Here is a 57,398-nt window from a genome sequence, read left to right as displayed (position 1 = left end):
CACCGTCGAGGGCGTCCCGACCCTCCCGGGGGCCTATCGCTTCGCCTCCGCCCCGGACTTCCTCAACCAGGACGTCGCCGACGTCAGCGGCATGTCGGGGTACCGCGGCGGCCCGAACGGCACGAACTCCTCCTACGAGGACTCCCTGGCCTACACCCTCGGCCAGATCGCCCAGACCGGCGCCGAGGACCTCTTCGTCGCCGGAGACCTCGTCGAGGGCTCGTGGGGTCTGGACAAGACCGGCTCCGGCGTCTTCGGTCCCGCCGAGACCAACGCCCAGCGCAAGGCGGCGGCCCGTCGAGCCGCTGAGGTCTACTACACCTCCTGGCGCGCCCGCGTCCGCGCCGCAGGCATGGAGCCCTACCCGGCCGTGGGCGACCACGAGATGGGTGACAACCCGTGGACATCGCGGGGACGCACCGACGACTACGGCACCTGGCTGGACTGGAAGCGCCGCAACCAGACCCTCTTCAAGGACCTGTTCGGCGAGTTCGCCCTCAACTACGGCCCCGACCCGGTCGTCCGGCGCACCTCGTACGTCTCGCGGCCCACCTCCGGCCCGTCGCAGAAGACCGCCTACGCCTCCCTCGTCGACCCCACCACCCTGCTGGTCACCATCGACGTCTTCCACACCACCCCCGACGGCTCCGACGTCGTGGCCAAGGTCGACGACGCTCAACTGGCCTGGCTGGAGTCGGTGCTGGCCAACGCCCAGCGCGCCGGGATCCCCTGGGTCATCGTCCAGGGCCACACTCCGATCGTGGTCCCGGTCCGCACCCGCTTCTCCTCGGCGCTGAAGTACCAGGGCGGCACGAACTCGGCCCTGTGGCGCCTCATGGACCGCTACAACGTCGACTTCTACTTCTCCGGCGAGGTCCACGACCACACCGTCGCGGTCGCCAACGACATCATCCAGATGAGCCATGGCGCGCTGTTCTACCGTGGCGAGTTCTCCTTCGTGCGCGGCCAGGCCACCAACAGCACGATGTCGCTGGAGACCCACCTGTTCGAGGCCAGCGACATGGCCTACGGCAACCTGCTGTGGTCGACCGAGGGCGGCAACGGGCCCGAGTTCATCACCTACGACGACCCCTCCCGCGTCGTGGGGACGCTCGTGGTCGAGCGCGGCGCGAACGGGCGCAACACGATCACTCGCCGCACCGGCATCTCGCTGCCCTTCTACGGCTGAGCCCCTCACCACCGCAGCCCTCACCACCGCAGCCCCGCGTCATCGCAGCCCTTCCTCACCGAGCCCGCCAGCCTGGAGCGCACACCTCCGGGCTGGCGGGCTCGCGACGTGACGGTGGAACCGCGGTGCATCCAGCGCTGGTGGCCGCACACGGTCCGGCCATGACCGCCATGCCCGTCACCGACTCCGTGACCGACCTCGTCACCGACGCCGCCACCGGCCGCACCGGCCTGGTGGCCGCGCGCCCCCGAAGCGGCCACCTCGTCCACGTCATCCGCGACCAGCCGCTGTGGCGCGCCAAGATGGGCCTGGGCCGACTCGTCATCTACGCCCGGCCCCTGTGCTACGGCAACCGGGTCGGCGAACTCCTCGCCTCGCGCCCCGGCAGCACCAGCATGCGCATCGTCGGCGGCCACAGCACCCCGACCGAGCCCAGCGTGGCGCTGGAGCAGTCGAGTACTCCGTGCCCCACCTGCGCGCGTCGCCTCGCTGACCCGGCCTTCCCCGTCTGACCTGCCCCGTCTGTCCCTCGCCGAGCACGTGGTGGAGGGACTCGAACGGCTGCCACCCGCAGCAGGTCGCCTCCGCCGCTAGCCCGCCGGAGACGCCCGCGGGGCACAGGGACATCGTGACCCCTCCCTCCACCACCACCGTTCCCGACCCGGCCAGCGAGCCCGAGCCCGCTGCGCTCCCGGCCGCGCGCCTGACGCCCAAGGAGGCGCTGGCCAGGGTCCTCCCCGGACCGTTGGCCCTCGACCCGCTGCGCGACCACGCCCACATCGAACGGGGCCGCCTCCTGCGACAGCGCTGGCTGGAGGCAACGGAGGCGCTGCGCGCCTTCTACGACGAGACGGGTCATCCCCTCGCAGAGGACCGGCCGTCGGCTGCCGCCCCCGACGTTCCCGCCACCACGGCAGGCGAGGAGCCACACGCCACCACGGCCCTCACCGCAGGCGCGCAGGCAACGGTCGTAGACCTCGCCGGGTCGGTCACCGACCCCTTCGCCTACTTCCTGCCCGGACCCCGCGGTGCCGTACGATCCCCGCGGGGGTCCGGCAACGCCGTTCAGGTGACTGTCGCCGACCTGGTCCTCAACGGGTTTCTGCGACCCGGCGACATCCTGAAGCCAGTCGACGCCGAGGACCTCAGCGCGACGTGGCTGGCCGTGGTCGAGGCTGACGCCCTGCTCCTCGGCGGGCAGCGCTACACGAAGTTCTCCCCGGCCGCGGCCGCGGTGACCGGCAAGGCAACGTCGGGCTGGGGTTTCTGGCAGGTCGCCGCGACAGGGGAGACCCTGGACTCGGTGCGCGAGCGCTACCGGGCTCGGTTCCCCTCGCTGAGGCCCGAGACGAAGCCGTCCCGCCCCGCCTCGACGACCACCAAGGGCGCCGCCTCCCGGTCTACCGAGCCGATCGCCGAATGACCCAGATCATGCGCAGGCGCCCCACCGCGACAGGAACCGCAGCGGCGGCCCCGAGGTCTGCACTGTTTGTCGCTGGCGTGGGGCAGGATGCGTTGAAAGCAAAGGATTCCAGAGGAAGGCGCTACATGCTGGCCGAGGCCACCCGCTCTGCGACCGGATCCGGTACGCGCGAGGACCGCTCCTACCGCTCGTTCCTGACCTTCGAGGGCCAGCGCGACGCAATCGACCACGCCCTGCAGCAGGTCGACGCATGGTTGCGCGGCAAGCGCTACGACGTCGACGTCCGTACCTCCGGCTACTACCCCCTGCCCAACGGGGAGGTCGTGGTCGTCCACCACGACCTCAAACTGGCCACCGCCTTCCGGGTCCGCCTGACCGAGACCGACAACCACGGCGAGCAGTGGCTCTCCTCGATCGCCATGTGGGCCGACCGCCGCGGCGGCTGGGTCTCGATCCGTGTCTCTCACACCGGAGGCAAGCCCGCCAAGCGCCCCGGCATCGCCCGCGCCCTGGTCGAGGCCCTCGAACTGCGCGACTCCACCTACGCCCTGCGCACCGGCGCGCCCGTCCTGCGCCCCGACGACGTGCCGGACCTGGTCGAAGCCGTCACCGACCCCGGACGCACCGGACTGCTCTTCGTGGCCGCGACCGAGGCCGGTGCCCCCGACATGGTCACTGGCTTCGTCGAACGAGCCCAGGTGTGGGCCCGCGGCATCGACGGCATCGCCCAGATGGTCGTGCTCGACCCGCCCGCCACCGAGGCCTTCAACGCTGCCATGGGCCGCAGCCACGAGGCTCCTCCCTGGACCATCCGGACCTACCAGACCCGCGTGGACCCAGAGCGCCCCGGCGACCGGCGCCGCCACCGCATCCTTGGCACCGCCCGGCTGGCCGGACAGGACCGCGACGTCACCTCGCTGCTCGAACACGTCGCCCGCAGCCACTCCTCGACCACCAGCCTCCCGTCGGCCGCCGCCCAGGTGCTGCGAGGCCTCAACCGTGTCGAGGACCGACTCCTGCTCGACACAGCCTTCGGCCCAGCCCCCACCCCCGATGCGTCCGCCCCGACAGCCCCGGTCCAGGGCGTCCCCGCCCCGCGCCCCGTCAGCCCGCCCGCCGGGCCGGTGCCCACACCGCCCGCGCCACCCCGGGACCGCCCGGCCAGCACACCGGCCAGCCCGGCCACCACGCCCGAGCCCGCTGTCGACCCGGCCATCGGTCCGGACCGCACCGACCGGACCGACTCCCTGCTCGACGAGGTCGCCCGGCTCCAGCAGCAGGTGGACGCCGCCGCAGCAGCCCTCGGCGTACCCGACCTGAGCCCTGCGGCCATCGAGGAGGCCATCGCCCGGCTCGCCGCCCCACCGACCCCACCGGCCGCGCCGCCCGCCCGCCCCGAGCCCGCCGACCCGGCCTCCGACCGTGTCCGACGGGAACTGGGTGAGCGCCAGCGCCGCATCGACGAACTGGAAGACGCCCTCCAGGCGGTGCAGAACCTCGCCGACGACGCCCAGATCGAGTGGCAGGAGGCAGAGGAACGCGCGGTCGAGGCCGCCGACGAGTCGCGGTGGCTGCGGGGGGAGTTGGCTGCCCAGGACCGCTACGACGTGGCCTACGCCCCCACGCCGCCCGCCAAGGCCACCACCCTGCCCCAGGACTTCCGCGACCTCATCGACACCGTCAAGGACCTCGAAGAGCACGGCGTCTTCTTCACCGGCGACGAGAAGGTGACGTTGAAACTGGCCACCCAGGACCCCACCGGCGCCTTCGCAGGCAAGGCGTGGGAGGCGCTGCTGACCCTGGTCGACTACGTGCGAGCCAAGCGGGACGGCGTCCACGGCACCAACGTCAAGGAGTACCTGAAGAGCACCCCGCCCGGCTACCGCGGATGGTCGCTGAACGCCTACGCCGAGACCGAGACCGGCGCGACGATGGAACGCTACGGGCACCTGCGCAACCTGCCGGTGCCCCCGGAGCACTTCGACGGGGCCACCCGAGCGCTGATGCCCGCGCACTTCAAACTGCCCCGGCTGGGCATCGTGACCCCGCGGGTGCACTACCTCGACCACACCGGGATCTCGGGCCTGATCTTCGTCGGCCACATCGGCCCGCACCTGCGCAGTCCCGAGTCGAACTGACCCCCGCCGGGACTGGGCGGAACCTAAGTCCCGGCACCCTGAGGTCACGTCTCGGCAACAGCCTGGCGCGAAACGTCTTTACTCTGGGCGCAGGCGTGCGAACCTTTGCCTCGCCACCATGCCGCTCGGGCGGGACGTCCGCCGTGAGCGCCGCCTTCACAGGAGTCCCCATGCGCGTCCGCCCCGTTCTGTCCGCCCTCGCCGTCTCCGCCGCCCTGCTGATCAGCGGGTGCGCCAGCACCGAGAGCCCCGCCAAGGTCACCGAGGAGGGCAGCGCCCCCGTCGTCACCGAGGCCAGCGACCCGACCGCCGACACCGACGCTGCCGAGGGCGAGGACGCTGCGGCCAGCGAGGAGGAGGAGTCGGAGCCCGCCGAGGAGACCGCCGGTCTCGGCGACACCGTCGCGGTCGCCGGGTGGGACGTGAAGGTCACCGAGGTCAACATCAACGCCGCCGAGCCCATCAAGCAGGCCAACCAGTTCAACGACCCCGCCAAGGGCGCCTACGTGCTGGCGACCTACGAGGCCACCTACACCGGCGAGGAGCGCACCGCCGACTCCTTCATCGACCTCACGTGGACCTTCACCGGCACCGACAACCAGGTCATCGAGACCGCGTACGCCGTCACCCCGGCCGACAACCAGGAGTGGCCCACCGTCGCCCGCTCCGGCGGCACCGTGCGAGCCCAGGCCGTCTTCGACGTCCCCGTCAAGGTCATCAAGGGCGGCCTGCTGACCGTCGAGGGCTACGACGAGAACTACGACACCGTCTACGCCGACTTCACCGTCTGACCCCACCCACGCTGCCGACCCCGCCAGACAGCGACCGGCGCCCCGAGCCTGCCAGCAGCGGCAGCAGGAGACAGCCCGCCCCGGACACGTTCCGGCGGCGGGCTGCTCTGCGCTCAGGCCAGGGCGGGTTCAGCAGGAGCACGGCCGGTAGGCCACGCACCGTTCGCACACGTCGCGCACCCAGCCGCCGGAGCGGTCGTTGACCGAGAGACGGCCGTAGAAGTGGATGCTGCGGGTCTGGGAGTCCTCGCAGTTGTGCGACTCCATCCGGTCCTCGATCGCCCCGATCACCAGGGCGTCCTTCGCGGTGGGCCGCTGACCCCAGTCGTCGTAGGCCGGGATGTAGAAGGGCTCGGTCTCCACACCGTCGATGGACACGTTGACGGCCTGGCCGCCCGCGAACCGGTCGGTGGTCACCCGCACCTTCCACGAGGCCGGTACCTCACCCGCGGCGCGCATCCGCTTCACCTCACCGCGCACGTCCTTGGCGATGTCGGTGACGTCGGCGCGGGCGTACCGCTCACCGACCCGGGCCCCGTCACGCGTGTAGTCCACGACGGGCTTGCTCTGGACCGGCTCGACGCTCTCGTACACGTCCTCGACCGGGGGCTCGTGCGAGGCATCGACTCCGCTGCCGGTCAGGTCGACGCCGTCCAGGTCGGCCTCGGCGATCACCTGGGTGCCGAACTGGCCCGAGGAGCGACGAGCCGACTCACGAGCCGACGCAGCAGACGAACCAGCGGACGAACCAGGCTTGGGGGAGAAGCGAGAGGAGGTCATGTCCGCCAGGTGTGCGGCGCACCCGGGCAGTGCTCGGGACGGCGCCGACGGGGCGGTGGCACAGGAGGGTCATGCCCCATCGAGACCCTGCTGCGCACATCATCGACGTCGTGGAGCAGTGGGAGGAAGAACAGGAACGTCCATGGGTCACCGTCGCCCTTCACCCGCACGAGCGTCCTGAGGCGACGAGGCGGGACCGCCTGCTCTGCGCGCTGCTAGAGGCCACCAATTTCGAGCCAACTACGACTGGCTACGCGATCGGAGGGATCGGGGATCTTTCGAGCAGTCAGGCCCTATTCGAGGAGGGGGTCCGCGCGAAGCACTTCGCCACCATCTCCGAGCCCCTGGAGGGCAGGTTGCGGTTTGATCTGGATGCCGTCTTCATTCACTACTTCGACCTGATACCTGACGACCACGGATGTGGCTGGAAACGGGCGGACGAGTCCGGAAGGATCGAGGCGGTGGTCGAGGTAAAGACCACTGGTCGCGGTGTAGAGATGGCCGTTCGCAAGGATCTGCTGCGGCGGTTTCTCGCGAGTAGGCAGGCCAGCCTGCTGATCTGTCAGAGCGCCATCCTGCTTGACCGTCCCTTGCGATGGTCAGAAGATCAACGGATCGAGCGCAAGGACGGCGTCGCGTTCTGGCGAGGAAACGGCCGCTGGACCTGTATGGAGAGCAAGTTCGTGGTCCGACCAGTCGGATGGGTGCCGCTCACTGCCCATGACGATGGCTCTCCCCGCGAGCCCGTCCGCTTCGTCCTAGGCACCCATCCGGACGGGCGCCGTCGTTACGGCGAGATTCGATCCGAACACGACCATGAGACGTTGAGTGGAGAACTGCTGTACTTCCGTCCACAGGTTCTCGATCGCTACCGTTCCCACGGAGCAGCAACGGTGAGCGAGAGCGAGATACGTGTCTGGGGTGGGTTCTTGCTGCCGTTCGACATGACCGAGCAGAACCTCGTAGCCGTATGGGGGCAGGACCTCGGTGCCCTCCCGTCGAACGACCTGCAGCACTGGGCCACCCACAGCATCCCGCCCGAAGGGGACATATCGGAGACTCAGTACCTTCGCGACATCATGGGCGAGTGGGTCGAGGACCCGCGACCCACCATGGCCGCGCTGCGAGATGCACGCCGCGCGCTGGCTGCCGCCTTTGAAGACCACCTGGGCGCAAGCCTGTTCATACAGCAGCACCAGAACGACCGCGAACGGTGGGAGTGCCTGGCACTCACACCACACAACGACGTGGATCGCCTGACCGCCGATGTGCTCACCCTGTCGAAGAGCCTCGTCGACGCCCTCAACCTCAATGGCCTGAAGAGCCTGGGGGCCAACGAGGCGGGCTCCTTGAACGCCTTCGCTGATGTGTTGGCGCAAAGCGGGCTGCCCGCGAAGATCGAGGGGCTCCGTGAACTCCAGTCCCTGCGTTCGACCGGCATGGCTCACGCGCGCGGGAGCAAGTGGGAGGCGGGAGTGAAGCGATACGGATGGGACCTCACAGACCCGGCTGGTCTCACTTCGGACCTGGTTGGAAGGCTGACGACGGAACTCAACCAGTTGGCTTGCCTCTTGCAGCAGAGAGGCCGCCTCGCTGCGCCGTTCCGCTGACCCCGGGCCGGGGTGTGGGGCACAGTCTCTGCGTGCCTTCTCGTCTTCGCCTTGTCCCGTCCCGACGTCCGATCCCCAGCCGCGCCACCCTGGGCCCGGCCCGGCTGGCGGTCCCGTTGCTGGGTCTGGCGTTGGCCGCGTCGGCGTGCGCGGCGGCCAGCACCACCCCGGTCGCTTCACCGGCCGCCTCGGCGCCGTCGGTGCTGGAGATGCCTTCGCAACGGCCGGTCCAGGACACGACCCCGGGACAGCAGATCACCGCGCTGCCGCGCGCCGCTGCCTCCGAGGCTGGTGTGCTGTCACGAGCAGCGGAGCGCACAGCAGCCCGGGCAGGGCGCGGCTCGGGCAGCGCAGACGCCCGCTCCGACGGCGCCCCCGGGACCGTGCAGACCCCGGTGCCGCCCGCCTCGCCGACCTCCCCGCAGGCGGCCGCGGCGGGCAACCCGCTGGCCGGGCGGCCGTGGGGCGTCTACAAGGGTTCGCAGGACATGGCGTGGGAGCCGTACGTCCGGGCCACCGGCGAGACGAAGCGGACCCTGGGCGTCATCGCGTTGGCCCCGAAGGCCAAGTGGTTCGGCCACTGGATCCCCGACAGCCAGATCGCCGACCGGGTCCGCGACTACATCGACAACGCCCAAGCCGGTGACCCCGAGACTCTGGTGCAGATGACGATCTTCCGGATGGTCCCCTGGGAGTTGGAGACCTGCAAGCGGCTACCCACGCAAGCCGAGCGGGCCTCCTACCGACGCTGGACCGACGCGTTCGCCTCCGCGGTCGGCGACGCCCACACCGCGATCGTGCTCCAGCCCGACGGACCGTTCGCGCTGTGCGCGCCTGGCGGGTCGAAGGTGCCGTCGCGCCTGATCGCCTACACCGCCCGAGTGCTCTCCGGTCTGCCCCACACCAGCGTCTACATCGAGGCCGGAGCCGCCGACTGGCCCTCCGAAGGCCAAGGCGGCGTCGCCAAGGTGCTCGACTTCCTCATCCCCGGAGGCATCCAGTACGCCCGAGGGATCTCCCTGAACGGCACCCACTACTCCGCGACGAGCGACGAGATCCGCCGCGGCGCCGCGATCGTCGAAGCGCTCGCCCAGCGCGGCATCACCGGCAAGCACGTCGTGATCAACACCTCCGGCAACGGCCAGCCCTTCAAGTTCGGCACCTACACCGGACCCGATCCGCTGAACGCCCAGACCTGCCGCAGCGACACCGACCCCCGCACCTGCGTCGCCCTCGGCATCCCGCCCACCACCGACGTCGCCAACGCCCGCTGGGGCCTGCCCACCGACGTCGCGGCCCTGGCGCGCGAGTACGTCGACGGCTACGTCTGGTTCGGCCGCCCCTGGCTGTACCGCCAGAACTCACCGTTCGTCATGCAGCGTGCACTCGCCGTCGTGCGCAACTCGCCCTACTTCGACTGACCCTCCACCCCACCGACGGGGGCCACCGACGGGCCGGACCCGGTCCGCTCCGGCCGCCCTCCGCGCAAGCGAGCCACCAGGCTGCATCACGGGCCCTCCCAGGGTGCGGTTTCGACAAGGTGCCGCACACCTACCAGGCAACCCACCACCAAGTCCTGACCCGCGCCACCGCGCCCCCAGGATCTCGCCCGCTCGGAGCCTCACCATGACCATCGCACCCGACCTGCCCACCGGCGCCGGACCGGCCTTCTTCACCGAGCAGCAGGCCCACGAGGCTGGCCTGACCTGGGTCAGCGCGGCCGCGGAGACCTTCGGGGTCGCCGACTCCGTCGCGCTGTCGTGGGTCTACCGCCTCGGCTTCGAGCAGAAGGGCCTGCTCATCCGCCCCGGCCAGCGCGGGCGTCGACCCTCCCTGTTCCACATCGACGACTTCGACGCCGCCTACCAGACCTACGCGGCCAGCAAGGCTCGCTGCGCGGCGCGAGCAGCCGCCAAGGCGCGTCTCGCCCTCGTTCCGAAGAAGGCCCCGAAGGCGAAGGTCAAGCCGCCGCGGGCGCCCCGGCCCGCCGACGTCATCCCCTCAGCCCGCCTGACCCGCATCGCCACCCCGACCGCTGGGGGCCACTACGTGTGGCGCGACCCCCGCCGCGTCGCCATCATCGAGGGCGCCGCGGACCTCAACAAGGTCCGGCCCGAGAAGATGCGTCGGCGCCCGACTGCGACCCCGCCGAGTCACTGACCTCGTCAGCACTGAGGGCACGGTGGGCCGTGTGCGCGTCCGTGGCACAGACCAGGCGTCGAAGCAGCGCGCCTCAGCCTGACGAGTGTCGCCTCCTCGACGCCTAACGGTGACGATCAGGAGGACGGACTCATGGGTGTGCACACGCCATCGCGCGCGGTGTGCGCCCGAGCGTGCCCGTCCCCGGGCTGCGCGCCGTGGGGAGGCCGCCGATGACCACCGTGCGGCCCGGCTCGCCGCGCCCCCACCTGCAGGTCGTCCCCGGCACCGGCACCGGCCGCGCCCCGCGCGCGCGCCGTTCCCGCTCCGCTGCGGCGCTGGTCAGCCTGCCTGGCGGCGCTGCCTCCGAGAGCGCCCCGAGGGTCGAGGGTGGGACCCCAGAAGGCGAGGCGCCCGGGGTCTGGAACGACCCGGCGCGTGCCGTCAGCGCCTGGCACGCGCCCTTCGTCCCCCAGTGGGGTCACATCGTCGATGCTCCCGACGTCGACTGGGCCAGCACCTGGCCGCTGGGCTTCGACGAGGTCCTGCTGGGGGCACAGACCTGCCGCGGCCCGCGCCCCGTCGCCTCGCCGACGCCGACGTCCCACGACGACGCCCCGTCGTCGTGCACCTGGTAGCGCCAGAGGTATGAAGAAGCCGCCCGGGTCTCGGGTCCCGGGCGGCTCGTGGACCACGCTAGGGCAGTCCCCGCAGGCGCGTCTCACCGATCAGCAGCCGAGTCGTCCCGGTCTGGACCAGGAATCTCGGCGCCAGTGCGACCGTCGGCGGCTTCAGTCGGCGGCGGGAGCAGGTGTGCGCCGCCCTGCCGCGGTGCGGACCCCGCCATGGGCGGCGCTGAGCCGGTCGCACTCGGCCTGGGCCTGTTCGGTCGTCCGGTGATCCTGAGCGACCTCACCCAACTCCGCAGTGCGGGCGGGGTAGCAGGCCCGCTGCACGTCGTAGACCTTCCAGAGCGCCGAACGGGCCGTGCTCCCTGCGGGGACGACCTGCTTGGGCACGAAGCGGATGCGGCCGGTGTCAGTGCTCATCAGGAACGCTCCTTGCAGGCGGAGGACGGTGGTGGCGGGAGGATGCTGGCAGGAGCCGGTCGGCTGCTGTGACGCCGGGGTCGACTGCTCAGGCCGACAGAGCGGCCGACCCCGCCTGGCCCTCACCAGGCTCGTCACCGGCGTGCGGCTCGCCCGCGCCGACCTCAGCCGGGGCAGCCTCGATGCTGGCGCTGGCGCCCGTCAGAGCGTTGAGCGCGGTGTGCAGTTCTCGCTGGACCGAGGTCATGGTCCGGTTGACCACCGACTCGATCTTGTCGGCGTGGGAGTGGATGGCGTTGGCTGATCGCTTGGCCTCGTCGAGCCCGGCGATCAGCGCCAGGGCCTCGCGGATGGACTCGTTGACGGTCCCGATCTCTTCGACGCCGAAGCGGCCCGTCGAGGTCAGTGCGACGGTGCGCATCAGCAGCACCACGGTGCGCAGCACCTCGATGTCGTCCTCGGCAGGGTCGAAGGCGAGGACGACCCGCTTGGGCGCGATGACGCGGAGCAGGTGACCGGCGTTGTCCTCGATGTGGCGCACCAGACCGATGGAGGCCGAGGCCCCACGGTTTCGCTCGGCCTCGGCGAGGTAGGAGCCCCATTCCTTGCTGGCGCCGTCGTGCATCTCGACCACGACGCGAGCCAGGTCACCGGAGATGAAGAAGACCCCGTCGCCCTTCTTGTTGCGCGCGAGGCGACCGGCGGTCTCGCCGGTGACGCGGTACTCGTCGCCGAGGTGGGCGGCGATCTCGGAGCACACCGCGTTGACCTGGGTCTCGTAGTCGAAGCCCTTGATGGTGGTGACCCCCTTGATGATCGAGGTGGCCTCCGCGGCCGCTACCTCCTCCGCGATCCGCACGGCGACGTCGCGGCGAACGTCACCCATGAGCGCAGTCAGTTCGCGGTGGCGACGCTCGGTGTCCTGACGCTGGGCCTCCACCCCGTTGCTCAGCGCCAGCCCGATCTGGGACTCCAGGTTGGTACCCACGCGCTCCAGGACCGGGCGGAGCCGCTCCAGCAGTTCGGGGTGCTCGCCGCCGACGAGGGTCGCGACCTGGGTGGTGAGCGCCTCGTGGACACCGCGGGCGGTGCTCGTGATGTGCTCGCTGGCTCGTCGCGCTGCGTCCTCGGCAGCACCGGAGGCACGCAGCACCGCGTCGCTGACCTGGTCGGTGGCGGCCTTGACCGCCTGCTGCACCGCGAGGGTGTCGGAGGTCTGGGCGGCGATCGCCAGGACCCGTGCCCCGATGCCGAGGGCCTCACGGGCGAACGGGGTGAGGTCGGCTGCGGCGAGCACCGCCAGGTCCTGCTCGATCTCGCCGCGTTCGCCGGTGGTCCACCGTGAGGCCTCGCGCAGCACGTCGGGGTTGGAGGTGCGAAGGTCCCCGACCACGAACGCGTTGGAGGTGGCGTCGTAGTAGGCGGAGCGCATGGGGGAGACCATGGGCATCTGGCTCATCGGGTGCGGGCCTCCGGGTAGGTCATGAGACGTGGCGGGGCGTTGAGGATGCGCCCCTGGAGTTCCTGTGCCTCCGGCCCGCTCGCGCCGCATCAGGCCGGGAGCACTACGACATCGGGGCTCGCGCTCACCCGCCGCGGTGCGTCTGGCCGGGCTCCGACAAGTCGGGACCCGGCAGAGCCAGGCGAACCTGGTTCTCCAGCGCTAGCGCCGCCCCCGGGGGCAGGTGGAACGAGCGGATGCTGGCCATGTTCGCGTGGGCACGTCGCAGGCCGCTGAGGCGCTCGGCCTCGGTGGCGCCCGGGTCGCGGGCCAGGCGCAGCATCTTGGTCGCGGCCTCCGCCAGCGCCTGGTCACGAGCCGACATCCACTCGGCGCCCACCTTCTCGGCGTAGCGCAGGGCGTCGAGCCACAGCGGCCCGAGACGGTGCACGGCCCCCTCGTACTGGGCCACCTCGCTCTCGGACCGGTCGCGGTGCGCGCTGACGTCGTAGAGGTCGTCGGCCAGGGAGTAGGCGGTGACGAACCGGGCGGTGCGCTCGTCGCTGACGTCGAAGAGCACCGAGTGGGTCAAGGCGTTGAGGGGGTCGGTGAGGATCTGGGCGTAGGCCTCCTTGACCCTCGTGTGGCGATCGCGGGCCAGCCGCCAGCGCTCGCCCAGGGGGCCGGTCGTCGGTACGGGCCCCTGGTGATCCGACGGCTCGCCCTGACGGCGGACGGCTGGGCGAGGCCGCGGCCGGGCGCTGTGGGGGCGCCGCGTACTCAGCCAGCCTGACATGAGCGCGGAACCTGCGCCGAGCCCGATGAGCATGAGGCCGAAGGGCACCAAGGTCGAGGTGTCGAACTCCAGGGCCGCGTCGGAGTCGAGCGCGGCATCACCGACCAGCATGAGCAGACCGGAGATGACCGCGTAGGTCATCAGGGTCAGCGCCAGGATCGCCACGACCGATCGGCGGGGGTCGTTCACTGCTCCTGCTCGTGTGTCGTGAACGGCTGCTGACGGTCGCTGTGTTCGGTCGCCTCGCGGTGCAGAGCGGCTGCGCGGGTGGTGGGGTGGCCGTCGTAGAAGGCGCGCATGTGTTCGCGCGTCCCCTCCATGTCGCGCGACCGAATGCGGTCTCTGTCGTGGTTCTTGCGCCGGTCTGAGTTGTGCGCGGCGAGACGACGCCACGCCTCCTCGAAGGGCAGCCACACCTGGTGGCCCTCCCCGTCGTAGTCCCATCCGGACTGCAGGCGCAGCGCCTTGGGGACCCGGCCGCTGTTCAGGTCGATGCGACGCTCGATGTCCTTGCCCTCGTGCTCGACGAATACGACGCCGCCGACAGTGACGCCGAGGACGTCGAGCAGCCGCGGCCAGGTCGCGTGGATGATCTCGACAGGCGCCAACCAGCGCAGGTTTTCAAGGCCAGGCTCTCCGGCACGGTGGGCGCTCGGGTGGAGGCTAAAGCGCGCCAGGTAGAGGTCGGTGAGGCTCCCCTCGGAGTCGACGCCTGGGTATGCGCCGTACCGTCCGGGCCCGTCCGGGCCGAGTGCCTCCGGGTCATGAGCGAGGAGGTGGAGGCCCTCGATGAGGTCGGCGACATCAGTGAGGGTTCCGCCGAGCGCGGTGAAAGCATCAGCGAGGACCGATCCGGCGTCTCGTTCGGCGTCACCGCTGAGGCCCACGTGAGCGAAGGCGGTGCTCCGCATCCGCTCACGCCCAGCAGGGGTTGCCCGGCGCAGGGAGACAAAGAGGGAGCCGCAGATTGCTCGGGGAGCGTTGGCTGGTCCAGCGGGGGTTGTGGAGGAGGTAGTCACGGGCGGAGCGTGTGCGGCATCGCGGGCGATGCGCACCCGGTCGTCTGCGGAGCCGGGAGAGCCGGGGGCGCTCAGTTCGCCTGGCCCTGTGCTGCTGCTGCCGCCACACGCGGGGCGCCGTAGCGCGGCGAGCGCGGGTCGGAGGCTTCGAGAGCGAACTGCCGCTCGGTGACGGGCGGGGCCTGCGGGTAGGCCTCGACGCAGGCCTCCAGGCTGCCCTGGGCCAGGGGGCGGCTCTGGGACCACACCTCCCAGCAGTGCAGCGAGGTGGAGTACAAGATGACCACCGGCGCGCTGCTGGCACGTCGGGCGGGTCGGGTCTTGCGCCGAACGTCCAGGCTGCTGCTGCTCATCGGGACCTCGTGTCAGTTGGTAGGGCGGGGAGGATCGCGCTCGTGCTCAGGGTAGGCCCGCGTGCCCTAGTGCTGGCCGCAGCAGTTGTGGGCCTTGCGGGTCGGGCCGTCGGGGCCGTCGATGGGGTGGGAGTCGGCCCGGGCCAGGATGCGCGCGGCTTTCGAGCACTGCGGGTGCGGGCATGGCGTACGCCGGGGGCTGGCCCACCGCGACGGGCCGTAGGGCTTGTCGATGATCGCGCCGTTGGCCGCGATCGTCTTCTCCCGCTCGGGCCGCGGCGCCATCAGGCGATCTCCCCGCGCAGCAGCGCCGCGAAGTCGGCGGGGTCGATGACCGGGACACCGAGAGAGGCGGCCTTCTTGGCCTTGCTGGTGGTCGTCTCGTCGGTCACGAGGTAGGAGGTCGTCTTCGAGACCGAACCGGAGGCTTTGCCGCCAGCGGCCTCGATGGCCTCCTGGGCCTCGGTGCGGTTCTTGTAGCCCGCCGGGACCGCGCCGGAGATCACGACGCTCTTGCCCGCGAGCGGCTTGGGGGAGTCGTCGGCGACGGGCTCGGTGCCCATGTTGACCCCGGCGGCGGCCAAGCGGTCGATGACGGTGGACATGGCGGCCAGGCCGTTGACGATGTAGGTCGCCTTGATCGCTCCGAGTCGCTCGATGGAGGCGATGTCCTCGATGCTGGCCGCGCGCAGGCGGTCCATGGTCGGGTGGGCCGAGGCGAGCCATCGCCCGACGCTGCGCCCGGTCATGCGGATGCCGAGGGCGGTGATGACACGGTTGAACGGCTGGGCCTTGGAGGCCTCCAGGTTGGACATGATCTTCCTGGCGACCGTCTCACCGAGCACGCGGGTGCCGAGGTGGCGGCCCGTGTCGCCCACCGGCAGCGTGGCCCACTGGGCGAGGGTCAGGTCGTAGAGGTCGGCGATGGAGGTCACCAGGTCGGCCTCGACCAGGGCGGTGGCGATCGACTCGCCCAGACCCTCGACGTCCATGCAGTCACGGCTGGCGAAGTAGGTGATGCGACCCACCACCGAGCAGGAGGGGGTGTGGCAGCGCCAGAGCAGGGAGGTCTTGTCCCACGTCTCGCCGCAGGTCGGGCACGCCTCGGGGGCGACCCAGGTCGCGATGCCCTCGTTGGCGGCGGGGTCCAGGGGTGCCTCGATGCGGGGGATGACGTCGCCGCGACGCTCGACGAGCACGGCGGAGCCGACGCCGATGCCCTGCTCGGTGATCCAGGAGGGGTTGTGCACTGAGGCGTAGGTGATGGTCGTGCCGCCCACGAAGACCGGCTCGATGCGCGCGCGCAGGCTGATGCGCCCGGTGCGCCCAGTGCGGACCTCGATGTCGAGGATGCGGCTGGTGCCCTGCTGGGGCGGGTACTTGTAGGCGATGGCCCAGTGCGGGGTGCGCGAACCCTCGCCGAGCGCGCCGCGGTCGATGTCGTGGTCGGCCTTGACGACGGCGCCGTCGATGTCGAAGCCGAGGGTGGGGCGCAGGGCCTCGATGGCCGTGATGAGGTCGACGGCGCCCTGGGCCTCGGTGACCGGCGCCAGGTCCAGGCCGCGGGCGGTGACGGTGGCACGGGCGGTGCCCAGGCCGAGCCCCTCGGCCTCGCTCATCCGGTCGTGGTGGCTGGTCAGGGTGCTGGTGAGGTCGTAGGCGGCGAACGACAGCGGCATCGCGTTCTCGGCGCCGCTCTTGCGCAGGCACCCGGCAGTGGCGTTGCGGGGGTTCACGAACGGCTTGCCTCCGCGCTCGGCGCGCAGCACCTGGGCCTGGGCGAACTGGGCCTCGGTCATGTAGACCTCGCCGCGCACCTCGCCGGTGAAGCGCTCCGAGAGCGTCAGGGGCAGGCCCTCGACGCCTCGACGGACCTGCTCGGTGACGTTCTCGCCGGTCATGCCGTCGCCGCGGGTGGCGGCCAGGAACAGGCGTCCCTCGACGTACTCGACGCGGATGGCCAGACCGTCCATCTTGGGCTCGACGACGACTCCCGAGGGCGCCTTGACGACCAGGGCGGCCGCCTCGGCCTTGTTGGTGTCCTCGCCCGCGGTGTCGGGGCTGATCTTGCCCAGCGACAGCATGCGGTCGGGGTGGGTCACGTCGCCGCCCGCGGAGGCCCCGGCCGCGACCGATCCGAGGATGGCCTCGGAGTCGTCGTTGGCCCACGTCGGGTTGGCGGTCGCGGTCGCGGCGATGCGCTCGACCAGGTCGTCGTAGTCGGCGTCGGTGAGGGTCTGCGTCTCGCCGTCGTAGTAGAGGGCGGCGGCCTGTCCGGCCCGCGCGACGGCGTCGTCGAAGTCGGCCTGGGTGAGGAAGGGGGCACTGGCCGGGGCGAGGGAGGGGGTGCTCATGCCCTCATCGTGTCCGGCGGCAGCCCCGGAGCGCTCCGCGCCCCGTGGCGTGTCTGGCGCTCGCTGCGGCGCTTGCCGATGCGCTCACCAGCCTGCCGCCTGGGCCCAGACGGCGCCCGGGTCCGCGGGCGGGTCGGGGAAGGCCAGGTGCTCGTCGGCGGGCACGTCCATGGCGCGAGCGTCCTCGGCGGCGAACTCCAGTGCGGGGTCGCCGTCGGTGCCAGTCCCCCAGTAGTCGTCGACGACGATGCCGCGGGCTCGCAGGTGGGTCTCGATCACGGCGCGCACCTCGGCGGGCAGGATGGAGTTGCGCGGGCCGAGGAGTTGGGTCAGGCGTCGGGTGGGGACGGTGTCGCGGACGGTGACGCTGCGCCCCTCGGCGGTCTCCTCGCGGAAGTCGTAGTGCAGGGAGATCTCGAAGTTGGCGATCATCGAGATGGTCGGCTTCCCGGTCTCGGAGGCGTCGGTGCGTACGGCGCCGAGCCAGGAGATCCCGCGGACCAACTTCGTGGCGTACGTGCCGATGCAGTGGTGCATCGCGTCGCCCCAGGCCCACAAGGTGTCCTCGCTGGAGGCGATCTCGATGTGGAGCCTGATCCCGTCGACCGGGCCGGTCGCGCCGTTGAGCGCGATCGCCTCCTCGGGCAGCGTGACCGTGACGGGCTTGCGGGGCTTCGCCGCGCCTCTGACGGTGTGGAAGCGCTCCAGTCGGCCCATGGTCACATCGTGCAGATCGCGCCAGGAGTCGATGCGGGCCAGGTTGCTCGACGGCCACCTCGACAGGTCGCGCCTGAGGCCCGATGCCGCGTCGGGCACCCGCTCGATCTCGTGCAAGAGCCGCTTCAGCGAGCGCTGGTCCAGGCTTCGCAGGTGGCGCCTGACGCTGTAGGTCTCACCGGTTCGGCCCTGGACGCGTCGCCCCCGCAGACGGGCCGCGAAGGGGTCGGCGTCGATGCGGGCACGCGCAGCGGCGCTCTCGCGCAGGAACCTCACGAGCCAGTCGATGGGCACCAGGCCGCGGAACTGCCAGGCCAGGTCGAGGTCGATCAGGTGAGCCTGGGCCACGGCCTTGACCAGGTCGCGGCGGTAGCGGGTCTTGCCGAACAGGTTGCGGGTGAGGTCCTGCGCTGTCGGTGCTCCACGGAGGGCCGCCCGGAACGCCGGGTCCTGACCCAAGTCCGACTCCGGTCGGGGCTCGGGGTTCTCCTCGCGCAGGTAGTGACCGGCCAGGGGGAAGGTCTCGGCGAACGTCGCGGGGACGGGGCCGTGGGCGTAGATGAGCGCCAGGAGGTGCGGGCTGGGCATCGACTCGAACGGGTCGATGTAGGGCGACCAGGGGAGGGGCGTTCCGATGTCGCGTGCGGAGGCTGTGGCGGCTGTGGTCGAGTCGTCGGGGATCCGCGGTGTCGGGTCGACGCGGAACATCTTGGTGCTCGTCCAGATCAGGCCGCGCGCCTCCCGGTTCCTGGGCACGCTGGCGCACAGGCGCAGGTACTCACCGCTGGGCAGCGGCCGGAAGGACTGCACCGAGACCACCTTCCACCGGCACCACGTCTTGGTGGTGTCGGCGGTCATGCCATGGCGCTTCTGGGCCCTGACCTGGACGAACTTCAGCACGCCCGCCGTGGTGCGCGCCAGGTAGACCGTGGTGCGCTCGATGGAGGTGTAGGTGAGCGCCCCGTGGTCTCGCGGCACCGGTCGGTCGTGTCGCCAGGCCACGACGCGTTCCCCGGGACCGGGGAGGGGCACGGTGCGGGCGTCGAAGGCGGGCGTGGCGTCCTCGTACGGGATCGCATCGATCGCGGGCACGACGAAGGGGCTGGTCTCGGCGGGGAGGTCGCCAAGGATGGGGGCGTCCGGCATGACGGGTCCGTGTGCGGCGAGGTGCCCGCGGCGCACCGCCACCGTGGCCGCCCAGGGCGGTGACCAGAGCGGTGACTAGGACAACGGTCAGGGACAACGGTCAGGGGCGGCTCAGCGGGGGTCGTAGATGGCGCTGCGCCCGTCCCACTCCCGCACGATGCCGGAGCGTGCAGCGAAGACGCCGGAGCCGGTGATGGTGCCAGTCCCGATGCTGTAGGAGCCGGGGGAGTAGTCGACGTACCCGGCGTACCCGCCGCGCTGGACGGAGAAGAGGTCGTTGCCGTGGGAGATGGTGGCGTCGAAGTCGCGGAGGTCGAGGTCGAGCCGGTCGTCGTAGAAGCGCATGTCGAGGTAGGTGGCGCTGCCGTGCTGGAAGGCGCCGCCGTGGGAGACCTGCACGATCCCGTCCTTCTCGGTGACGGTGGTGGCGTGGACCTCGCCGGAGAGGTAGAGGTCGACGCCGTACTTCTTGAAGGCCTTCCACAGGGTGGAGTTCGCGCCGTAGCCGTACCGCATGCCGGAGGAGTTCTCGACACGTACGGGGCCGATGATCGGGGTGTGGCCTTGGGCCACGATCCACTGCACTCCGTCGGCCTTGGCCTTGGCCAGGACCTTCTCGGCCCACCGCATCTGCGCGCGATCGAGGCGGACCCTCATGTGCCTGCCGTCGGAGTAGTCGAAGACGTTGAGGGTCAGGATCTGCACCTCGGGGGTGGGGCGCCAGGCGTAGGCGGTCTGGCGGTGGATGCCGCTGCTGGGCCGGTTGGTGTACCAGGATCCGGCGATCGGCTTCAGCACGCCCTTGACGAAGGCGGTCTCGAAGTCGCGTTGCAGTTCGAACTTGTTGCGGTTGCGCTGGCCGTCCCAGGGGTTGTCGCCGAGGTCGTGGTCGCCCATGGCCGGGTAGACGTCGATGCCGCGGCTGGTGAACCGCTGGAGCCACTGCGGGTAGAAGGTCGAGGCCGCTGAGCGGAGCGCGTGTCGACGGCGGGTGTCGTTGTCGACGGGGCCGAACACGCCGGAGCGGGTGGGGTCCTCGCCCCAGTGGCCGTCGACGAGGTCTCCGGCGACCAGCATCCCGTCGGCTTCGCGGGAGGCCCAGTCGTCCAGGACGGTGTCGAGGGAGCGCTGCCAGACCGCGTTGATGGAGTTGGGTGTCTTGCCCGGGCGCCAGCGGTTGGGGCCGTCGGCGAGATCCCCGATGTCGGCGTTGAGGAAGTCCGGGCTCGACAGCAGGTGCAGCAGCGCGGTCCCGTGCGCGTTCTGCGGGCTGGCGGGGATCTGCTCCATGCGGGCGCGGTCGGTGCTGGTCGACACGGTGACGTCGAGCGGCGTCTTGTTGGCGCCGGGGGTGGGGACCACCTCGAACGGGGTGGTCCAGCCGTTGGTCGCGCTGGCGGGGATGCGGCAGCGCAGCACCTCGTCGTGGGTGCCGCCGATGGTGGAGTTCCGACGCTTCGCGTCGCTGGGCAGGCACCCCTCGGGGATGGTGTCGAAGCGGCCACCGCTGGCCTCGGCGTAGACGAGGTCCGAGGCGACGTCGCCGCTGAGGCGGATACGGCCCAGGACGGCGGATTCCCCGCTGGGTGTGAGGACCACTCGGCCCTGGGTCTCCCCGAGCCACTCGGCGCTGACCTGCGGCTCGTTGGCGAAGGCCGTCACGGGGGTGGTGGATGCCAGTGCCGCGCCGAGCAGGGTGGATGCTGCGGTGGCGAGCAGGGCCAGGCGCTGCGCTCGCCCGGTCACGGCACGGTGGGCGGAGCGTCGGAGCGTCGAGGTGGTCACGATGCGGACCATGCGCAGAGCCCCAGGCGGTGCTGCACCGTGTGACGACGGGCTTCAGGTGGCCTGGGGCTCTGCGATGGGGCGGCGAGGCGGACCCGGCCGTGGGCCTGGCCGTGGGCCTGGCCGGGTCCGCCTCGCCGGTCTTGCTGCCGGGGCTGGTCTCAGGCGTCGCCGTGGGCGTAGAAGGAGATGAGCCCCAGGTTGGACAGCGACTCCAGGAAGGCCAACTCGTCGCTGGGGTCGATCCACAGCACGTTGCCCGAGGGCGTGGCCTCGCTGGTGAAGGGCTCGTAGTCGGTGGCCACGAGGACCAGGGGTACGTCGTGGTCCCAGCGGTCCACGTCGACCACGGGGATGGTGCGGTCGCCGAGCAGAGCGGTGAGGGTCTTCTCGTCTGCCGTGGCGACGTCGAAGCGACCCTCGTTGACGGCGTCCATGAGCATCATGGCCTGGGCGGTGGCGCACACGCGGATGGCCACCACGGCTCGCGCGATGAGGGCCTCGTCGTTGCCGTGGATGCCGTCGGGGATGTCCTCGTAGTCCTCCACGATGAAGGACACGATGTCACCGGCGGTGTCGGCCAGGATCGTGTCCTCACCGCGCACGAGGACGAAGGGCCACGGAGTCCCGTCGGGCTGCACGTCGGCGGGCTCGATGGGGCGGTCGATGGTCGTGAAGGTCATGGGGTCTCTCTCAGTGACGCTGGCGGGCGAGCCGCGGAGCCGGGGGTCGTTGGCTTCTCTGTGCCGTGGGCTGGACGGTAGCGACAGAGCCACCCCGAGCCACCCCAAGCCACCCCAAGCCACCCCAAGCCACCCCAAGCCACCCCAAGCCACCCCAGGACAGCCTGCGACAGCCCGAGACGGCCTGGGTGCGGCGATGCCACAGACCCCGAGGCGCTGCGTGAGCGTCTCGGGGTCTGTGGTGGCTGGGCGAGGCGCTCAGACCTCCGCGAGGCGGCGCTGCATCCGCTGGCGCACGGCGAGCGCTCCCGAGGCGACCGACCGTGCACCCTGGCGCGAGAGAGTGTTGGACACCGACGGCGCGGTGGGCGCCGGGGAGGGCTTGGTCGGCGGGCACTTGTGGATGTACTTCGCCGAGTAGACCCGGTGGCAGGAGCCGCACGACTTCACCTCGGCACGCTTGGCCGTCCCGCTCTTGCGGACCAGTTCGTTGAACACGGCGCCGGGGGAGGAGGAGGTGGTCAGCGCCTCGAAGGTCTCGCGCGGCACGGTGTGGCCGTAGATGCCGCCCTTGGAGGTCTTGGTGACCATCATCTGCTCGTTCTCGTCGTAGGCCACCGACTCCATCCACGTCGAGCGCAGGCGCTGCGAGGGCTCCACCCCGCTCGCGGCTGCTCGCTCGCGCGCGCGGGCCATCAGCCCCCCGACGTGCTTGGGGACTTGGGTGACGCGCTTGGCCTCCAGTACGGCCTGGACGGCGGCTGCGACCTGCCCGCCGGACTCGCCGAGGTTCGTGGAGTGCGGCTCGACGGCGTAGTTGCTGGGGCCGACCTTTTCGACCAGCATGATCGCCACGACCGAGCGTCCGTCGGGACGCTGGATGGTGACCTCCATCTGGTGCTTGCCGACCTGGGCGGCGTCGCGCCGCACGGTGGCGGCCGAGCCGAGGAACCGCATGTTCCACTCGTCGACCTGGTAGGCACGCCGCGCGATGCGCTTGCCGTCGGCCTGCTCGTTGGCCGCCGCCGGGAACGGGTAGCCAGCCCCGTCGGCGGTGTGCTCGGCGGCCATGATCCCCTGCGCCCAGTGCTCGTTGATCTTGGCTCGCGAGCGGGGGTCGGTGACCGCAGCCAGCGCGATCGGCTCGACGTAGCCGCCTTCGACCAGGGCGTTGTGTCGCTCGACGCCACCCAGGGTGCGGTCGAGGAAGGCCGGGTTGTTGGTCGCGACGCTCATGCCGAGCCCGAGGCCACCCATGCGGGCCTCGCGGCGGCGCATGTAGGTGTACGTGCCGTCGGCGAGACGCGGCTGCTCGTTGGGGTCGTGGTCGGATGCCTTAGCCATGCACACCTGGTGTGCGGCGTTTCCGTGAGGCGCTCGGGCACCTCTACAGGGCGCGTCCGACAGCCGTAGGTCGCGGTCCAGACCGCCCTGACGAAGTGGCCTCCGCTGCAGGGGTCAGGAGCGGGTCAGGCAGGGGTCCGGACACGACGAAAGCATGACCTCCCCGCTCTCACCCGCCGCCACCACGGCCCGAGGGAAGGCGGCGGAGGGCCACTCCTCAGGCCCCGCGGCACCCGGTCTGACTGCGCTGTGGATCGTGCTGAGCGCTCTGTGCCGCCCCTGGCTGCGAGCGGTCGCGAACCTGCGAAACACGGTCCCGGCGATGCCTCGATCGGGTGCACTCTCGGACCTCGTCCGCCCACGTTCTGGGTGTGAGCGAGACCCCCTGCAGACCTCCACAAGGGGAGGGGATCCGCCCCGGCAGGGTCCTCATCGGGGCCCTCCCGAGCACCGGTAGCGAGACCCCGCCGGGAGCGATGATCAGCGCAGAGCGCGGATCTTCTTCATGGCCTGGCGAACGGCGGCCCTGTGAGCCGCGCGACGCTCGGCGGCAGAGACCTCAGCCGCACGGGCGGCCTGGGTCGCCGCGGCCTTCGCGGCCGCAGAAGCCTCCTGGCCCGCCTCCCGCTGGGCGGCCTGCGTGGCCTTCTGCGTCGCCTTGATGGCGGCGGCCTCAGCAGCAGCCTGCTCCGCGCGGGCCTGAGCGCACGCCTCGGCGGCCTCGACCGACGCGGCTCGGCACGACTCGGCCACGACCGCGCTCTCGGTCACGGTGGCCTCAGCGGAAGCCGAGGCCTGCGCACGACGCTTGACCAGGATGGGAGCGATGCCCTTGGCGCGCACGAGACGACCCTTGATGCGCTTGGTGACCTTGACCTTCACCACGCCGCGCTTGACCTGGGCGGTGGCCGACTTGGTGGCCGAGGCCAGCGCCGAGTGGGAGGCCGTGGCCTCCACTACCCGGGTCGCGTCGTAGGTCGGCTGGCCGGGGCCGGGGTTCTCCGGCTCGGTGGGGCCACCGGGAACGCCCGGCTCGGAGGTGGGCACGTCGTAGGAACCGGCGCCCGGGGTCAGGGTGGTGGTCGCGCCGCAGGCGATCTTGCGAGCCTCGTCGCCAGCGGCGCACGACGGCGAGAGGGCGGTGCCGTCGCAGGAGTCGGGCGCGTTGGGGTCCATCTCGATGGACGCGTCGTAGCGCGCCGTGCCCTTGAAGGTGTCCGCGGGCATGCCCGTGCAGGCGTCCGGCGCGGTGTAGAAGGTGGCGCCGAGGTCGCCGGTGCTCGCCCACGGGTAGGACTGGTACTGGCACGCCAGGCCCATGCGGGGTGCGACCGCCGGAGACTGGTCTTCCCACGGGGCGCACTGCACGCCCTGGGAGGGGGCCAGGGCGAGGCGCGTGCTGAAGGCGGAGACCGCCTCGGAGGGGTCGCAGCCGGTGGGCGCCGAGGAGAACCCGTCGCCGTAGGCGGGGCGCGACCACGGGGTGGCGTCTGCGGCGCTGCGGCAGGCGGCGAGGTCGGCGGCGTGCCCCGCCGGGCTGGTGATCCCGCGTGCGGCGAGGGCCTCGAAGTCCGGCTGACACACGGGCATGCCGAGGTGGGCGTTGAACTGCACCGTGTAGTCGGCGTCCAGGCAGCCGATGGTGTCGGGCTGCCAGTACCAGGTGAAAGTCCGCGAGCCCGCGCTGGCCACAGCGCGGCCCTCGTCGACCGCCACGAAGAACCCGTCGTCAACACGCTCGACGTGGCGGACCACCTCGCGGCCGGAGGCGAAGTTCCACTGGGCGGCGAACAGCGCGGGCTCGCTCCACTGGTGGGCGTCGATGAGCGCAGTCGCGCGGTCGGCGGTGCCGGTCGGGGCCGCTGGCCTCTCGGCCGCGCTCGCCGTGCCGGAGAACGCCCCGACGGCCAGCGCGACGGCGATGGCGGCCACGACGGCGCTGCGCGCGAAGGTGCGCGGGTAGGTGCCGGTGGTGTGGGGGCGACGAGTCGAGGTACTCATGCACACAGCCGTGTACGGCCCAGCGACCAACCTGCACCCGCGGGCTGTTCAGGCATGGTGGCCGCGCGATCTGCGACGGGCACGATGCGGGGTGCCGAGGGGAGTGCGGTGGAGGTGAGGGGTGTGGGTGGCTCGTCAGAAACGTGTACGGCCAGGACCCGGAACTGCGCCATGGCGGCATCCTGGCAGCATCGTTTTACCTGGCGCCAACTGGACTAGAGGGGTTGCTGGTCAACGGCTTCGCCGGTAGGTCCCACCGGCCCGGACACCGTCACCGCCGTCACCGTCGCGCTCGTCGTCGACGACCCTGTGCCGCCGTCACTGGCCGGGGGTCACTGGCCGGGGGCCAGGGCGGGGGACATGGTCAGGACGTCGCCGTCGATCCACCAGCCCCAGCCGCTCACCGGCGTCAGCGGCGCCACCTCACTGCCGTTGGCGGCCCCTCGGGCGTTGGGGGAGGCGGAGAACACCAGGTCGGCCCCGTCGGGGGCGTCGGGGGCGGCGTCGAAGAGGCCCTGGCTGTTGCCCTCGGAGTCCGTGACGTGCACGGCGTCGAGGTAGGCGCCGAGACCGAGGTCGTCTTCGGTGCCGGTCTCGGCCAGGGCGGTGGCGGCCGCGAAGAGGTCGACGTCGTCTCGCTGCCACCCCTTCAGCGACCCTGACCAGGTGTAGGGGTCGCGGCTGTTGGCCTGCCAGGTGACGGGGCCGTCGAACCCCAGGTTGTTCCAGAAGGCGGTGTAGGCGGCGGGGAAGCGGGACTCCGCTGCGGCTCGGGCGTTGACCTCGGTGAAGTCGATGACCCAGGTGCCGGTGCTGACCTCGGTGTCGAAGAGTGCTCGGACCTGCTCGCGCAGGGGCTGGCGGGCCAGGTCGACCCACGCCGGGGCGATGCTGACCGCGACGGGGCTTTCAGCGCTCGTGTCGGGGCCGTAGCGGTAGCGCACGGAGAACCGGGCGCCGCTCTGGCTGAGGGACCCGACCCAGGACGAGGCGACGTCGATGTCGGGGAAGCCGACGGTGACCAGGTCGTAGGTCTCGAAGGGCGAGGAGGACGCTCGCTTGGCCTCGGCGGCGACCAGGGAGTACCAGGTGGCCGCGGCGGGGGCCTCGACCGCCCACAGGTCGCTCTGGGTGGCCTGGGAGGACACCAGGTGCCACCAGTCGGTGCCGGGCGGGGTGAGAAGGGTGCTGGTGACCGCGGCCGCGGGGCCGGTGGAGGCCTCGATGGCCTTGGCGTCCTCGCGCGCGCTGGCCGCCTGCTGCTCCTCGGTCGCGGTGGCCTCGCCGTCGCCGTCGAGGTCTCCGGGAACCCCGGAGTAGGGCAGGCGCCCGTCGCCCCTCGCCATCGGGCTGTCCGCCGACGTGGAACCGTCAGGTGATCCGGTCGGGGTCTGGTCGTCGCGCGCGGACACGAACAGCAGGACCAGCATCAGCATGGCCAGGAGGACCACGGCGACCAGTGCGAGGGCGCGGGCCGACCGAGCACGCGGTGCCTGGTCGGCGTCGGAGACGGCCGGGGTGGGGGTGGCCCGGGAGGGGCCGAGGTGGCGAGCCATGGATGACCTTTCACGCGTCGAGAACTCAGGGGTGCTGTGCCCCTGAGTTCTCGACGGGAAGAGCGCCGGGTCGGCTCAGAGGCCACCGCTCCAGCGGGTGAAGGTGCCCAGCGTGCTGTTGCTGGTCACGAACCGGCTCGATCCCTCCGGCGGAGCCGCGTGCCGCTTCAGGTAGGCGTTGTCGGTCTCCGCGACGTACCACTGCGTGCCTGCGAAGAGGTTGCCGTTGTTGGCGTTGCAGGTGAAGTCGCCCGTCGTGGAGCGGGTGTACTGCATGACGTTGAAGGCACCCGAGCCCTGACCGACCATGGCGCCGGTGCCCGAGACCGGGGTCCCGGCCGCGGTGAATCGCACAGCGACGCCTGCGGCGGTGCGCGCCGAGGCGGGCAGACGCTGCGTGCCGCTGCCGACCAGCAGCGTGCTGGAGGTCGTCGACCCGGCACCCGAGGCGCTGATGCCACCGGACCAGTACTCGGTGCCGCCCGAGCCGGGGCTGGAGTCGTTGGGGGTGGCGGTCCACGACGAGGCCCAGGTGCCGGTGTTGCTGGCTCCCATCTGCGCGGCCTGGCGGATGCGTTGGGACAGCGTCGTGCCGGACATGGTCGAGGGCGTCTTGCCGACCCACCAGCCGTAGGTGATCGAGCCGATGCTGCTGGCCGGGATGGCGGTGTAGGAGGCCGCGGCGCCCTGGTTGGTGGTGGTGGCGTCGTTCTTGGCGTACGACATGCCGTCGCGGGCGAACCCGAAGCGCCACACGGTCTTGTCGCTGACGTTGCAGAAGATGCCGCCCTGCAGGAACCCGTAGGAGGAGGAGTTGGTCAGCAGCGAGGCCCGCACGGGTCGGATGAGCCCGTTGGTGGCCCGAGCGCTGACGGTGGCCAGGTAGACCGAGGCCGGGCGGGCGTTGAAGGCTCCGGAGGTCAGCGCCGTGGTGTTCGTGGAGCCAGCGGGGTTGGAGATCCCGCTGAGGTTGGTGCCGGACTGCCAGGTCGCCGACCAGCCGTAGGAGGTGGCTCCGGCCGAGGCGGTCCAGTCGAAGCCCAACTGGGCGGTCTGGTTGTCGTAGCAGGCCGCCGAGGCGCTGCCCCAGCAGTCGTTGGCCGACTCCTCGCCCGGGTCGCCCTGGCGCCAGACGTTGAGGGCCTTGGCGGGCTTGGTGTCGACCTGGTCCAGGCTCATGGTGACCGAGCCCGGGTAGGACATGAGGGTGGCGTTGGTGCCTGCGGTGCAGCCGCCCGGGTTGCAGGCCTTGACGGCGATGGTGTCGGTGACGCCCGGGGCGGTGGCGACGACGGTGCGGCTGGCCGCACCGATCGCGCCCTGCACGTCGGTGCCGGTGGCGTAGTCGAGCAGCGAGAAGCAGGGGTTGTTGGAGAAGGAGCAGAACTTGCCCCCGGTGGGGGCGTTGTCGTCGCCGACGGCGTTGTAGGCGACCGTGGCTGAGCCGGTGTCGCAGTTGTAGACGCCGTTGCTGGCGCTCTCGGCCTTGTCGGGGCAGGAGTCGGAGGTCGCGTTGCCTGCCGAGACCGAGGTGGGGGCCGCTCCGGGCACCTGGTAGGCGCGCTGCGCGGCGCTGCTGGGGTAGACGGGAGCGGCGGTGTTGGGCGAGGTGCAGAAGGCGGTGCCGCCGATGGTGGTCTTGGAGGTGGCCGAGACGCCCGGCTCGACGTCGCACTGGTTCAGCGCGAGGACGGCGTAGGTGCGCTCGGTGCCGGTGGCCAGGCCGGTGTCGACCCAGCAGGGGCTGTAGCCCGAGGCGCAGTCGGTGGTGCCGGGAGCACCCACGACCTGCTCCGCGGTGGCCGTGGAGGGGTTGCCCGAGGACGTGGAGACCCACTCGCGCACCGCGTAGTCGGCGGCGCCGGTGACGGTGTTCCACGAGACGGTGTTCTTGCCGGTGCGGTCCGCGACGCGGTCGGCGTTGGAGTCAGAGCCGATCGCGCGGGTGGTGGGCGAGGGCGGGAACTGCAGGACGGTGTCGGCGCCCGACGTCGATCCCGACGCGGCCACGGTGTAGGTGGCCGTGGAGCCGAGCGGGGCCGAGGAGTCGGTGAAGGAGTTGGTGAAGGAGCCGCTGAGTCCGGCGGGCGGGGAGGCCGCGGTGCAGTTGCTGCACAGCGTCGTCGTCGAGCCCCCGATGGTGCGGGTGAGGCTGTAGCCCGACCCGGGGCCGCCCTTCCAGGCCACGATGTTGGAGCCGGGGGAGTTGGCGAAGGCGTTGGTGGTGATCGGGGTGGTCGGCGGCGGCGTCGTGGTGGTGTTGATCGTGACGGTGACGCTGGCGGTGTCGGTGACCGTGGGCGTCTGCCCGGCGCTGCTGCCCCCGGCCTGGGTCAGGGTGTAGGTGAAGGTGACCTGGGTGGCGGTGGAGGCTGCGCTGACCGAGACGGGGAAGGCGCCGGTGGAGGTGTTGAAGGTCCCGACGGTGACGCCGCTGGCGCCGCCGGGGGTGGTGGTCACCGAGGCCGCGGCCGAGACCGAGACACCCTGGGCGCTCGCGGCGCTGGCGCTGTTGGGCAGGTCGTTGGCCAGGACCGCGACGTCGATGGAGCCTGCGTTGCCGCTCTGGCGGCTCAGCGTGGTGGAGTCGTTGACCGCGTCGACGGCGCGCAGGGCGATGGTGGCGGTGCTGGAACCGGTGGTGTTGGTCAGGGTGTAGGTCAGGGTGCCGCCGGTGAAGGAGCCGTTGACGGTGATGGTGAGGCTGCTGCCAGACGCGGTGACGGTGACACCGCTGGGGCGCGATGCGGCGAGGGAGAAGGTGGCGCCGTTGACGGTGTCGTTGAGGGCTGCGTCGATGGTGACCGAGGAGCCGCCGCGCACGAGGTTGACGGTGTCGTCGACGGCGACCGGGGCGGGAGCCGGGGCGGCGGGCGCGGAGACCGAGAGGGTGACGGTGGCGGTGTCGGTGAGTCCGGTGTCGTCGGTGAGGGTGTAGGAGGTCGACATGGTGCCGGAGAAGTTCTGGGGCACCTGGAAGGTGACGAAGTCGGTGTTCCAGTTGGCGCTGCCCGCGCCGGTGCTGCTGGAGAACGAGCCGCCGGTGACCTTCGGGTTGGCCCCGTAGGTGTCGTTGGGCAGCACCATGACCATGGCGGTCGAGTTCTGGTTGCTCTGCGAGACGTGGCTGGCGGCGTCGTTGACCGCGACCGGAGCGGTGGCCACCGGGGGCGGGGTGCCGCCGGAGCCGCCGGTGCCCGAGGCCGTGCCGACGGCGATGGAGGAGGACAACTCCACGGTGCCGCGCTTGGCGCCCGCGACGTAGCGCACGTCGACGCGGCCCACGTCGGTGGCACTGGTGGCGGTGGCGCCGGTGCGGCCGAAGTAGGTGAACTTGGTCTGGGTCGCGTCGACGCCCCCGGCGAGGACGTCGATGTCGTCGACCGAGGAGTCGAAACCGGAGGGGGAGAAGGAGGGGGAGGCGTTCTGGTCGATCTCACGGACCAGGAAGTCCGTGCCGGTGGGGTACTCGGCGGCGAAGTCGGCGGTCTGGCTGTTGCCGCTGAGGTCGGCCTTGTCGACGACGCGGTAGCGCACGCGGCTGATGGAGTTGCTCCGCGTGCCCGCGGCCAGGGTGCGCTCGACCACGACGCTGTCGGGCTTGGGCTCCACGACCCGCAGCGCCTCGCCGACGTCGCGGCCCATGCGGTTCAGGGCCTCCACGGCACGGGCCTCGGCGACCGTGCGGGTGGTGGTCGACGTCGAGCCCTTGGAGGCGTTGATGTAGAAGGTCGAGGCGGCGCCCAGGACGACCAGGCCGATGAAGGCGCCCAGGAGCACCTGCAGCGTGGAGCCCAGGCCACGCTCGTCTCGGGCCCGGCGGGTGGTGTGACTGGTGGCGTGGCGACCAGCGGATCGCCGGTCGGCGGTCCGGTCCTGGCGCGGCATGGGAGGCCGCTGGGGGCGCTGGGTGCTCACGGGGGTCCCTCTCTCTGCCAGGCGTCCCTGGCCTCTACCTGCCCCCGTCGGGGGTCGGTGTCCTTCTGGTGACGAGATGCGGCTCGCCGGTGTTGCCTGTTCGCGGGTGTGGCTCGTGGGTGCTGTGCCGCCGACGGTGCGACGTGGGACGTGCTTGCCCCTGAGGTGTGCGGGGGGCCGGGGCTGCGCTCACGGGCGGGCTCAGGGGCGGGGCTCAGGGGCGGGGGCGGGTGAGGAGGTCGATGTAGCCGGGGGCCTCGTTGTAGAAGACCCGCTGGGTGGGGCTGCCGCTGAGCGCGGTGTTGTCGACGGACGGCTGCCGGTACTGGAAGGTGTTGCCGCTGTACTCGGCGGTGATGGACTTGCACGCGAGCGCCCCGCGCAGCACCAGCGCCAACTCTGCGGCGCAGGCCCCGTTCGGGGCGTAGATGAACACCCCGCCGGTGGAGTTGCCGAGGACGCGCACGGCCGTGGAGCCGGACGCGAAGGTGACCTTCCCGCCGACGTAGATGTGCAACTGGCCGGTGCCGGTGGTGATGTCGGCGGGGATGGTCAGGTCGCCGGGGACGTAGAGGGTCTTGGTGCCGGTCCAGGTCTGGGTGGTGGCGTCGGTCCAGGTCAGGTTGCCGCTCGCGCAGAGCCAGTTGGCGTTGGCCAGGGTGGTGTTGCGGTCCTCCTCGACGCTCACACCGAGCCCGTTGGTGGTGGTGCGGGGGAAGGTCTGGCAGCCCGAGGTGTTGGCGAAGCGCTGGTTGAGCAGCACCAGGTCGGGCTCGGCGGTCAGCGAGGAGCGGATGGCGCTGCCGCCGATGATGCTGGATCCGGACACCGTGGCGCCGTTGGAGTAGGACACGGCGTGGGCCTGGTTGGCGATGCTGTAGTTGACCGCCAGATCCGCGGTGCCGAAGACGGCCAGACTCGGCGGGACACCGACGGTGAGGGAGTCGGCGTCGTTGTCGAAGCGGGCGATGGGGCCCTGCACCGAGGAAGCCCCCGCGGAGACCGAGAGCAGGTGGGACCACAGGCCGCTGTTCAGGCTGGAGTCACGCCCGTTGGCGGCCAGGCCCCACGACAGGGTGCCGTCATCGAGGGTGCGGGTGGAGCCGACGAAACGGGAGCGGACAGGCAGCGTGACGGCCTGGCGGGTGTCGTCTGCGGTGCCGCTGGCATCGAGGAGCCGCGTGGTGGGGTCGTAGGTCCACACCCATGATCCGCGCCCGTCGGTGCGGGTGCCGGACCCGGCGGTGACCAGGCCGGTGGAGTTGAACTTGTAGAGGGCGTCGGAGACGGCCTCGTCGAGGCCCTGTCGGGCCTGGGTGAACTCGCGGCCCTCGCGCGTGGTGTTGGTGGAGATGGTCGAGGTCTTCAGCATCACCAGCGTCAGCGCGCCGATGAGCAGCACGATGCCCAGCGCGGCCCCGGCGATGAATCCGCGCTCGTCGCGTCGCCGGTCGCGTCGTGCGCGAGCCGCGGCTGCGCAGTGCAGGCCGAAGGCCACGACGGTCCACAGGGTGGTGCTCGCGTGGTCGAGCAGCGCGCTGCTGCGGGGGTTGGTGTGGCGGGTCATCACGGCGCCACCCCGACGCTGACCGGCGCCGCCTCGGCGACGGTGGGGGTGCGGGTGGTGAAGTAGGTCGCGGTCTTGGACACGCTGCTCCCTGATTCGCGGTAGGTCAGCACGACGGTGATTCGCTTGGTGCCGAAGTCGCCGGTCGCCTTAGCGGTCGACAGCGAGGACCCGGACTGCCAGGTGATGTAGACCCGCTGGTCGGAGAAGGCGATCCCCTTGACGGTGGCGGTCCCGAGGTTGTGCTTCAGGCGGCCCGCGACGGAGGCGTCGAGGTCGACGCTGGTGGTCACGGTCGGCTGGGCGGTGATCGGCCCGGACCCGTCGGGGTCGAAGGAGGTCGGTGAGCCGTCGGTGCTCTCCAGGGCCAGGTAGCGCCACGGGGTTGCCTCGGCCTGGGCCAGGATCCCCTGGGCCCGCTGCGCGACGGTGTCGATGGCAGCGCTCTGGCGCTGGACCACGTTCGTTGCTCGCGCCACCCCCAGGTAGCCGCCGACGGCGACGAGGATGACGAGCATGAAGACGACGGCCTCGATGACCAGGTAGCCGCCCTCGTCGACCCGGCGTCCGCGTCGTGCGCGTGCACGCAGGTCTGCTGAGCACGCGAGGGCCGAGCGCAGCATGGTCGCGGACCGCGACGGGCGGGGCTGGAGCATGAGGGTCCTTGTCGGCTGCTGAGGGACGGGTGCGTGGTGGGGACCATGCGCCAAAGCCGCGCGTTGCGGCCCCTTGCTGGTCCCTGTGCCGCGGGGCGGCTGAGGGCGGCTGAACGCCGCAACGACCCGGATCCGTGGGGGACCCGGGTCGTTGCAGAGGTGCTGGTGATGCTCAGCCGTCGATCAGGCGGCCTGCGATGACCTCAGGTCACAGGCAGGCGCCGTTGGTGGCGGCGGTCGCGGTGCCGCTGATCGGGCCTCGGCCGGAGGCGTCGATGGCGCCCGTGGCGGAGTTGTAGGAGGCCCAGGCGTCGACACCGGCGCCGGTGAGGGCGGTGGTGCCGAGACCGGCGGAGGTGTGGGCGATGCACATGGTGAAGGTGCCGTTGGCCGAGTTCGGGGTGTAGGACCACACGAAGGTGTTCTTGGTCAGGTTGGTGCCCAGGGCCGAGAGCGTGGCCGCGTTCTGGGTGGCAGCGGTGCTGGTCTTGGCGGCGCTGATCGTGCCCGCGGTGCTGCCCGAGGCCGGGTAGGCCTGGTTGTCGGTGAAGTAGGACTCCAGGCCGATCGAGGCCTGCTGCACGTCGCTCTGAGCGGCGGACTGGAAGGCGCGCTGGCGGTACTGGTTGACCGACTGGATCGCGATGATGATGATCAGCGCGAAGATCGCCATGCCGAGGAGGACGTCGAGCAGGGCGAGACCGGCCTGCTTGGCGCCGGTGGCCTCGCGGCGCACCGCGGAGCGGTCGCGCNCAGCGCGAAGATCGCCATGCCGAGGAGGACGTCGAGCAGGGCGAGACCGGCCTGCTTGGCGCCGGTGGCCTCGCGGCGCACCGCGGAGCGGTCGCGCATGTAGGCCATGAGGCCCGGGCGCAGGGTGGGCACGGGGGCGACGTTGGCGGTCGCGTCGGTGGTGAGGGTGGCGTTCACGGGTGTGTCCTTCGAGGGTCGGCCGACCGGGGAGGGGTCGCGCGGCTGGTGTCGCCAGGGACCATGCGCAAACCGGCAGGGGTGGGCGCACCCCGCCGCGTCGACGCCCGGAGTGGACGCCCGGAGAAGACGAACCGGCGGGGAGGACCTGGTGCGGTCGCTGCCCGCCGGTCGTGACGCAGAGCGCGGCGATGAGCCGCCTTGGCTCAGGCCGAGCAGGCTGCGGGCATGCCGCTCTGGCCGCGGCCCGAGTCGAGGATCGCGCCCGTGGCGGAGGCGTAGCGGGCCCAGGCGTCGACGTTGGCGGCTCCGGTGCCGCCGGACTTGTGCACCGCGCAGAAGGTGAAGGTGCCGGTGGCGGCGCTGGGCGCGTAGGAGTTGATGGAGACGCCTTCGGTGAGGTTGACCCCCATCGCGGTGAGGTCGGCGGCCGCGATGGTGGCCGCGGCGCCGGTGCCGGAGGCGCCGGGGTAGGTCTGCTTGTCGGTGAAGTAGGACTCCAGGCCGATGGCCACCTGCTGGGCGTCGCTCTGGGCGGCGGACTGGAAGGCGCGCTGGCGGTACTGGTTGACCGACTGGATCGCGATGATGATGATCAGCGCGAAGATCGCCATGCCGAGGAGGACGTCGAGCAGTGGCCGGTGAAGGCGATCATCCCGTCGAGCTCCTCGACCTGCCGACTGGATCGCGATGATGATGATCAGCGCGAAGATCGCCATGCCGAGGAGGACGTCGAGCAGGGCGAGACCGGCCTGCTTGGCGCCGGTGGCCTCGCGGCGCACCGCGGAGCGGTCGCGCAGGTAGGCCATGAGGCCCGGGCGCAGGGTGGGCACGGGGGCGACGTTGGCGGTGGCGTCGGTGGTGAGGGTGGCGTTCACGAAGATGTCCTTGGGGGCTGGCCGCCCGGTCCGGGCAGGCGACGTGATGGGCGTGGTGTGCGACGCCAGGGACCATGCGCAAAGCAAAGAGCCAGGCGCGCACGTGGCCGCGGAACACCTCAGAAGCGACACAGGGCCCGACCTGGCGAGGTCGGGCCCTGTGTCATCACCCGGCCCAGGAGAGCCGGTGCGGGTCGATCAGTTGTTGCAGGCGGCGGGCATGCCGGTCAGACCGCGACCGGAGTCGATGATGGCGCCCTGCGCGGAGTCGTAGCGGGCCCAGGCGTCGATGTTCGACGCGGCGGTGCCGCCGGACTTGTGCACGACGCAGTAGGAGAAGGAGCCCGTGGCGGGGACGGGGACGTAGGACTTCACGCTGGTGCCCTTGGTGAGGTTGACCCCCATCGCGGTGAGGTCGGCGGCCGAGACGGTGGCCGCGGCGCCGGTGCCGGAGGCGGCCGGGTAGGCCTGGGAGTCGGTGAAGTAGCCCTCCAGGCCGATGGCCAACTGCTGGGCGTCGCTCTGGGCGGCGGACTGGAAGGCGCGCTGGCGGTACTGGTTGACCGACTGGATCGCGATGATGATGATCAGCGCGAAGATCGCCATGCCGAGGAGGACGTCGAGCAGGGCGAGACCGGCCTGCTTGGCGCCGGTGGCCTCGCGGCGCACCGCGGAGCGGTCACGCAGGTAGGCCATGAGGCCCGGGCGCAGGGTGGGCACGGGGGCGACGTTGGCGGTGGCGTCGGTGGTGAGGGTGGCGTTCACGGGTGTGTCCTTCGAGGGTCGGCCGACCCACGACGGGTCGCGCGGCTGGTGTCGCGGCGGACCATGCGCAAAACCGGGCGCCTTCCGCTCCCTGGGCGCCCGAGGAGGCGCCGGGACGGGGACGGGACGGGGGCAACCAGGCTGAGGTTGCCGCTCGGCGCACCGATCGGTGGCCCCGGTGTCGGCAGTCGCTGCGAGCATCAGAGGTAGAGGCGGCCCGGCACCGGGTCGCCCGCCGAACGCGAGCCACTGGTGGGAGGTGCACACACATGGCGAAGAGCAGCAGCAAGCCGAGCAAGGCAGCGCTCTCGAAGGCGGGCAAGGCGCTGGCTGCCGACTCGACCTCGAAGTCGGCGAAGTCGAAGGCGGGCAAGACGCTGGGCAAGGGCTGACCACCCACCCGCGGCACCTGCCTGGCGCTTGCCGGGCAGGCGCCGTGGCGCCTCGGGTCCCGCCAGGATGGACTCGGCGTCAGCGGCGCTCGACGCTCCACACCGCGTGGTCGAGGACCCACGGCGTCACGCCGAGCGAGCCCGCCGCTGCGGCGAGCAGCAACGCTGCCTCCTCGGATCCGACCGGGCGGCCCAGCGCCCGCGACACCCAGCGTTGGACCATCCGGTCAGCCTTCACGTGCTCGTCGTCCCCGGCGAGCATCCACAGGTAGGAGACCCTCACGCCGCTGCCGTGACCAGGCACTGCCGCAAGAGCCCGTTCGACCTTCCTGGTGCGTCCCGCGTCGCCCAGGACGGTCCCCACGTCGCTGAGGGTCAAGAGCCCGTGCTCGATGAGGATCTGGGCGTAGCGCTGCGCGGCGGCCGCCTTGCGGATGCCGGAGCGGGTCGAGGTCAGTTGGCGGTTGTCCAGGAGCGAGGCGAACGCATCCGGGTCGAGAGCGCCCGCGGTCGAGACGAACGCCCGCAGGTTCTGCTCGGTTGCCTGGAACTGCCCAGCCGCGACGTCGGCTGCTGGCGCGAGCACCGGCTCCAGTCCTGCCGATCGGGCGTAGGCGTGGACCGTGCGGGTCGTCGTGGAGTAGTTGGCGTTGATCGAGAACACCGCATCGAGCACGCACAGCGACAGATGACACCATCGCTGGCCGCGCGGGGTCAGGCTGAGGGAGCCTGCGGCTGAGGCGAGCAGGTCGACGTCGCGGCCGATGGTCATGGCGCCAGTGTTGCCCGACACCCAGCCCGGCGCCTGGCTGGGTGCCTGGCTGGGTGCCTGGCTGGGTGTCGGCTGGTTGGGCTCAGATGAGCGTGCCGAGTTGGAGGTAGGGCAGGTAGATGGCCAGCACGATGGTCACGATCATGCCGCCGAGGACGACGAGGAACAGCGGCTCGATGAGCGAGGTCATGTTGTCGGTGATCTGGTCGACGTCGCGGTCGTAGAGGTCGGCGGCCTTCTCCAGCATGGGGCCGGTCTGACCCGAGCGTTCGCCCGCGTCGATCATCTTGATGATCATCGTGGGGAACAGCGGCTCGTCCTTCAGCGGGTCGACCAGACGCTGCCCGTTCTTCTGGGCGGTGCGGGCGGCCATGACGGCCTTCTCCATCGCGACGTTGCCGACGGTCTTGGCGGTGATCTCCAGCGCTTCGAGGCGGTCGACGTTGGCGGCGATGAGGCCGGAGAGGTTGCGGGCGAAGCGGGCCAGGGCGATCTTGTGGAACAGGCGCCCCAGGACGGGCAACTTCATCTTCAGGGGGTCGACGACCGCGCGGACGCCGTCCTTGTGCTTGTTGGCTCGGTAGGCGAGCAGGGCCGGGACGAAGGCGACGAGGAAGGCGGGGATCGCGTAGCGGCACACGTCGCTGATGGCGACCACGGCTCGGGTCAGCAGCGGCAACTTGGTGCCCTCGCCGCCGATGTCGACGAAGGACGCCGCGAAGGACGGCACCATGTAGAGCATCATGGCCGCGAACACCGCACCCGCGACGATGGAGACGATGATCGGGTAGGCCAGGGCCTTCTTGACCTTGGAGCGCAGCCGGTCCTCGGCGTCGTACTGCTTGGCGATGCGGTCGAAGGCGCCCGGCAGGTCGCCCGCAGCCTCCCCGGCGACAACGAAGTTGATCATCTGCGGGGGGAAGGCGGGCTGGCTGGCCATCGCGGCAGACAACTTCTCGCCGTTGACGATGCGGTCGCGCACCTCGGTCATGGCGTTGCGCAGCGCCAGGTCCTCGCAGTCGTCGATGAGGACCTCGAAGGCCTCCACCGGGGTCAGTCGGGCGCTGATCATGCCGCTGAGCATCTGGGTGGTGGTTACCAGGGCGCGGTGCTTGGCGGCCTTGCGGACCTGGATCTCGCCGCTGCGCACGCCGGGGCCGCCGGAGATGCGCAGCGGGACCAGGCCCTGCTCGTCCAGCGCGTTGACGACGTCGCTGCGGCGCGCGGCCTTGGCCTTGCGGTTGACGATGGTGCCGTCGGCGACGCTGCGGGCGCGGACGGTGAAGGAGTAGACCTCGGTCTCCAGCCCCCGGGTGGCGATCTGTGCGGTGGCCATCAGCGACGGCTCCCTTCGCGGTTGTTGCCGAGCATCTGCTCCAGGCTGGCGGGAGACGAGCAGTGCGACAGCGCGGCTCGCTTGGTGATGAGGCCCTGGTTGATGAGCAGGGCCAGGTGGGCGTCGCGGGACATGTTGCCCTCGGACTGGTCGATCAGCGCGGAGTTGATGGCGGCGATGTCGTTGGCCAGGATGTTGGCGCGCACCGCGGCGTTGACGAACATGATCTCGCAGGCCAGCACCCGACCCCGCTGGGTCTTGGGGGCCTCCACGAGGGTCTGGCAGACCACGGCACGCAGGCTGGAGGCCAGGGTGGTGCGCACCTGCTCCTGCTCCCCGGCGGGGAACATGTTGATGATCTGGCTGATCGTCTCGGGCGCGGAGTTGGTGTGCAGCGTGCCGAAGACGAGGTGCCCGGTGTTGGCGGCCTCGATGGCGGCAGCGACCGTGGCGTAGTCGCGCATCTCGCCGATCTGGATGATGTCGGGGTCCTCGCGGCGCACCTGGCGCAGGCCCATGTCGAAGGACTCGGTGTCCTCGCCGATCTCGCGGTGGGTCACCAGGCAGCGCTTGGAGGTGTGCACGAACTCGACGGGGTCTTCGAGGGTGAAGATGGACTGGTCCCGGGTCTCGTTGCACAGGTCGAGCAGCCCGGCCTGGGTGGTGGACTTACCGGACCCGGTGGGCCCGGCGAAGATCACCAGGCCGCGGGGCTCCTTGGCCAGTTGCTTGATCTGCTGGGGCGCGCCGAGGTCGTCGAGGGTGACGATCTTGGAGGGGATGGTGCGGATGACCGCGCCGACCTTGCCGAAGGTGCGCAGCAGGTTGACCCGGAACCGGCTGGTGGCGGCCGCGCCGTCCTCCTCGCTCATCGCGTAGGAGGTGTCCTTGTCTCCGCGGTCGAGGAACTCCGACCAGGCGCGTTCGGTGACGGCCTCACGCATGAGGTCGGCGATGTCGTTGCTGCTCAGCGGCTGCTCGGCCGCGATCGGCAGCAGTCGCCCGGCAACGCGGTAGCGGGGCGCCTGGCCGGGGCGCAGGTGCAGGTCGGAGGCGTTGTTCCAGACCATGCCGCACAGCAGCCGCTCCAGTTCGGGGCGCCCGGCCATCCGGGGCGGGTCGGCGGCGAGTCGGTGGACGTCGCGCTCGGTGACGAAGCCGCTGGACGGTTCGGTCATGCTCGGCCCGGCGAGGCTGTCAGCCGCGGTCCCTGACGGGTACGGCGGCGGTACGACCACCGGGGTCGAGACGGCGACGTGCGGGCCGTGGTGGGTCGGGGGCTCGACCACCACGGGGGCCGAGGTCGGAGAGGCGATCTGCGCCTGCGGTGCGCCGTGCTCGGACTGCTGACGCGCGGCCAGCGGCTGGGGCGGGCGGGTGTACCCGGGCACGAACCGCGCCGGGGCGGCCTCTGTGGTGGCCGTCTCCGGGAGCGGCGGGCTCGATGCAGCGGGGTGCCCGGGCGGCGGGCTCAGGTCGACCGGCGGCGCGACGAACCCTCCCTGCAGTGGGTCGGTCGGTGCGGAGGCGAGCGGGTCGCGGTGCTCGTCGGGGTCGTTGGCGGTCACGTCGGGGACCATGCGCAACTCCTTGGTTCGGGGGCGGTGGCTCAGAAGGAGCGGCGGGTGGCCTCGTTGAGGTGGTGCAGGGAGATGAGGCCCTGCTGGACCTTCTCCCAGCCGTCCTGGCGCAGGGTGGTCATGCCGCCTTCGGCGGCGAGGCGCCGGACGGTCGGCGTGGTGGCGTTGGCGGCGACGGCGTCGGAGAGGTCTTCGGTGACCAGGAGGACCTCGTGGATCGGGAGCCGTCCTGCGATGCCGTTGCGGCAGTCGTTGCAGCCCTCGGGGTTGGCCGCGTAGAGCAGGTGGGTGTCGGCCTGGTCGGGGTCGAACCCGGCAGCGGTGATCTCCTCGGGGGAGGCGAAGTGCTCCACGCGGCACGACGGGCACAGGCGCGGCACCAGGCGCTGGCCCACGGTGCTGAGCAGCGAGGAGGCGAGCATGAACGGCTCGATGCCCATGCGCAGCAGGCGGGTGGTGACTTCGGAGGCGTCGTTGGTGTGCACCGTGGAGAACAACTGGTGCCCGGTCATCGCTGCGTCGATGGCCACCTCGGCGGTCTCGCGGTCGCGGATCTCGCCCACCAGGATCGTGTTGGGAGCCTGGCGCAGGATCGAGCGCAGGCCCGAGGCGAACGTCATGCCCTGGCCCTCGTTGACGCTGATCTGGGTGACGCCCTCGGGGACCTGGTACTCGACCGGGTTCTCCAGGGTGATGATCTTGCGGGTCGGGCTGATCATCTCCCGCACCGCGGAGTAGTTGGTCGTGGACTTTCCGCTGCCGGTGGGGCCGGTGAGCAGGATGATCCCGTAGGGCTGGGCGAGCGCCCGGCGGAAACGCTCCATGTTGTAGGCCGAGAAGCCCAGGCCGTCGAGGGGGCGCCAGATGTTCTGCTGCAGACGCATGGTGCAGGTCGAGCCGTGGACGGTAGGTGCGATCTCGACGCGGATGTCGACCGGCTCCTGGTGGGGCCGTTCGAACTGCAGCACGCCGGAGTCGGGGCGCAGGAAGTTGCCGGTCTCCATGCGGGCGTCGACCTTGATCTTGGTCAGCAGCGACTCGCCGTAGAAGTCCGCGAGGCGGTTGTAGATCATGCCCTTGCCGTCGACGACGAAGCGGACGATGACGTCGTGCTTGGTCGGCTCGATGTGGATGTCGGACGCGCCGTCGCGCAGGGCCTGCTCGATGGTCAGGCGCAGGATCTGGGTGGTGTCGGACCCCCGGGAGTCCGCGATCCGGCCCATGTCGTCGAAGCCGTCGCCTGCCGGAGTCGCCGTCGCGCGGCGCTTCGCAGCGGACTCGCGGGCGATCCGAGCGGCCTCGTCGTGGGTGGAGTACCACCGCTCGATCTGGCGGCGGATCGCTCGGGGCTCGGCGTAGACACGCGCCATGGTGTACCCGGCCAGGTGCGCGCGCAGGGCGTCGGCCAGGACGGCGTCGTCGGGGTCGGGGACCGCGATTTGGATGCGTCGCCCGTCGAGCCCGATGGGCAGCACGTTGTACTCGCGGGCCACGGTGCCCTTCAGCAAGGCCAGCGCGTCGGCGGGCAGTTCGATGCCCTCTTGGTCGAGGTCCACGAACGCCCAGTTGCGCCGCGCCGCGCGCTCGCGGGCCTCACCGTTGGATGAGTCGGAGCGGTTCGGGTCCAGGTGCGCCAGTTCTCGCCGGGCCCGTCGGGTGGCGGTGTAGGAGGCGTCGCCGGGGACGGGCACGGCGGGCAGCGAGGGGGTGCCCCGGCCACCGGCCGACTTGTCCTCGGGGGCGTCGGGAGGCGGGGTGGTGGGGTGCAGGGAGAGCCGCTCGGGGCCGCTCAGGGGGTCGAAGAGGGGATCGCTCATCGGGCGAGCAGGGCCGGGCGTCGCGGCGAAGGGGTCCCAGGCGGCCCCTGCGGAGTCTCCATCTCCGAGGTGACCAGCAGCGGGCACGCTGCCGTCCTCGGCGGCCGAGTCGCTGACGTGGTCCATGGGTTCCCCTCCGAGAAGCGCTGGGCGCTCGGGTAGCGGTGACGAGGTGTGCGGTGGGCTGATCGGAGCGGGTCGCCGCCCGGAGCGCTCCCGGAGCGGTCACGGTGAGGTGACCGCTCCGGGAGGGGCTCAGACGACGAAGAGCGCGATGGCGACGATGGCGCCGACCGGCAGGCCCACGGCGTAGAGCGCCTTGCGCCACTTGGGGATGGTGTGCCACTGCGAGTTGAGGCTGTCGAGCATGGTGTGTCCTTCGGGTGAGAGTGGTCGGTCAGCGAGTTGGTCTCTCGCTGTGTGGTGCTGGGGGTCCTGTGCCGCGGCTCGACGGGCGGCGCACGAGCCGCGGATGGTCGGTGTGCGCTGGCTCAGAGAGCCAGACCGAGTCGCTGAGGAAGGTCAGGCAGCAGGCACAGGAGGGCGATGCCAAGGCACAGCCAGGGCCCGAAGGGCATCGCCCAGGGCGCCTGTGTCGTGCTCTGCGCGGTCTCGTGGAGGTCGGCACCGTCTCCGGGGCTGCTGCTGGCTCGCGAGGGGCGCGTGAACGCTCGCACCACGGCGCTGAGCGCGAGGAGGACGATGAGCCCGAGCACTGCGGTGAGGGCCGGGACGACGGCGAGCCCGACCAGCACGTGCAACGGCGAGATCAGTCCGAGCAGGAAGCCACCGAGCCCGACCAGGCGAATGTCGCCCTCTCCGAGGAACCCGGGAGGGGCCAGGAACCACACCAGGCGCATGGCCAGGTACGCGCACGCGCCGCTGGTCGCTGCGTTGAGGACCGACTCGAACGCCACGTCGCTCACCGCCGTCGCGGCCAGAGCCAGCAGCCCGCTGGCGGCCAGCGAGGTGCGGATGAGGACGGTCGGCAGGAGGGTGCGACAGGCGTCGACGTAGGACAAGGCGGGCATCAAGCACAGCCCGGCCGCGAGCGCGGGGGTGAGGCTGGGGGCCAGCCAGGCACCTCGCTCGGGCAGCGTCGAGGCGGCGATGATCAGCGCGAGGCCGCCGAGGACGGACACGACCCAGGCGAGACCTCCGCGCGGACCGGCGAACAGGTCGACCCACTGCTCGTCGGCAGAGGCGGCTACGTCAGAGGCAGCGCTGTCACCGGTGACGGCGGCCTGGTCGCTGGCCCGGTCGGTTCGCGGCGTCGTGTCGGGCCCCATGACTCAGTCCGCCGGGACGGCCACGGCACCGGCGGCAGTGTCGGTTCCGGCGGTTCCGGCGGCGCTGTCGGCAGCGGGCTCGGAGCCCTCCTCGGCGGCGGCGGCCGCCGTCTCCAGGGTGGGGAGCGCCTTCAGCAGGAACGTCTTGCCGGTGATGGAGACGACGCTGTTGCCCTGCCCGGTGTAGGACAGCGAGTCGATGAGCAGGGGGCGCTCCATGGTGGCCAGCAGCGCCACGAAGCGACGGATCTCAGCGGTCGAGCCCTCGGCGCTCATCGTGACCTGCGAGTAGGCCACCTCCGAGACCGGGGCGGCAGCCACGGGGGCTCCGGTGGCCGGGTCGATGGGGGTCTGGCCGTCGGCGGGCGCCGGGGCAACCGGGACGACGGGCACGACCGCGGCGTCGGCGGTGGTGCCGGTCCCGACGGTGGGCAGTCCGGGCTGGATGTCGACCAGGGCGACCCCGGCGTCGTTGGCCGCGGCGGTGACCATGTTGAGCCACGAGGAGATGCCGAACTCCTCGGGGAACTGCGCGGCCAGGGACTTGTAGGCCTTCTGGGCGGTACCCAGACCGGCCTGCTTGGCCTGCAGGTCGGCCAGGACCACCTCCAGGCTGCTCTGCTCGGCCAGGGCGGCGTCGCGCTCGGTGTTGGCCGCGGCGGCGCGGGCCAACTGCGGCTTGATGCCGAGGAAGAAGGCCGCGGCGACGAGGGCGACGGCCATGAGGGCGCCGATGGCGATGATCTGGGTCTGCTTCTTGGTCATCGGTTGCTCCTCAGCCCGCGGGGGTGACCGGGGTGGGGGTCACGGGCGTGGTGGTGGTCGGCGTGGTGGGGGCGCCGGTCGCGGCGGTTCCGGCGGCAGCGGCGGTGGCCTGGGTTGCGGCGGCCAGGGCGTCGGCCCGGACCTGGTCGCGCTGGGCCTTCGGGACGTAGCGCAGCGAGAGTGCGTCGGTGTCGTAGTTGACCGTGACCTGCAGGTCGGTGGGGCCGTTGGCCTTCGTGAAGCCGGTCGCGAAGGCGGAGTTGAAGAGGCCCTCGCGCTCGTTTAGGGCGTCCACGAAGGATGCGCCTGCGGCGTTGCCGTCGACGGTGACACCGATCTGCAGGCAGCCCATCGAGGCGGGGGTGGTGAACGGGTTGGGGCCCTGGCACACCGTCGAGGCGGTCGAGGCCGAGTAGGCGGTCACCGTGGCGTTGGTCGCTGAGGCGATCTCCAGGACGGTGTCGAGGAGCCGGGAGTTGTCCAGGTCCCCCTTCAGCGCATCGACAGCCGAGGTCTGACGGCTCACGAGGCCGTCGTAGTAGTCGGCGACGGGCTGGAGGGCGTCGACGTTCTTCTGCGCGCCCTGAGCCGCGGTCTCGGCGAGGATCTTGTCGGACTCCGCGCCCTGGGCGCGCAGGAAGACGAACGACAGTGCGCTGACGAGGATGAGGCCGAGCACCAACAGCCCGAAGACCGTGGACCGCATGGTCGCCGCCGCGGCGCGGCGTTCGCGGACGAAGCGCGGCACGAGGACGGCGGAGGGCTTGCCCGGGCCGGGCCAGGCGGCCGATCCGGGGGAGACGCTCTTGGTCTTGGCGGTCTTGGCGGTCTTGGCGGCCTTGGTCTTGGCGGTCTTGGTCGCCTTCGGCTCGCGGGGCGCCTTCGGGGGCTTGGGCTCACGCGGCGCCTTGGCCTTCTTGCCGGTCCTGGTCGCGGGCTCGGCGGCGCTCCGGGCCGACTCGGTGTCGGTGAAGTCGAAGGGCTCTTCGGCGCCCTCGGCGCCATCGGGCTCGGTCGAAGGGTTGGTCGAGGGGTTGTTGGTGATCGACATCAGAACACGTCTCCAGTCCCGAGGCCCACGGCCACGAGGTAGTCGCCGCCGGAGCGGGGCTCCTGACGGATCGGGCTGCCGCCCTGGGGGTCGGTGATGGCGGGGTCCCAGGCCGCGAAGGCCAGCGGGACGCCACCGAGGGCCTCGTGAAGGCCGTGCCCGAGACCGGCGATCAGCGCGCCGCCTCCGACGAGGGTGACCGAGGCGATGGCGTCGATGTCGTCGCTGCGCTCGACGGCCGAGCGCAGGACGCCTGCGATGCGGCTGGCGAGGCTGGCGGTGTAGGCGTTGCGGGCCTGGGCCACGATGCCGAAGGCGTGGTCGTCGTTGATCTTCAGGAACTCGGCGTGGTCCTCCTGGCCCTCGTCGAGGTCCATGGCCTCCAGCACCTGCTGAGTGGCGACCTCTCCGGCGTTGTCGGCGTCGAGGGTGAGGGTCTTCGGCACGCCGTTGTGGTGCAGCATCAGCGAGAGCACGTTGGCGCCGATGTCGACGATCGCGTCGACCTCGCGCAGCGGCCGGGTCTGGATGCTGATGGCGCGCAGCGCGGCCAGGGCGTTGAGGTCGGTGCCGACCACGCGCAGCCCCGCCTTCTCCACGACGCGGGCGGTCTCCTCGGCGTACTGCTCGAAGCAGCGGTAGACCAGCACGCGCAGCCGCGGGCCGTGGTCGGTCTCGACCTCGCCGACGACCGACCAGGAGAACCCGTTCTCGTGGCTGTTCAGGCCGTCCTGGCTCGCCTCGATCAGGTACGGCATGGCCTTGTCGAGGTCGGCCGGGTCCATCACGGGGATGTCCATCTGGTCCATGAAGACCGAGGCGGAGGAGTTGAGGCCGAAGATGACGTCGCGAGTGGAGAACTTCTCCTCGGCGACCATGTCGGCGAGGATCTGGGCTACCCGGAGCCGCTCCTTCTCGTCGATGTGGCCGTCGTAGATGGCGCCGCGGGGCACGGGGCGCGCGGCCTGCCGCTCCACGGTGAACGTGCCGTCGTCGTGCCGCGCGATCTGCGCGATCTTGATCGACGCCGACCCGATGTCGAGGCCGAGGATGCTCTGAGGCATGGCTTGCTGCCTTTGCTGGAGGGGCTGGTGGCCGGTGGAGAGGGTGCTGTGGGCGTGCATGCTGTGGGCGTGCTGGTGGTGCTGTGCCGCCGACGGGTCCAGGGCGCGCGCCAGCGACGTGGAGGACCATGCGCACACGGCTTGGTCAGGGTGTGGGCGCTGGCGGCGGCACCGATCGTGCTGCTGCGACCCGTGCGCTGAGCGCCCGCAGGAGCGCCTCGGGCGGGCGGCTGGTCAACGCGCAGGCCATCGTCAGGGCCAGGTGGGCCAGGTCGAGGGCGCAGTCGATGGAGCACCCGGAGACGGTCAGGGGGTCGAGGCGAGCGTCGATCAGCCCTCGCGCGATCTGGGTCGCGAGCGCGGACCGACGAAACGCCGGGGAGTCCTCGGGGCGCTGCGCGCACCACGCGCACGTCGTCAGGTGAGCGGCGTGGTGGGCGTTGAGGCTGGTGGCCAGGATGCACAGGGTGCTCGCGGTCTCCGCTCGGAGGGCAGGGGGCCCCCAGGTGCGCTGGTGCGCGGGCGGGCGGATGGCCTCTGCTGCGGGGTCGGCGGAGACCAGGGTGGCGAGGGCCACCTCGGTGGCGAGGGCCAGCGCGACCTCGACAGCGGAGAGCACGACGTCGGCGTAGGGGTAGGTCGCTCGGGTGTAGGTCTCCACCGGTCCCGCCCCTCCTGCGTCGAGGAGGCCCTCGGAGGGCGCCAGTCCCGGAGCCACGGAGGGGCCCGCAGGGCCAGCGAGCAGGAGCCGCTCGTCGAGGATGGCTACCGCCAGCCCCAGGTGCGATCCGTCCACGTGCCGTAGCGCGAGCGGGGTGGCCATGCGCAGCCCTTCGCGCGCGAGGTGCGTCGGTCGCTCGTTGACTGGGCTCGGATCGTCGCGGAAGCCGTTCACCACGGGCTGTCGGTGCTCTGGGCCTGCAGCACCGCGCTGCGAAAGGAGCGGATCTGGTCGGCCACCGCGATGCCGAAGCGCTGCTCGATGGCGCGGGACAGGAACACCAGCAACCGCATGGCGGTCTCGACGTCGAGACGGTGCACAGCGAACTCGGTGCGCGTGGGGTCGTCGTCGAGGGCTCGGGCCAGGTCGTCGCACAGGATGCGCTGGCTGGGGAGCAGCAGGGTGTCGCCCGCGAGACCGGTCAGCACCCGCACGCCATGGTCCCCTCGGGACTCATGGTCGTTGCGCGCCACCCACTCGACCATGGCCAGGATGACCTCGACGGCCGAGCGGAGGGCCTCGGCGCCGTCGGCCACTGCGGCGATGTCGCTGATGACGGCGTTGACGGCGTTGACGGCGTCGCAGGTGCCACCCGTGCTGGGCGCCGCGGGGGCGGTCTGCGCCTCCCACCAGTTGATGGCCAGCCCCATGTGGCTGCCGTCGACGCAGCCGATGACGACGCGGGCTTCGGCGACTCGGCGCACCAGCGCAGCGGGGGCGCTCAGACGCATCAGGGTGTGGGGGTAGGCGGCGGGCCCCGGCGCGGGGCGCGGGGTCGTGGTTGAGGGCGGGGTGGTCACGGTCGTCCTGTGCCGCCGCCCGCCGAGCGGCCCGAGTGGCACGTCGGCGACTGCGGGGACTGCGGGGAATCGGCTGGCGGCGGCACTGATCGGTTAGTCGGCGAGGGTGATGCCCTCGCGCTTGGCCTTGGCGCGGATCTTCTTGTCGAACTCCGCCTCGACCTCGGCACGCACCGTCGCGGCGTCGGCCCCGGCGCGGTCGCCGCCGTCTCGGGTGCGCTTGGCCACGATCGCCTCCTTGATGGTCTCGACGCCTGCCTGCTCGGCCTCGCTCATCTCGCGCGCCCACTCCGCTGCGTTGCGCGCCATCATGACGCGGTCCACCGCCCAGGAGGTTGCGGCCTGCTCGGTCTTGAAGCGCTCGGGGTAGCGGGTGCCGACGTCGATGCGCAACTCCGAGCCGTCCTCGGTGAGGCTCTTGGCGATCTTGATGCGCTCCCGCTCGATCTTGGCCTTCTCGCGCTCGACGCGCTCGGCAGCCTTGCGCTCCTCGTCGGGGGTGTACAGCGAGGTCGGCTTGTTCAGCGTCTCGGTGGGCGCAGTGGGGTAGCACGTCGTGCACGCCCTCTCACCGGCCGCCTCGACGATCTCGCTCTCGTCGCGGTCGCTCATCTGGGTCACCCAGTGGAACCGGGTCCCTTCGCGGTAGTTGCCCGCGCCGTCGTAGCCGGGGCTGAAGCAGGTCGAGCACTCCATGGAGGAGTGGACGTGGCCGTTGACGTTGACCACGAGGTAGGCCCGGGCCCATCCGCCGCGGCGCACGAACTCCGCGTTGAGCGGCTCCATCGCCTCCTTGACCTCGCGGGCCTTCAGTCGCCGCTCCTCGGCGGTTGCGACGTGCCGCAGGATGTCGCGGTCCGCGAAGTCCGGGCGCTCGCCACGGGCTTCGGCCTCGTCGGCGGCGCGCTGCATCTCCTCGATCGCCTCGGCCATCTCCGCGCGGGTGCAGGTGCCTCGCCAGCCGCGCCCGAACTTGTGCCGGGCGATCTCGCCGTTGAGGTGCTTGTAGTCGCTGGCCCAGCGCTGCATGAGGGTGCCGTGCTCGTCGTAGAGGCGGGCCAACTCCTCGTCGATGGCGACGGGTTCCCAGGTGGTGTAGTCAGGCCCCGCAGGGTCGGCCTGCGTCGGGTCGGCGGTTGCGTCGCCCAGGTTGACCTGCGCCTCGCCGCGGGCCTGGGTCCCGAACTCGCCGTTCGCGCGTCGGGCCGCCTCACGTGCGGCGTCGGTCCCGACGGTGGAGGAGCCGGGGGTGCGGGGGCTGGGGCGGGCCATGGGGTGCTCCTTGGTGGGGTGCGGGTTCGAGGCTAGCGCCGGTGGGGCCGGGCGGATGGGGCGTGGGCAGAGGACCGGGGAGAGGGACGGGCGGTTCAGAGTCCGCCGGGGCCGGTGGCGTGGCTGGCGACGGGGGTCTGGCGGCCGTGGACGAACGCCTCGGCACGCGCGGTCTCGCGGCGCTGGGCTCGCTGGTCGGCGTGCGCGTGCGCGGCGCTCTCGCTCGCGGGGTCCGACTGGTCCCTCAGGCGTCGCTTCAGGCGCTCGGCTCGCATCCAGTCGATACCCAGGGCTGCGACGGTGACGGCTGCGAGGAGGGCGAGGGTGAACGAGGAGGTCATGCCCTCCTGGTGTGCGGCACCGGCGCGGAGCGCTCCCTGGCCTAGGCGAGGCGCGAGACGGTCAGGACCCCCGCGGGGTCATCTGGGGCTCCCTGGGGCTCCTGGGGCTACTCGGCGTAGGCCCAGACGTTGTCGACCTGGTCGTCGAGCATCTTGCTGGTGCGAGCCGACCCGATGTGGCCGACCATGTGGGCGGGGTTGCGAGTGCCCGCCTCGGTGAGCAGGTCGCGGTAGAAGGTGCCGGTGGAGAAGTCCTCGGTCATGGTGCGAGCCCAGGTGGTGTCGGCCTCGGCGAGGGCGTCGGCGAGGGTGACGTTGGCCGAACCCAGGTCGGCCTGGCAGTAGACGCGCTGGTGGTCGTCCCAGTCGCGAGTGTCGTCGTTGGTGGCGCCGTACTGGCTGGCCAGGTGCTCGTCGACCAGGTCGCCGTTGTCGACGAGCCAGGCGGTGGCCGCGGCCTGGGCCCGGTCGAAGACTTCGTGGTCGGCCGCGTCGAGGTTCTTGGCCCGGCACAGGTAGAAGGCGAGCCCGTCGACCATGTGCTCCTCGGTCCCGGGGAAGATGAGGTGACCGCCCGCGCCGTCGTCGGCGATGTCGAGGACGGTGAAGCCGTGCTGGGCACCGAAGTCCTCTTCGGTCAGCGTCAGCATCGAGCGGTCAGCCAGAGCGTCGGCGATGGGGCGCTGCAGGTCTGCGGGCGCCGCGTTGTCGAGCAGGTCGACACCGCCGGGGCCGAGGTCGGTCTCGGTGCGGGTCTTGATCGTGAAGGTGCCGTCGCCTGCGCGGGGGTGGGCGGCGGCGTCGAAGGGTTCGTTCATGATCAGTCCTGGGGGAGGGTCGCGGCGGAGCGTCGGATGCGGTCGGCGGTACTGCGGAGCAGGGCTGCATCGGGGGTCGATGCTGAGGAGGCGGCGGCGTCGAGCGCTGCGGCGTAGGCAGTGGGGTTCTGGTCACCGTTGTCGAAGGCGTCGTAGGCAGCGTCGAGGCGCTCGCGCAACGTGCTCGCACCGGGTGCTCCGAAGCGGGCGTCGAGCGCGGTCTGGTGCCGGTCGACCATCTCGGCTCGCGCGTGCCTCATCAGCCGCTGCTCCAGTCGGTCGATGGCTGGTGCGATGTGCTCGGTGTAGTCGGCCTCCACACGCTCGGGCGTCACGGGGCTCGTGGGCGAGCCCGGGTGGCCTCCTCGGTCGAGGACCTCGCCGTAGACCGCGATCATGGCGGGCAGACCGGCCACTTGGCAGGCCCGGCGCACCTGCGACCACTGGTCACGGCGGGTGGCCTTGTCGGACTTATCGGTGGCGGGGTACTGGGCGAGGAGGTTGTCGAGGGGGTGGTCGAAGTACGCCTCGGCGAAGGAGACGACGTCCTGCTCGCTCTGGTCGAGGAGGGTGGACCGGGGCACCGCGCCGCGCTGGATGATGATGTCGTAGGGGCCCGTCATGGCCCACTGCCCGGCGGCGTCACAGAGGTCGTGGACCGGGACCTCAATGTTGACGTTGGCCTCCAGCGCCCGACGGACGGCGATGGCGTCTACCCCGAAGACATTCAGGTCATCGAACTCGTTGTCGAAGGCGGTGACGGCGTGGACGGTGTCGCCGTCGTCGTCGGTGACCCGCAGCATCCCGTCGGCGTCGAGGCGGTACTCGAAGGTCCGGCCGCCCTCATCGTCGGGCTCCAGGGTCTGGACCATGTCCGCTGCCTCGTGGCCGCATTCGTCGCAGGTCGAGCCCGGCAGGAACCGCTCCGACCGCGTGCCGACGCTCGAACCGGTGGCGGGGGAGTCGACCCGACCGACCATGGGGGCGCTGCAGTCGGGGCACCGACCCAGCAGGTTGCTGGGGTGGTGGGGGCGTGAGCCTCCCTCGGGCGAGGTGTCGCTGTCGGAGACCAGGTTGACGCCACCGGGGCCGAGGTCGGTCTCGGGGTGGGCCTTGGTCGCGAAGGTGCCGTCGCCTGCGCGGGGGTGGGCGGTGGCGTCGAAGGGGGCGCTCATGCCGGTGGGGTGTGCGGGGCCTGCCTGGCCCGCTCGCGGTGGGTGGTGGCCAGCCGCTCAGGGCGTCTGACTGTTGAGGCTGCCCGGGTCTGCGGTGGTTTCAGGGCCGGTGCGCCTCGCCCGTCGTTGCCTCAGACGGCCCGGGAGGCCGTGGAGGAACACGAAACCGTAGGCGCAGGCGACGGGCCAGGCGACAGCGAAGAGGTACAGCCACATCGGGATGCTCCGGGTGCGGGGTCGGTGGGGCGCCCTGGACCATGCGCAAGGCGTGGCTGACCACCACATCCGGGTGGCGCGGGTCGAGCGCGGCCGCTCACTCTTCGACGGGCTCCATCTTGGCGCGCAGCACCGTCGTCTCGGCGATGTCCCGGAAGGAGCCGTGCTCCTTCACGGTGGCCTTCATCAGGTACGTGCCGCCTTCGGCGATGTCCTCGGGACCCGACCCGGTGGCCCACCACTTGATGACGTTGCCGTCGGTGTCCTGCATCGAGATCAGCGTCCGGCCGCTGTAGTCGTTGGGGAAGAACCGGGTCTCGGTGACGGTCACCTTGACGTCGGCGAGCCGCTCGCCGGGTCGACCGAGGTGCCGGGAGTTGGCTGTGGCTTCGGCTTGGGCCGTGTCGCGCTCGGCTCGCTGCTGGCGGGCGTGGCGTGCGCCGATGGCGGAGATGAGGGTGCCGATGTTGCGCGAGGTGACGCTCTGTCCGGAGGCGATGGTGCGCAGGTTCTCGGCGTAGTCGGAGTCGCCGTCCAGCGCGCGGGCCTCGGCCAGCAGGGCTTCGGCCTCCCCGCTCTCGCGGATCTGGGAGGCGCGGGCCAGGATCCGGTCGCGTTCGGCGCGGGCCTCCTTGGTGCGGTGGTCGCCGAACAGGGCTGATCCGACGATGTCGGCGGTGGCGGTCTTGGTGGCTTCACCGTTGCTCGCCTCGTAGTAGGCGCGCGCGGCGCTGCGCGAGACCCAGCCGTCGTCCTCGACCGCGGCCAGGGCGATGGCCATGACCTGGGTGGAGTCGTAGCGCTGCTCGACCCGGTTTCGGCCCGTGGCGGGTGGCGCGGCGTTCTCGGACTCCTCCACGTCGAACTCCAGCATCCACAGCCCGGCGGGCTTGATGCCCATGAAGCGTGTCAGGCAGTTGGAGCCGACCTGCATCTGGGTGCGCTTGCCGGTCTCGGGATCGGTGCGCGAGACGACGTAGGTGTCACGGCGCTCGCGGTTCTGCCCGCACACGTCGCAGGTGCGGTCGGTGGGGCGGTGGTCGAGTTCGGCGCCGGGGACGCTGCGGGTGACCAGGCCGACCTCGTCGTCCCAGGACAGGGTGGCGGCGAACTCCCAGCCCTCGTGCTGGACGGTGGGCCGGTCCAGGTGCAGGCGTGTCATCTCCACGATCGTCTCGACGCCTGTGCGCTCCTCGACTCGCCGCTCCTCGAAGGTCTCGGTGCGGTACCCGAACCGCTCGGCGATGCCCGCGCGCTCGGCGCGGCGGTTGGCCTTCTCGATGGAGGCGATGGCCTTGTCGGTCTTCCAGGACTCGAAGACGTAGGTGTTGCGCTGCTCCTCGACCTCGGACGGTTCGGTCACCGATCCATCGTCCCCGAGTCCGGTCGCGGGGTCCACGGCGAGGTCGAGGTCGTGGAGGTCGGCCTCGGACCGGGCGAATGCCGCGTAGGTCCCGTCGCCGTGCCGGGCCTGCTGGCGCGCGGCCTGAGCGGCGGTGAGGGAGGGCGAGGGGTAAGTCATGCCTGCCGGGTGTGCGGGCGACCCGGGTGGCGCTCCGCGACGGGGAGCGGTCCGGACGCAGACAGCCCCTCGCACGGGAGAGGCGCGAGGGGCTGCCTGGCGCTCGTGGCGCCTGGGGGGTAAGCGCCACGAACGGTGGGTGTTCGTCGGGGCTGGGCTCTCAGATTGGCCCGGCCCCGGCGGGGTACCCGGCGGTAACCGTACGTGGTGGCGACCTGGGGTGACGGTGCGGGGTAAAGACGAAGGCCGCCTGGTTGTTGACGGATCGGGTCAGCGACGGCCTAGTTGACCATGTCGTCGAGCAGGGTGGTGACCATGGCGGCGACGGGGCCGCGCTCGGACTTGGTCAGGGTGGTGTGGGCGAACAGCGGGTTGCCCTTCAGGCGCTCGACCACCGCGGCGATGCCGTCGTAGCGACCGACGCGGGAGTTGTCGCGCTGTGCGACGTCCCAGGACAAGGCGACCTTGGCGTTGGCGCCCAGACGGCTCAGGGCCGTGAGCAGGACGGGACGCTCCAGGTTCTGCGCCTCGTCGACGATGATGAAGGCGTCGTTGAGGGTGCGTCCGCGGATGTGGGTCAGGGGCAGCACCTCCAGCATCTCGCGAGCGACGATCTCGTCGACGACGTCCTTGCTGGTCATCGAGGCGAGGGCGTCGAAGACCGCGGCACCCCACGGACTCATCTTCTCGTCGGCCGAGCCGGGCAGGTAGCCGAGGTCCTGGCCGCCGACGGCGAACAGCGGACGGAAGACGACGACCTTCTTGAAGGTGCTCGTCTCCAGGACCTGCTCCAGGCCAGCGGCGAGCGCGAGGTAGGTCTTGCCGGTTCCTGCGGGGCCGCCGAGGGAGACGACGCCGACGTCGGGGTTCGTCAGGTGGGCCAGGGCGATCTTCTGCTCCAGCGACTTTCCGCGGACTCCGAAGGCCTCTCGGTCCTTGGCGATGACGGTCAGCGACTTGTCGGCGCCGACGATGCCGATGGCCGAGCCGTGGCTGCTGATGAGCCGTACGCCGGTGTTGGTGAGGACCTCGCCGCCCTCAGGGGTGGCCAGGCGCGCCTCGTCGATGTCGAGGGAGCCCTGGTCGTAGAGGCCGTCGATGACTGCGGGGGAGACCTCGATCTCTTCGATGCCGGTGTAGGGCCGCTCCACGACGACCATCTCGTTGCGGTAGGGCTCGGCGCCCAGACCAAGGACCTTGGCCTTCAGCCTCATCGGCATGTCCTTCGACACGACGGTGACGTCTCGGGCCGCCTCGCCCACCTTGGCGTCGCCGTTGGCGAGGTTGAAGGCGACGGCGAGGATCCGGGCGTCGTTGTCGCTGGCACGCGCGACGGCGTCGGGCAGGCCGGACTGGTCGATGTGGTTCATCTCGATGCGGACGGTGCCTCCGTGGTCGTTGATCTTGACCCCGTGGTTGATGTCGCCGCGCTCGGAGACGGCCTCGATGGCGCGCAGCGCCTCGCGGGCGGGGAAGCCGAGGGAGACGTGGGTGCGCTTGGCCTCCAACTCAGTGATGACGACCAGGGGGATGACGACCTCGTGCTCGACGAACTGGTGGATGGCGTTGGGCGCCGAGAGCAGCACGGAGGTGTCCAGGACGTAGACCTTCTTCCTCACCTCCGTCCCGGTGCTGAGGCCGGTGCAACCGGTGCTGGTGGGGACGGGAGCCTGGGTCATCGTGGACCTGCCTGTCGCGGGGTTGGTGTCGGGGGCGGCCCGAGGAGGGCCCGGTGGGGGATGTTGCGTGGAAGGTCTGTGCCTCAGTGGGCCAATCGGGCGCGCACGAGCGGCAGGAGGCGCTGTGGGAGCGGGATCTCTGTGACCGGTCGGTGAGGTCGGGTCACCCTCAGGAACCCTCGGGGGCCTCGGGGGTGTCGATGAGGCCCGCCGCGAGAGCGCGGTCACGGACCGTCCGCAGATCCTGGTCGAGGTAGGCAGCCACGGCGACCGCCTTGCACAGCCCGGTGTGCCCCTTGGCCCCGAGGATCCGGTCAGCGTTGAGGCGCTTGACGTCATCGGACTGGCTCAGACGGCCGATGTCCGGTCCGCAGTCCTGCGAGACGACGTACTCCCACTCGGAGGAGTCCGGGTAGGAGGTCTGCAGGGCGTAGGAGGTGCCGTGGTACTGCGCGGCGGTGCGGTCGGCGATCTTGGTGATGTCGTACAGGTCGTTGCCGTCGAAGTCCTCGTACTCCGCCAACAGCGACTCCGGGTCGTCGTCGAAGCCGAGGTCCATCGCTAGGTCCGGGTCCAGCAGGATGCGCATGACGCGCTGCTCGTCCTGGTTGAGGGTGTCGATCTCGACCCCGAGCGCGTCGATCTGGTCGTGCGTGAACCCCGAGGTGTGGTGGTTGTCAGGGGCGAGGGAGACGTCGGCGCTCTCGTCGCGAGGCGTCGTGATGAACTGCCCGCCGCCGGGTCCGCTTCGGGCTCGGGGGTGACGGGCAGAGTCGAAGCCGGATGTGGTGGTCATGCCCTGCAGGTGTGCGGGCGCAGGTGCACACGCTCGGTGTCTGCCCGATGTCGACCCGGTGCGTGATCACTCCAGCGAGTAGGCCGTGCGGTAGGCGGTGACGGCGTCGGCGACGGCCTGGTCCGCGGAGCGGATCGCTGTTCGGGTCGAGGGACGCAAGCCGTAGCGGGGCAGGGTCTCGCGCGCGGTGACGGCGTCGTTGAGGGTGTCGGCGGTCACGAGTCGGGCTGCGGTGTTGGCGCGCGTGACCTCCTCGGCGTTGTCGGGGCCCGTGTGCGACAGGCGCGAGGGGCGCCGGTCGTAGGTGTCGCTCCACTGCGAGTTGGCGGCGCCCACGCGGTCCCAGCCCTCGGCGTGGCTTCGCGCCGCGCCACGGACCTGCATCAGGCGCTGGTCGTGGGGGCCGAAGGCGCCGCCGCTGTAGCGGAATGTCGCCTCGGGGACCCCGGCGGCAGACACCACCGTCGCCCCGGGAGCGCAGGAGCCCCCGTAGGCGAAGATGTCGCTCTCCTCGGTCAGGGGACGCGCCACGTAGTTGGTGGTGGTGGCGTGGGCCGTCCGGGTCTCGACGGGCTGGTCCAGGATCTTGCCGGAGTGCGCTACCGGGGAGGGGAGAGGCGAGGCGGCGGTGGTCAGCCCTACGGCGGCCTCGGCCTGGACGCTGGTGCGCTTGCGGCAGGTGCAGCCGTTGACGTGGTTCGCGACGTTGTTGGGGCAAGAGGTCGGCATGAGGGTTCCTTCCGGGGAAAGGCGTGAGGGTGCGCCGGTGCTCGGTCAGGGGGACACACAGATCGGGCAGTCGGCGGGGCGGGCGTTGTCGCCGTCGTGCTCACCGGCGTCGTGACGCTCGATGAGGTCGGCGTGGATGCCGCAGTAGCCGTCCCATCCATCGCCGCTGTCGGGGTCCTTGTCGCAGCCGTCCTCGCGACAGCGCTCCTCGCCCTCGTCGTCGAGGTGGTTGGCGAAGGAGTACTGGGTGCTGGCGCCGACGTCGTGGCTGTAGATCTCGCCGACGTTGATGGCCGCGTGCTCGTTCCCCAGCAGGGACGGGATGGCCTCGGGGTCCAGGTCGCAGTCGGGGTCCGAGAGGTACTCCCAGGCCTGGTCGCTGATGTGGGCGTACTGCGAGAAGGGCGCCTCGTAGGGGACGGCCCGGCCGACCCCGTAGGGGCCCGAGGCGCGGCTGGCGCGAGCGAACCCGGCGAAGAAGGAGTCGCCGCCCAGACCGTCGCCGTCGGCGTAGTCCCAGAAGACACGCAGGTCGGCGGACTCGAAGCGGCTCAGGACGCTGGCTGCGTCCTCGGGGGTGTAGCCCTCGGCGAAGACGCCACGGTTCGCGGACAGGGTCTCCACGTCGCGAGGCGTCATCGGAGGGGCCGTGGTGCCTGCCGGTGCGGGGTCCGGTGACAGGTTGACGCCGGTGCTCTCGGCCAGGGGCTTGCGAGCGAAGGTGCCGTCCCCGGAGCGAGGGTGCTGTGCGGCGTCGAAGGAGGGCGTGCTCATGCCGGTGAGGTGTGCGGGGCCGTACGGACGCGCTTGCCCTTCCGCCTCACCGGCCGTCCCGCACCACCGGCGGCTGCACCGGTCGGGGCAGGCCAACCCGGGCTCGGCCGTCGCTGGTGGTGCAGGTGGGGCAGTACTCGTCGTTGCCCCAGGCGCCGTTGTGGTCAGCGCACCGCGTGGCGCGGTAGTGCACGCGGTCCAGGGCGCTGGTCTCCACGACGCGCTGCCCGCGGACGTCGCGGAAGACGATGCGGTTGCGAGGCGCTGCGCCTGCGAGTCCGCCCGGTTCGACGACAGCGGGTTCGAGCACGGTGTTCTCGTAGACGATGCGAGCGCCGCTGGAGTAGAGCACGACGTCTCCGGCGCGCAGGTCGGAGCCGCTGACGGGCTCTGCGGACCCGAAGGCGTCGCGGGGGGACGGCTCGACGGTTGCTGGTGCAGACGGGGCGAGGTCGAGCGCGGCCACATCGATCTCGCGGCGCTGCTGAGTACCGAACTGGCCGGTGGGTCGGCGCGCAGCCTCTCGGGCGGCACCGGCTGCGGCACCGGCTGTGGGGCGGGTCATCTCAGACGCCCCAGCCTTCGTTGAGGTCACGCTCGGTGGGGCGGTGGGACTCCTCGACGTGCAGGCCCGCAGGTGGGGGGACGCGCAGTGCGACGTCGTCCCCGCTGAAGGCCAGCAGCCGGGAGGAGCCGGTCCCGGAATCGACGATGTCGATGAAGCGCTTGGTGGCTCCGGCGCGGTCGGTGAAGGACTCCGAGGCGGCGCGGACCCGGTACTCGCGCTGGTCGCCCGCGGGTCCGGCCAGGAAGTGGTCGTCGACCGCCAGGTCGGTGTAGGCCACTGGCGTGACGGCCTCGGTGCGGGCCTTCTCGGCTTCCTGCCAGTCCGCGTAGGTGGCGGCCATGCGGCGCCTTCGCGGCCCGGGGGTGGTCAGGGCCTCGAAGCGTTCGCGCGCTGCGTCGCGGCGGGCCTGGGTCTCACCCGCAGCCTCACGGGCACGGTTGGTGGACAGGTCACGGTGCCACGCCTTCATGGTTGCGATGCTGATGGGTGACTCGGGGTCGTAGGAGTCGATGCGCCACACGTCGTAGGCGGTGCGCGCGGGGAGCATCTCGTCGCCGGTGAACCACCCTGCGGGCACCGCGCCCTGGCCGCCCAGGTCGCCGACTCGCTCCCCCTCGGCGTCGAGGACGTCGCCGAGGTCGACGTCGAATGTGCCGTCACCGTTGGGTTCCTCGGGCCAGGTCGTGGTGTGGACGCGGTGGTCCTCGGGCAGGTCCTTCAGGACCTCGTAGGCCTCCAGGCGCCAGGCCAGGGCCTCGTGCGCGACGGCCTCGCGGTGGAGTCGCTCGGCGTCGGCGCGCACGGTGGCCAGCAAGTCGAGCCCCAGGTCGGCGGAGGCCTCCTCGCGCGCCTGGGTGCCGAACTCGCCGTTGGAACGGCGGGCAGCCTCACGC

50 protein-coding genes (2 of these 50 only partly in view) are annotated in these 57,398 nt (G+C 71.4%); 10 read left to right on the top strand and 40 right to left on the bottom strand.

From position 1 onward, the window contains the following. From ASF47_RS19410 to ASF47_RS19390, 5 genes are all read left to right on the top strand, one after another. Window positions 1-1,189: the 3' portion of a metallophosphoesterase family protein gene (locus ASF47_RS19410; RefSeq protein WP_056865694.1), read on the top strand. Its footprint begins 218 nt before the window's first position; only the last 1,189 of its 1,407 coding nucleotides appear in the window; its start codon lies off the left edge, out of view; the stop codon is at window positions 1,187-1,189. A 161-nt stretch (window positions 1,190-1,350) separates the two neighbouring features. Continuing rightward, window positions 1,351-1,701: a hypothetical protein gene (locus tag ASF47_RS19405; RefSeq protein ID WP_056865693.1), complete on the top strand. Its 351-nt coding sequence runs from the start codon at window positions 1,351-1,353 to the stop codon at window positions 1,699-1,701. 116 nt (window positions 1,702-1,817) lie between these two features. Beyond that, the gene (locus ASF47_RS19400; RefSeq protein WP_056865692.1) at window positions 1,818-2,612 is read left to right on the top strand and encodes a hypothetical protein; all 795 of its coding nucleotides are present in this window, start codon (window positions 1,818-1,820) and stop codon (window positions 2,610-2,612) included. Between the two features lie 125 nt (window positions 2,613-2,737). Beyond that, window positions 2,738-4,750: a hypothetical protein gene (locus tag ASF47_RS19395; RefSeq protein WP_056865691.1), complete on the top strand. Its 2,013-nt coding sequence runs from the start codon at window positions 2,738-2,740 to the stop codon at window positions 4,748-4,750. Window positions 4,751-4,920: 170 nt separating this feature from the next. Further along, a complete protein-coding gene (locus tag ASF47_RS19390; protein ID WP_056865690.1) occupies window positions 4,921-5,541 on the top strand; it encodes a hypothetical protein in 621 nt (206 codons plus the stop codon). A 129-nt stretch (window positions 5,542-5,670) separates the two neighbouring features. Here ASF47_RS19390 and ASF47_RS19385 read toward each other — a convergent pair whose 3' ends face one another. Beyond that, window positions 5,671-6,321 carry a hypothetical protein gene (locus ASF47_RS19385; protein ID WP_156698070.1) on the bottom strand — a complete coding sequence of 217 codons (651 nt, stop codon included), beginning with the start codon at window positions 6,319-6,321 and terminating at the stop codon, window positions 5,671-5,673. Between the two features lie 110 nt (window positions 6,322-6,431). Between ASF47_RS19385 and ASF47_RS21375 the strand changes: the two genes are divergently transcribed. The 4 genes from ASF47_RS21375 (at window position 6,432) to ASF47_RS19365 (ending at window position 10,708) form a co-directional block, all read left to right on the top strand. Continuing rightward, window positions 6,432-7,931, top strand: a complete 1,500-nt coding sequence (locus tag ASF47_RS21375) for a hypothetical protein (RefSeq protein WP_156698069.1) — start codon at window positions 6,432-6,434, stop codon at window positions 7,929-7,931. Between the two features lie 209 nt (window positions 7,932-8,140). Continuing rightward, the gene (locus ASF47_RS19375) at window positions 8,141-9,352 is read left to right on the top strand and encodes a glycoside hydrolase family 6 protein (RefSeq protein ID WP_235558813.1); all 1,212 of its coding nucleotides are present in this window, start codon (window positions 8,141-8,143) and stop codon (window positions 9,350-9,352) included. A gap of 205 nt (window positions 9,353-9,557) precedes the next feature. Then, window positions 9,558-10,091, top strand: coding sequence for a hypothetical protein (locus ASF47_RS19370; protein ID WP_056865686.1), 534 nt, complete (start codon window positions 9,558-9,560; stop codon window positions 10,089-10,091). 212 nt (window positions 10,092-10,303) lie between these two features. Then, complete coding sequence (locus tag ASF47_RS19365; protein WP_056865685.1) at window positions 10,304-10,708, top strand: hypothetical protein; 405 nt, start codon at window positions 10,304-10,306, stop codon at window positions 10,706-10,708. 153 nt (window positions 10,709-10,861) lie between these two features. Here the strand turns inward: ASF47_RS19365 and ASF47_RS19360 are convergent, their stop codons facing one another. The 18 genes from ASF47_RS19360 to ASF47_RS22160 form a co-directional block, all read right to left on the bottom strand. Then, window positions 10,862-11,119: a hypothetical protein gene (locus tag ASF47_RS19360; RefSeq protein ID WP_056865684.1), complete on the bottom strand. Its 258-nt coding sequence runs from the start codon at window positions 11,117-11,119 to the stop codon at window positions 10,862-10,864. An 88-nt stretch (window positions 11,120-11,207) separates the two neighbouring features. Further along, window positions 11,208-12,578, bottom strand: a complete 1,371-nt coding sequence (locus tag ASF47_RS19355) for a hypothetical protein (protein WP_056865683.1) — start codon at window positions 12,576-12,578, stop codon at window positions 11,208-11,210. 127 nt (window positions 12,579-12,705) lie between these two features. Next, on the bottom strand, window positions 12,706-13,545 hold the full coding sequence (locus ASF47_RS19350; protein ID WP_056865682.1) for a hypothetical protein: 840 nt from the start codon (window positions 13,543-13,545) through the stop codon (window positions 12,706-12,708). After that, entirely contained in the window at window positions 13,542-14,267 is a 726-nt protein-coding gene (locus ASF47_RS19345) for a hypothetical protein (protein WP_056865681.1), read from the bottom strand. Before ASF47_RS19345 ends, ASF47_RS19350 begins: the two co-directional genes overlap by 4 nt. Window positions 14,268-14,446: 179 nt before the next feature. Then, a complete protein-coding gene (locus ASF47_RS19340; protein ID WP_056865680.1) occupies window positions 14,447-14,728 on the bottom strand; it encodes a hypothetical protein in 282 nt (93 codons plus the stop codon). A gap of 66 nt (window positions 14,729-14,794) precedes the next feature. Next, window positions 14,795-15,013 carry a hypothetical protein gene (locus ASF47_RS19335; RefSeq protein WP_056865679.1) on the bottom strand — a complete coding sequence of 73 codons (219 nt, stop codon included), beginning with the start codon at window positions 15,011-15,013 and terminating at the stop codon, window positions 14,795-14,797. After that, window positions 15,013-17,082 carry an NAD-dependent DNA ligase LigA gene (ligA, locus tag ASF47_RS19330; RefSeq protein ID WP_056865678.1) on the bottom strand — a complete coding sequence of 690 codons (2,070 nt, stop codon included), beginning with the start codon at window positions 17,080-17,082 and terminating at the stop codon, window positions 15,013-15,015. Before ligA ends, ASF47_RS19335 begins: the two co-directional genes overlap by 1 nt. Window positions 17,083-17,166: 84 nt before the next feature. Continuing rightward, window positions 17,167-18,945 carry a hypothetical protein gene (locus ASF47_RS19325; protein WP_056865677.1) on the bottom strand — a complete coding sequence of 593 codons (1,779 nt, stop codon included), beginning with the start codon at window positions 18,943-18,945 and terminating at the stop codon, window positions 17,167-17,169. 111 nt (window positions 18,946-19,056) lie between these two features. Continuing rightward, window positions 19,057-20,730 carry a metallophosphoesterase family protein gene (locus tag ASF47_RS19320; protein ID WP_162242298.1) on the bottom strand — a complete coding sequence of 558 codons (1,674 nt, stop codon included), beginning with the start codon at window positions 20,728-20,730 and terminating at the stop codon, window positions 19,057-19,059. A gap of 161 nt (window positions 20,731-20,891) precedes the next feature. Then, window positions 20,892-21,413, bottom strand: coding sequence for a hypothetical protein (locus tag ASF47_RS19315; protein ID WP_056865675.1), 522 nt, complete (start codon window positions 21,411-21,413; stop codon window positions 20,892-20,894). A gap of 258 nt (window positions 21,414-21,671) precedes the next feature. Next, complete coding sequence (locus ASF47_RS19310; RefSeq protein WP_056865674.1) at window positions 21,672-22,757, bottom strand: hypothetical protein; 1,086 nt, start codon at window positions 22,755-22,757, stop codon at window positions 21,672-21,674. Between the two features lie 480 nt (window positions 22,758-23,237). Continuing rightward, a complete protein-coding gene (locus ASF47_RS19305; RefSeq protein ID WP_056865673.1) occupies window positions 23,238-24,758 on the bottom strand; it encodes a hypothetical protein in 1,521 nt (506 codons plus the stop codon). Window positions 24,759-25,090: 332 nt separating this feature from the next. Continuing rightward, entirely contained in the window at window positions 25,091-26,314 is a 1,224-nt protein-coding gene (locus ASF47_RS19300; protein ID WP_056865672.1) for a hypothetical protein, read from the bottom strand. Between the two features lie 75 nt (window positions 26,315-26,389). Beyond that, on the bottom strand, window positions 26,390-30,232 hold the full coding sequence (locus ASF47_RS19295; protein ID WP_156698067.1) for a beta strand repeat-containing protein: 3,843 nt from the start codon (window positions 30,230-30,232) through the stop codon (window positions 26,390-26,392). 214 nt (window positions 30,233-30,446) lie between these two features. After that, window positions 30,447-31,802 (bottom strand): hypothetical protein, encoded by a 1,356-nt coding sequence (locus ASF47_RS19290; RefSeq protein ID WP_056865670.1) that lies wholly within the window; start codon window positions 31,800-31,802, stop codon window positions 30,447-30,449. Then, window positions 31,799-32,455 (bottom strand): hypothetical protein, encoded by a 657-nt coding sequence (locus ASF47_RS19285; protein ID WP_056865669.1) that lies wholly within the window; start codon window positions 32,453-32,455, stop codon window positions 31,799-31,801. Before ASF47_RS19285 ends, ASF47_RS19290 begins: the two co-directional genes overlap by 4 nt. A 1,136-nt stretch (window positions 32,456-33,591) precedes the next feature. After that, a complete protein-coding gene (locus ASF47_RS19270) occupies window positions 33,592-34,263 on the bottom strand; it encodes a hypothetical protein (RefSeq protein WP_056865666.1) in 672 nt (223 codons plus the stop codon). Between the two features lie 198 nt (window positions 34,264-34,461). Further along, a complete protein-coding gene (locus ASF47_RS22160; RefSeq protein WP_056865665.1) occupies window positions 34,462-35,028 on the bottom strand; it encodes a hypothetical protein in 567 nt (188 codons plus the stop codon). Window positions 35,029-35,297: 269 nt separating this feature from the next. Between ASF47_RS22160 and ASF47_RS22155 the strand changes: the two genes are divergently transcribed. Next, window positions 35,298-35,420, top strand: a complete 123-nt coding sequence (locus ASF47_RS22155) for a hypothetical protein (protein WP_268778336.1) — start codon at window positions 35,298-35,300, stop codon at window positions 35,418-35,420. 79 nt (window positions 35,421-35,499) lie between these two features. On the opposite strand, the gene ASF47_RS19260 is transcribed toward ASF47_RS22155, so the two are convergent. The 21 genes from ASF47_RS19260 to ASF47_RS19160 form a co-directional block, all read right to left on the bottom strand. After that, window positions 35,500-36,192, bottom strand: a complete 693-nt coding sequence (locus ASF47_RS19260) for a hypothetical protein (RefSeq protein WP_056865664.1) — start codon at window positions 36,190-36,192, stop codon at window positions 35,500-35,502. An 82-nt stretch (window positions 36,193-36,274) separates the two neighbouring features. Then, entirely contained in the window at window positions 36,275-37,528 is a 1,254-nt protein-coding gene (locus tag ASF47_RS19255) for a type II secretion system F family protein (RefSeq protein ID WP_056865663.1), read from the bottom strand. Beyond that, window positions 37,528-39,108 carry a type IV pilus twitching motility protein PilT gene (locus ASF47_RS19250; protein ID WP_056865662.1) on the bottom strand — a complete coding sequence of 527 codons (1,581 nt, stop codon included), beginning with the start codon at window positions 39,106-39,108 and terminating at the stop codon, window positions 37,528-37,530. Before ASF47_RS19250 ends, ASF47_RS19255 begins: the two co-directional genes overlap by 1 nt. A gap of 29 nt (window positions 39,109-39,137) precedes the next feature. After that, the gene (locus tag ASF47_RS19245; RefSeq protein WP_056865661.1) at window positions 39,138-40,925 is read right to left on the bottom strand and encodes a GspE/PulE family protein; all 1,788 of its coding nucleotides are present in this window, start codon (window positions 40,923-40,925) and stop codon (window positions 39,138-39,140) included. 491 nt (window positions 40,926-41,416) lie between these two features. Further along, complete coding sequence (locus ASF47_RS19240) at window positions 41,417-42,214, bottom strand: hypothetical protein (RefSeq protein WP_056865660.1); 798 nt, start codon at window positions 42,212-42,214, stop codon at window positions 41,417-41,419. A 3-nt stretch (window positions 42,215-42,217) separates the two neighbouring features. Next, entirely contained in the window at window positions 42,218-42,979 is a 762-nt protein-coding gene (locus ASF47_RS19235) for a hypothetical protein (protein ID WP_056865659.1), read from the bottom strand. Window positions 42,980-42,989: 10 nt separating this feature from the next. Further along, window positions 42,990-44,030, bottom strand: coding sequence for a hypothetical protein (locus ASF47_RS19230; RefSeq protein WP_056865658.1), 1,041 nt, complete (start codon window positions 44,028-44,030; stop codon window positions 42,990-42,992). Continuing rightward, entirely contained in the window at window positions 44,030-45,094 is a 1,065-nt protein-coding gene (pilM, locus tag ASF47_RS19225) for a pilus assembly protein PilM (protein WP_056865657.1), read from the bottom strand. Before pilM ends, ASF47_RS19230 begins: the two co-directional genes overlap by 1 nt. A gap of 145 nt (window positions 45,095-45,239) precedes the next feature. After that, window positions 45,240-45,890, bottom strand: coding sequence for a hypothetical protein (locus ASF47_RS19220; protein WP_156698064.1), 651 nt, complete (start codon window positions 45,888-45,890; stop codon window positions 45,240-45,242). A 95-nt stretch (window positions 45,891-45,985) separates the two neighbouring features. Then, window positions 45,986-46,615 carry a hypothetical protein gene (locus tag ASF47_RS19215; protein ID WP_056865655.1) on the bottom strand — a complete coding sequence of 210 codons (630 nt, stop codon included), beginning with the start codon at window positions 46,613-46,615 and terminating at the stop codon, window positions 45,986-45,988. A gap of 93 nt (window positions 46,616-46,708) precedes the next feature. Then, a complete protein-coding gene (locus ASF47_RS19210; RefSeq protein ID WP_056865654.1) occupies window positions 46,709-47,887 on the bottom strand; it encodes a hypothetical protein in 1,179 nt (392 codons plus the stop codon). A gap of 95 nt (window positions 47,888-47,982) precedes the next feature. Then, window positions 47,983-48,228, bottom strand: a complete 246-nt coding sequence (locus ASF47_RS19205; RefSeq protein WP_056865653.1) for a hypothetical protein — start codon at window positions 48,226-48,228, stop codon at window positions 47,983-47,985. Between the two features lie 107 nt (window positions 48,229-48,335). Further along, complete coding sequence (locus ASF47_RS19200; protein ID WP_056865652.1) at window positions 48,336-49,046, bottom strand: hypothetical protein; 711 nt, start codon at window positions 49,044-49,046, stop codon at window positions 48,336-48,338. 2 nt (window positions 49,047-49,048) lie between these two features. Beyond that, the gene (locus ASF47_RS19195; RefSeq protein ID WP_056865651.1) at window positions 49,049-50,221 is read right to left on the bottom strand and encodes a hypothetical protein; all 1,173 of its coding nucleotides are present in this window, start codon (window positions 50,219-50,221) and stop codon (window positions 49,049-49,051) included. 313 nt (window positions 50,222-50,534) lie between these two features. Continuing rightward, on the bottom strand, window positions 50,535-51,959 hold the full coding sequence (locus tag ASF47_RS19190; protein WP_056865650.1) for a hypothetical protein: 1,425 nt from the start codon (window positions 51,957-51,959) through the stop codon (window positions 50,535-50,537). Window positions 51,960-52,240: 281 nt separating this feature from the next. Next, window positions 52,241-53,638: a PhoH family protein gene (locus tag ASF47_RS19185; RefSeq protein ID WP_056865649.1), complete on the bottom strand. Its 1,398-nt coding sequence runs from the start codon at window positions 53,636-53,638 to the stop codon at window positions 52,241-52,243. A 169-nt stretch (window positions 53,639-53,807) separates the two neighbouring features. Beyond that, the gene (locus ASF47_RS19180) at window positions 53,808-54,434 is read right to left on the bottom strand and encodes a hypothetical protein (protein ID WP_056865648.1); all 627 of its coding nucleotides are present in this window, start codon (window positions 54,432-54,434) and stop codon (window positions 53,808-53,810) included. A 66-nt stretch (window positions 54,435-54,500) separates the two neighbouring features. Then, entirely contained in the window at window positions 54,501-55,163 is a 663-nt protein-coding gene (locus tag ASF47_RS19175) for a hypothetical protein (protein WP_056865647.1), read from the bottom strand. Between the two features lie 45 nt (window positions 55,164-55,208). Continuing rightward, window positions 55,209-55,937 (bottom strand): hypothetical protein, encoded by a 729-nt coding sequence (locus tag ASF47_RS19170; RefSeq protein ID WP_056865646.1) that lies wholly within the window; start codon window positions 55,935-55,937, stop codon window positions 55,209-55,211. Window positions 55,938-55,983: 46 nt separating this feature from the next. Further along, complete coding sequence (locus ASF47_RS19165; protein ID WP_156698063.1) at window positions 55,984-56,502, bottom strand: hypothetical protein; 519 nt, start codon at window positions 56,500-56,502, stop codon at window positions 55,984-55,986. A gap of 1 nt (window position 56,503) precedes the next feature. Continuing rightward, on the bottom strand, window positions 56,504-57,398 hold the 3' portion of the coding sequence (locus tag ASF47_RS19160) for a hypothetical protein (protein WP_056865644.1). The gene runs 44 nt beyond the window's last position; only the last 895 of its 939 coding nucleotides appear in the window; the start codon falls outside the window, past its right edge; its stop codon occupies window positions 56,504-56,506.

This window comes from Nocardioides sp. Leaf285 (genome assembly GCF_001422955.1).
In the GTDB taxonomy this organism is placed as follows: Bacteria; Actinomycetota; Actinomycetes; order Propionibacteriales; family Nocardioidaceae; genus Nocardioides; species Nocardioides kribbensis.
This window is presented reverse-complemented; position numbering and strand designations above follow the sequence as displayed.

Bases quoted from the DNA above. Each gene is read 5' to 3' on its own strand.
- ASF47_RS19405 (WP_056865693.1), top strand. From the start codon at position 1,351: ATGACCGCCATGCCCGTCACCGACTCCGTGACCGACCTCGTCACCGAC.
- ASF47_RS19395 (WP_056865691.1), top strand. From the start codon at position 2,738: ATGCTGGCCGAGGCCACCCGCTCTGCGACCGGATCCGGTACGCGCGAG.
- ASF47_RS19390 (WP_056865690.1), top strand. From the start codon at position 4,921: ATGCGCGTCCGCCCCGTTCTGTCCGCCCTCGCCGTCTCCGCCGCCCTG.
- ASF47_RS19385 (WP_156698070.1), bottom strand. From the start codon at position 6,321: ATGACCTCCTCTCGCTTCTCCCCCAAGCCTGGTTCGTCCGCTGGTTCG.
- ASF47_RS19375 (WP_235558813.1), top strand. From the start codon at position 8,141: ATGCCTTCGCAACGGCCGGTCCAGGACACGACCCCGGGACAGCAGATC.
- ASF47_RS19370 (WP_056865686.1), top strand. From the start codon at position 9,558: ATGACCATCGCACCCGACCTGCCCACCGGCGCCGGACCGGCCTTCTTC.
- ASF47_RS19365 (WP_056865685.1), top strand. From the start codon at position 10,304: ATGACCACCGTGCGGCCCGGCTCGCCGCGCCCCCACCTGCAGGTCGTC.
- ASF47_RS19360 (WP_056865684.1), bottom strand. From the start codon at position 11,119: ATGAGCACTGACACCGGCCGCATCCGCTTCGTGCCCAAGCAGGTCGTC.
- ASF47_RS19355 (WP_056865683.1), bottom strand. From the start codon at position 12,578: ATGAGCCAGATGCCCATGGTCTCCCCCATGCGCTCCGCCTACTACGAC.
- ASF47_RS19345 (WP_056865681.1), bottom strand. From the start codon at position 14,267: ATGCGGAGCACCGCCTTCGCTCACGTGGGCCTCAGCGGTGACGCCGAA.
- ASF47_RS19340 (WP_056865680.1), bottom strand. From the start codon at position 14,728: ATGAGCAGCAGCAGCCTGGACGTTCGGCGCAAGACCCGACCCGCCCGA.
- ASF47_RS19335 (WP_056865679.1), bottom strand. From the start codon at position 15,013: ATGGCGCCGCGGCCCGAGCGGGAGAAGACGATCGCGGCCAACGGCGCG.
- ligA (WP_056865678.1), bottom strand. From the start codon at position 17,082: ATGAGCACCCCCTCCCTCGCCCCGGCCAGTGCCCCCTTCCTCACCCAG.
- ASF47_RS19325 (WP_056865677.1), bottom strand. From the start codon at position 18,945: ATGCCGGACGCCCCCATCCTTGGCGACCTCCCCGCCGAGACCAGCCCC.
- ASF47_RS19315 (WP_056865675.1), bottom strand. From the start codon at position 21,413: ATGACCTTCACGACCATCGACCGCCCCATCGAGCCCGCCGACGTGCAG.
- ASF47_RS19310 (WP_056865674.1), bottom strand. From the start codon at position 22,757: ATGGCTAAGGCATCCGACCACGACCCCAACGAGCAGCCGCGTCTCGCC.
- ASF47_RS19305 (WP_056865673.1), bottom strand. From the start codon at position 24,758: ATGAGTACCTCGACTCGTCGCCCCCACACCACCGGCACCTACCCGCGC.
- ASF47_RS19300 (WP_056865672.1), bottom strand. From the start codon at position 26,314: ATGGCTCGCCACCTCGGCCCCTCCCGGGCCACCCCCACCCCGGCCGTC.
- ASF47_RS19285 (WP_056865669.1), bottom strand. From the start codon at position 32,455: ATGCTCCAGCCCCGCCCGTCGCGGTCCGCGACCATGCTGCGCTCGGCC.
- ASF47_RS22155 (WP_268778336.1), top strand. From the start codon at position 35,298: ATGGCGAAGAGCAGCAGCAAGCCGAGCAAGGCAGCGCTCTCGAAGGCG.
- ASF47_RS19260 (WP_056865664.1), bottom strand. From the start codon at position 36,192: ATGACCATCGGCCGCGACGTCGACCTGCTCGCCTCAGCCGCAGGCTCC.
- ASF47_RS19255 (WP_056865663.1), bottom strand. From the start codon at position 37,528: ATGGCCACCGCACAGATCGCCACCCGGGGGCTGGAGACCGAGGTCTAC.
- ASF47_RS19250 (WP_056865662.1), bottom strand. From the start codon at position 39,108: ATGGTCCCCGACGTGACCGCCAACGACCCCGACGAGCACCGCGACCCG.
- ASF47_RS19245 (WP_056865661.1), bottom strand. From the start codon at position 40,925: ATGAGCGATCCCCTCTTCGACCCCCTGAGCGGCCCCGAGCGGCTCTCC.
- ASF47_RS19240 (WP_056865660.1), bottom strand. From the start codon at position 42,214: ATGGGGCCCGACACGACGCCGCGAACCGACCGGGCCAGCGACCAGGCC.
- ASF47_RS19235 (WP_056865659.1), bottom strand. From the start codon at position 42,979: ATGACCAAGAAGCAGACCCAGATCATCGCCATCGGCGCCCTCATGGCC.
- ASF47_RS19230 (WP_056865658.1), bottom strand. From the start codon at position 44,030: ATGTCGATCACCAACAACCCCTCGACCAACCCTTCGACCGAGCCCGAT.
- pilM (WP_056865657.1), bottom strand. From the start codon at position 45,094: ATGCCTCAGAGCATCCTCGGCCTCGACATCGGGTCGGCGTCGATCAAG.
- ASF47_RS19210 (WP_056865654.1), bottom strand. From the start codon at position 47,887: ATGGCCCGCCCCAGCCCCCGCACCCCCGGCTCCTCCACCGTCGGGACC.
- ASF47_RS19205 (WP_056865653.1), bottom strand. From the start codon at position 48,228: ATGACCTCCTCGTTCACCCTCGCCCTCCTCGCAGCCGTCACCGTCGCA.
- ASF47_RS19200 (WP_056865652.1), bottom strand. From the start codon at position 49,046: ATGAACGAACCCTTCGACGCCGCCGCCCACCCCCGCGCAGGCGACGGC.
- ASF47_RS19195 (WP_056865651.1), bottom strand. From the start codon at position 50,221: ATGAGCGCCCCCTTCGACGCCACCGCCCACCCCCGCGCAGGCGACGGC.
- ASF47_RS19190 (WP_056865650.1), bottom strand. From the start codon at position 51,959: ATGACTTACCCCTCGCCCTCCCTCACCGCCGCTCAGGCCGCGCGCCAG.
- ASF47_RS19185 (WP_056865649.1), bottom strand. From the start codon at position 53,638: ATGACCCAGGCTCCCGTCCCCACCAGCACCGGTTGCACCGGCCTCAGC.
- ASF47_RS19180 (WP_056865648.1), bottom strand. From the start codon at position 54,434: ATGACCACCACATCCGGCTTCGACTCTGCCCGTCACCCCCGAGCCCGA.
- ASF47_RS19175 (WP_056865647.1), bottom strand. From the start codon at position 55,163: ATGCCGACCTCTTGCCCCAACAACGTCGCGAACCACGTCAACGGCTGC.
- ASF47_RS19170 (WP_056865646.1), bottom strand. From the start codon at position 55,937: ATGAGCACGCCCTCCTTCGACGCCGCACAGCACCCTCGCTCCGGGGAC.
- ASF47_RS19165 (WP_156698063.1), bottom strand. From the start codon at position 56,502: ATGACCCGCCCCACAGCCGGTGCCGCAGCCGGTGCCGCCCGAGAGGCT.